This is a genomic window from Streptomyces sp. HUAS TT7 (assembly GCF_051550175.1).
Taxonomy (GTDB): Bacteria; Actinomycetota; Actinomycetes; order Streptomycetales; family Streptomycetaceae; genus Streptomyces.
Window position 1 is genome coordinate 1 of the sequence record NZ_CP196177.1, and the last position, 51,768, is coordinate 51,768.

The following is a 51,768-nucleotide window of genomic DNA, read 5'->3' on the forward strand; positions in this document are numbered from 1 at the left end:
ATAGGTTTCGTTGACGAAACCGGATAGGAAAGGAAGAGAAGTCTCTTCTGAAGTGGCTTTGAAAGCGAGAGATAGCCCATTGCTTTCGCCCTATCACAGAGTGCGGACCTACCAGTTTTGGGATGTGATTGGTCGGGATTCCCTAGTCGAATAGGGCTGTCTAATCCGTCCGATCCCGTCTCCGCGACATACGCATTGCGCTAGAGTTGGGATGTGACAAGGAAGGGGCCGTCCCGGTTGGAACGGCCCCTGGTGACGGATTCGCCGGGCTAGTGGTTCACGAGCTGAGTGGTTAAGTCCAGAGCGACCTGGACTAAGGAAACCACGAAGGCCCAGAACTGCCAGTCCGGCGGTTCGTTTTCTTGCACCTTTTATCACCTCCCTCCGCGCGCGCGAAGGAGGCATCAGGAATGCACGAAGCGAACACCGCCAGAAACCCACTCTAGAGGAAACTCGGGCCTCTTGTGGTCTGCATAGAGAAAATGGCGTCCAGTGCTTAACTGTCAGGGTGCTAAAACGCTGATGACAGTGCCGGGCCCCTCATTCGGATTATCCCTATTGGCCCGGCATAAAAGGAATTCAGACAGTTCAGTGCGTGGGCAGATGCGCATTTGCGCATGCTCCAGCCTGGTTCGAGGGGCTGTGGGGCCAGACTGGGCGGTGTCCGGCGGTAGTTGGCAGCGGGTCAGGGGGCACGTTCTATGCCCTGGCCTGCCGGTGAGTCCAAGCGTCATGGTGCTGGGGCAGTGATTCCTTGCCTGCCAAGGAGCAGCGGGGCCCGGACGATGCTGTGCGTCGTGGAGTGCCCTTCGTTGATTCGAAGGGGCGGGGATCGGGCGGTGAGGATTTAGGGGAGTTCCTCGGTCTCGATGGTGGGGTTGACCTTGTGGAGCTCTCCAGGCTGGGTGGTGAGTACGGGGAGGCCGGGTCGGCGGAGTGCGATGTGGGCGACGTGTGCGGTGGCGATGTCGACCTGCGCCATGGTGGCGATCTCTGCGACTGCGAGGGCTGCGGACCGGTCGAGGTCGTGGATGGCGAAGGCGGGGGCGTCCAGGGCTTGTTCGACCTGTTCGCGGCGGGCGGCGCTGAGGTCGAAGCCGACCAGGCCGGCCGCGAGGGCGGTGGTGGGGACGTAGAGGGCCTGGACGGCTTCCACGGCGTAGAAGACTCTGGCGACCATGTAGGGGCCGCCGTGGGCGAGTTGGCGTACGGCGGTGGCGTCGAGGATGTAGCCCCCGATCATGCGGCGCCCTGCGTGGCGGCTTCGTCCCTGTGTGCCGTGCGGCGGGCCCATTCGAGGGCCTTGGCCCACTCGGTGGGGTCGTTCTTCTCGGCCTCGGCTGCCCAGCGGCCGATGACGCGGGCGGCGCGCTCCTGGCGGGCGAGGCGGTCTTCGACGGCTTCGGCGACGTATGCGGAGACCGACTCGATCTGACCCGCGTCCGCCAGTTTGCGGAGTGCCGTGACGCTCTCTTCGGACAGCGTGATGGTGACGCGCTCCTTTGACATACAACCAGCGTACGACCGTATGCACCGCCCTGGGGAGGGCCTGGGTAAACCGGCCCGCGAGGGTGGACACGCTGCGTGATTCGGCTTCGGGGACCGTGATGGGGATTGAGTTATTTGTAGGGGGGGTCGCTCAGCTACCGGTCCCAGCGGTCCAACCGGTCCCCGTCGCAGTTCAGAGGCTGTTTTTCGCGGGACCGGTTACCGCTCCCGGGACCGGTACTACCGGTCCCGTAGCGGTCCCAGACCGGGCCGGAAATCCGCCCCGTGTTGCACAAAGCAGCAGGTCAGACCATATTTTTGGGCCGTCTTGGCTTGGGAAACGGTTCTGGCGGGCAAGCGGAAAATTTCCGCTTGGTTCCTGTGACGCACGGTGACACAAAAAATGGGACGGACAGGTATTTACCCAGGTCAGAGCAGATGTCGGCCTGTTCCTGACGCGTCGTCATTTTGGTTCGTTTTGGTTGCGCGCCGTTTTTCAGGGGACCGCTATTTTTGGCTGTTGCTACCGGTCCCGCTTGACCGGTCCGGTAGGATCGCTCCCAAGCACTGCGACGCAGGGCCCCCAGCGAACCAGTCCTCGAAGGCGAAGAACGGCCCCGGACCGCCGAAGCGGTCCGGGGCCGACGTGTTGCCGGGCCCCGGTGAAGGGGCCCGGCCTGGTGGTCACTTCGGGTCGGTGCAGTACCGGAACACCGCGTAGTAGCGGTCCATGGAGCCGTCGCGTTCCTTGACGCGCTGCGCGTACGCGACGATCTCGTCAGAGCGCTGGAACATGCCGCGGGTGGTGAGGGCCGCGGCGAGAGTGCCGGTGCGGAAGATGGCGATGGCGTCTTCGTCGCCGTTGGCGATCGCCTCGTTGATGCCGCGGGTGATCTGGTGGTTGCCCCGGAGTTCGACGCACAGGTCGATGATGAAGCGGGGCAGCAGGGTGTTGAGGACCAGGCTCGGGGTCATCGGGGCATCTCCTTACCGGTGGCGGCCTGGACGGCCTGGCGGCCCGCGTCGGTGATGCGGAACAGGTGCGGGTGGGGCCGGTGGTCGTGGTCGGGGTCCGGGCTGCCCTGGACGTGGCCGCAGTCGTCGATCGAGTCGGCGTAGCCGAGCTCTTCGAGGGCGGTCTCGTCGGCGGCCCGCAGGAACACCTTCGCTCCCGCGTCCGTGGTCAGCATGGGCAGGATGCTGCCCTTGGAGTGATTGGCGGCCGCGCGCAGGAAGGCGAGCCGCTTGGGGGTGAGCTGGGGTGCCATGGTGCTTCCTTCCCGCGTCAGCCGGTGGTGAGAGAGATGTCGGAGCCTGCCGCGCGGGCGATGGCCAGGCCCACCAGGAGGAGGACGCCGGCCACGGCCAGGAGGGCGCAGGAGACCAGTACGGCCAGGGCGGAGGCCCCGGTGAGTTTGCCGAGGGTCATGGAGGTGGCGGCGAAGGCGAGGGCGCCGGCGGTGGGCGCGTTGCCGCCGTGGCGCAGCGCCGACCAGGTGGCGATGGCCCCGGCGGCGATGGCGATGATGGTGATCCAGGTGAGGGTGGACCGCTCGATGCGCATGATGGGTGCTCCCTTCATCGTCGGGCGTTGCGGGCGAGGCGGATGACGTCGCACTGGCAGGCGCCGCCGTGGGCGATGGTGTGCAGTTCCTGGATGGTCCAGCCGGAGATGCGCTCGGGGCCGCCGGTGGTGCTGTACGCCTTGGTGGTGCCGTTGCTGGGGCCGGAGTGCGGGCCGGCCAGGGTGTCGAAGGCCCATCCGGTGGTGTGGATCTCGTTGCCCCGGGGGCCGGTCCGGGTGGTGACGGTGCCGATCTGGAGCACCCGCAGCTTGGTCGCGTGGCGGGCGAGTTCGGCGGCCTTGCGGGCGGCCTCCTGCGCGGAGTGTTCCTCGTCGCGGGTCTTGGCGGACTTCCGGTCCGCCAGGCGGCGCTGTTCGGCGAGTTGGGCGTCGGCGGGGCCGCGGCAGGTCTCGTAGGTGTGGCCGGTGACCTGGTGGCCGGAGGCCCGCGAGCACCAGGCGCAGACGTCGGCGGGCTTGGGCTTGATCGCGGCGAGTGAGCCGGTCAGCCAGTACGTCCCGGCGATGGCGAGTACCGCGCCGATGGCCATCCACCAGTACCAGGCGAGCAGGTGCGACATGGCGTCCTCCCTTCGGGTCGCGGCCGGGTCAGCCGAGCTTGGCGAGCAGCAGGGCGGCCGGCAGAAGGCCGAGGACGATGTGCGCGGCCTGGTCGACGTGGGCGGCGCCGCCGTGGGCCTGGAAGGCCGTCTGGCCGGTGTGGCGCATCCACCAGGCGACGCCGACGCGGCGGTCGATGGCCGCGTGCGAAACGTGGATCCAGGCGAGGGCGGCGATGGTGCCGAGGATGCTGAGCGGCAGGCCGAGGGCCAGGTTCGGGATGAGCAGCAGGGCGATCAGGGAGAGCGCGGTGTGGGTGCCGGCGTGCGCCTGGTTGGCGCCCCAGCCATGGTGGTGGCGGCCGGGGCGAGGGTCGGTGTCGCCCTCGGTCCAGCCCGCCTTCCGCGCGGCCTGACGGTCTGTCTGGAGCGGGTAGTCCGCGGTGAGGTGGGCGGCGTAGAAGACGACGAAGGCGATGAGGAACACGAGTGCCTGGGTGACCATGACGAGTCCTTCAGGGAGTGTGTGGGTGAGCTTGCTGTCCGGCGGCCGGGGTCAGCCGGGTCCGCTGGACGGGGTTCGGCGGGTCAGCGCCGAGGGTTCGAGCGTCGCCCGTAAGGGCGAGCAGTTCCGCTCCGAGAGCACGCAGCGGGCGTGAGGTGGGTCTCAGAAGCCGATGCGCTTGCGGCCCGCGTCATAGCGCCGGCGGGCAGTGGAACGGGCCTGCGGGTTCTCGGGGTCGATGACTTCCTGGATCTCGGTCCAGGACTGGCCGTAGCTGTCCTTGAGGGCGACGGTGAGCACGTCGGCTCGGTCGGTGAGCTCCTTGAGGGCCCACAGCACGGAGCGCAGGCGGCGCTTGGCGTCGTCGACGCCGTCGAGGCGGCTGGTGTCGGCGAACTCCATCGGGTCGGCGATCGCCTGGAGGACGTCCTCCAGCGGAGCGGCGCCGGACAGGGCCTCGTAGAGCAGGCCGCGCGGGTCATCGTCCTTCTCCCAGAGGAGGGTGACTCCCTGAGTGCCGACTTCGGTGATACGTACTGACATCGATTTCTCCTTTTCAGGCAATGCGTGAATGCGCATTTGCGCATCGCTCACACTTCTTAGTGTGCGCTTTTGCGCACACCTTGGCAAGGGGTCCTCGGGCTCCAACTCCGCGTACATCAGAACGAGTTGGTGTCTGCGATGTTCATCGGACGTTCCGAGCCTGCTTCTGCACCGCGTCAGCGGGTGATGGGCTGGCGCCGGGAGTCGGCCCGCGGAACGGTCACTCGTAGACGGGGCCGTCGAACTGCTCGATGTACAGCCGCACGCCGGGGTGTTCGGCCTGCGTCCGGAACGCGTCCTGGACGATGCCGTTGAGCGAGCCGGGCCCGCCGTTGCTGCCGAAGCTGAGCAGTTCGCCGGTGACGGCGTTGTAGATCCGGTAGTGCAGGTCGACGTCGCTCACCGTGTTGCGGTCGAAGAGGGTCTTGCCCTTCCAGGTGTCGCTCATGGTGTTCTCCTCCGGGTTGATGAGTGGGTGTCCTACAGCCAGCGGAAGGCGTCGCGGACCTGCCCGGCGGCGCCGGCCAGGTTGTCCGCGATCAGGCGGCCGTCGAACTCGTACGGGTCCTCCAGAGCGTTCATCGTGGCTTCGGATGCGGCGTCCAGGACGTCGGCGAACGCGTGGTGCACGCCCGCGTCCTTGAGGGCCTGGACGATGTCGTCGTGGTTGCTGCCGTGCTTGATGGCGTCGGCCAGCAGGCGCAGCGCGGCGGCTGCGGCCGGGGCGTAGTACGCGAGCTCGCTGTCGGTGCCGGTGCGTTCGACACCGGTTTCGATGGCGGTGATCCGGGCGATCTCCTGCGACGGCTTCGGTTCCATGACGTTCTCCGTGTTCTGCGAGTCGAGGCGGAGACTGGGGGTCAGGCGCGCACCAGGCGGCCGACGACGTCGAGCAGGTCGTTGTGGGCGGCGCGGGCCCGGTCGGCCCTCAGGTCCATGTCGTCCTGGTCGGCCGCGTCGTGCAGGGTGAAGGCGGAGTCGAGGAGTTCATCGAGCAGCCGGCGGACCTCGGTGTCGTCGGTGAGCAGCTGCACCTCGACCAGGGCCTCGGTCACGCGGGAGCGGGCTTCGAGGGCCGCGTCCTTCGCGGCGGCCTTCTCCGTGCTGGTGGCCTCGCGCAGGGCCCACCGGCCGAACTGGAGGCGCCGCAGCCCGGTCGTCTCGGACAGCAGGCGGGCGGTGGCCTGGCGCAGGTCGCGGCGGGTCGCGGCGCGGCTCGTCTCGGTCTCGCGTCGGTCGGCGGTCCGGCTCTGCAGGATGTGCGCGACGATCGCGCCGAGCAGGGTGCCGGCGACGGTGATGACTCCCACCCAGAGCTCCATGGTTCCCCCTCATCCAGTGGCATAGTCCCAGTTGAAACTATGGGCAGATGCGCATTTGCTCATCTGCACAACACCTAGTGTGCGCGTTTGCGCACAGAGATCGCAAGGGGTACCCGGACATCGACTCCCGGTAGTCGTAAGGAAATCGGCAAACACCGAGGCCACAGCCCCGAAAAAAGTTGGGGCTGTGGCCTCGGCCGGGTGCGGTGGCGCGCTATCCCCAGCGCCTCAGCTCCCGCGTCAGCTCCTGGATCCACGCCCGGCGGCGCGGCCCCACGTACTCCTCAGGCTCCGGGCCGAGCGCGACCACGGGATCGGTGACCCGGTAGGTGGCCCGGTACGCCAGGATGTCGGTGGCCGCGTCCATCCACTCGTTTGCCCTCCGGGTCGGCGGCATCGGCCCGAACGCGGTGGCGAACCACACCGGTAGCAGATGCGCGCCGCCGACCGCGTCCGAGAGGCGGCTGCGGAGCTTGAGGCGCAGCTTCGTGTCCGCTCGCTCACCCGCGTTGATCACTTTGGCGTTCTTCGCACGCGCGGCGTCGTCAGCGGCCAGCTTCGCAGCGGCTGACGACGCCGCGGTCACCAGGTTGGCGATCCGGCTGTGGGCCTGGCGTGCCTGGGGTGCGGACGTCTTGAAGTCGAGTTCGGCCGCCTTGCGGTGCTGGTCCCCGACCGGGGTGGTGGCGAGCACTTTCGCGGCTTGCAGCACGGTGGCGCGATGCCGGCCCCGCTCCTCCCGGGCCTGGTCGAGGTGAGTCTGGTGCAGGTTCAGCCCGTTGCGGTCCCAGTCGGAGAGCAGCCCGGCCTGCGCGGCCCGGCCTTTGTCCGCGGTGACGGCCAGGGTGTGTAGTTCGCCCTCGCGGTCCTCATCGAGGTCGACGACGACCGCGCCCTTGGACTGGCGCAGGTGCCGCTCCAGTGAGGCCACTCGCGTTGCAAGACGGCTCACCGAGGCGTCGGTCTCCCCGATGCTCGATTCAAGGTCGTCCCGGACCTCCTGGGTATCTGACTTCGCCTCGCGCAGGTCGTCTTCGAGGCTGTCGACCCGGCCGGGCAGGCTCTCCAGGTTTTCGAGGGCGCTCTCGATGTCCGACACTTTCGACTCCAGGGAGGAGACGTCGGAGCCGAGGCTTCTCTTGACGCTGTCGATCCGGCGGTCCAGGTCGTGGTGGGAGTGGTCCATGCTCATGCCGTCGCCCGCCCCTCGGCCTGCGTCGCGTCGAAGGAGATGACGGAAGCGACAACCCAGCCGACCGGCGGCACGAACCACACCCAGCCCGGCAGGACATCGAAGACGAGCAGCGGCACCACCACGGTGACGAGGGTGAGGATGGCCGCGGCGTACCGCAGCTGCCGGTGCTTGCCCGCCACCGGCTTGTTGTTGCCGATTGCGGCGCCGATTGCGACCTGGAGCAGGGCCAGCGCTAGCCAGCCCCAGCCGATCCAGCCGGTGAACGGCGTGATGCCGAGCAGCACTCCCCCGGCCAGGTGAGCCCGCGTCGCCCAGGTGAGCACGCTCTCGCTGGCCTCGCGGTGCGGGGCCTCCAGCTTCGCCGGCACCTCGGCCTCATAGGCCAGCAGCGCCGACCCGGCCCGCTCCAGCTGCGCGAACAGCGCCTCGTAGCGCGGATCGTCCTCAGGCAGGTCCTCCAGCTCCTGGAGCACGGAGGTGATGTCGGCCTGGAGTGCGGCGACTTCCCCGGCTATCTCGTGATCGATTTCGCCCATTCGTACCCCCACCTGCGATGTGACGAGGCGCCATGCCCGACGCTGCCGAAGGTGATCGACGGTATCGAGCAGTTCTGGGCAAGCCGTCTGCTTCCTGGGAGTTGGCCGGAATCGCGCAGGTCGGCAAGCCTGGCTTGCCCAAGATCCTGTACGTGCCCACCGCGTTGGGCACGGTCCCGGTCGCTTACGCGGAGGCCGACGCCACGGACGGGTGAATCCCCCAGCGCGCCGTGTACCTCCGGCAGTGGTGGGCAGCCTGGCTGCGGGCTCGGAGGGAGCGGCGACCCAAACCGATCGCACCTGGCACCCCTGCGGTCGCGACAGCCCTCCGGGCCCCATGGCGCATCAAGCAGATCTCTTCAGCTTGGCTCCCAGGCCTCCGGCCCGCCCCCGCGCCACTCGATCAGAGGGGACCGCACCACGTCGAGGTCGTCGACCTCCAGCCCTGCCCGCCGCAGGTATTCTGTGAGGTCCCGCAGATCGGCAGCGCGGCCCAGGATGATGCCGTCCACCCGCACCCGCCGGGCACCCTGTTCATCAGGCGGATAGACGACGATCATCCGTTGCGCAGCCATAGATCCAGGGTGCGGCTGTGCGGTCACTCCAGCCAGCCGAGTTCGGTGTCGGGTCGGCAGAACTCGCAGGCAGGGACGCCCTCGGTGAGGGCAGCGAGGGCTTGCTCGCGGGTGATGGCCTTGGGTTGGCCGGGGGCCATGCCGCAGCCGCCGACGTGTACGGCTTGGGGGACGGGGCCTTTTCCGCTGCGGACGTGCGCGATCACCCAGTCCGGGGGCGGCGGGGGTGTCCGGCGGGCTTGCTGGGCTTCCTGCTGCTCTTCGGCTGAGATCCAGCCGTCGACTTGCTCCAGCTCGCGGAGCAGGTAGCGGCGCAGGAACTGGAGCTGTGAAAGGCGGGATTGATCGGACACGTGTTCGAGTCTAATCGCCGGGCTGAGCTGCCGCGCATCTGCCTGTATCGGGTGTCATGCCGAAATCCGGGGCGGGGAGACGGAGCGTTCGTCCAGGTCACAGACCCGATAGCGGGCCGTGACGAGCAGCGTGACAGGGGGTGCGTGACAGCTCGGGAGGCACTGGCTCGCTGTCGTTTCCCCCGTCGTTTCGGGGGCCGTTTCCGTGTTCGTTCCGGGGGCCGTCCTTGGATACGGCACCCCATTTCCGCCGTCTGCCATCGTCTGCGCAGCTCACTGCCGGGAGAGCCACCGAGCCAGTGAGCGCGACGGTATATCTGTGTGCTCGACGACGTGCGCCAGATCATCCCTTCAGCGGCCGGGCGCGGTGCCGTGTCCTAGTGCTCCAGTTGGCGCAGCAGCTCAGCTCGTTCGGCGGCCTCCTGCTCCAGCACCTCCTCGTACACGGCCATGTCGATGCGCTCCTCGATGGCGGCGCGGACGAGTTCGGCGAGCTGGTCGGGCGGGAGCGCCTCCAGCTGGGTGGTGCCAGCCGCGGTGAAGGAACGGCGGTCGGTCGGCTTGGGCGGGGCGGAGGGCAGGCCGTAGCGGGCAACCTGCTCCTCGGTGACCGCGACGCGCACCAGCTCGGTGCGGCCGCCGTGCGCGGCGGCGAAGGCCGCGACGTCCTCGGCCAGGGCGCGCGGCACGTGGACCCCGGACGGGTCCAGGTCCCCCAGGTGCAGCGTTACCAACACCCTGTCGCACTCGGCAGCCCGCAGCGCGGCCTCGTGCTTCCCTGACAACGAGTCGAAGCCCCCACCCGAATGCACGGTGAGCCCGTAGGGCTCGGCGAGTCGGGCCAACTGTGCGGTGGTGCCCGCGCTTTCGCTCCACAGCTCCAGAACCTGCTCCTGGCCCTCCTGCCGGTCCCTGCGATATCCCTCGGCCGCCCGGCGCATCCGGCCGCGGAAATCGCCGGGGTCGGTGAACGCGGGCGGGGGTTCCAGACAGATACCGGAGTCGTCACGGATCGCGCCCCAGTCGATCCGGCCGGAGCGCCGGCCCATGCCAACGACCTCACCCAGCCGTTTGTAAGCCCGCTCGGTCTTCTCCAGCACTCCGTCCGACACCGCAGCGTAAAAAACCTGCCGGAGAGACATCGGGAGCAGCTCCGCGTAGCGGGCCAGGATCACATCGATCGCGGCCAGCAGTTCCAGCGTCGCCGGCCGCGGCCGCCACAACGGCTGATAGCCCCGAGGGCGCTTGTCCGGCATGACAGGACCTCCAGAAACCAGCCGACAAAGAAGGGACGCCAAGACGTCCCTTCCCCGTCGCTGGCCCGGGGCAGCCTGGAGCAGCGAGACGAACCGTGGCTTGTGGCGTCAGTCGCCCTCCACGGCGATGCTGAATGGCTGTGACTGAGTGCCGCGGTTGGCGAAGTTGGCCGACCGCAGCACTCAGCCTTCCGTTAGGAGGTGGCACTTATGGTTCGTTCATGGCGGCCGTGGGTGCGGCCTCGCCAGTAGCTTCGAGGGAGCGGGACCTACTGGCGGCGCAGGAATGCGTGTAGGACGGCGGGGAGTTCCCGGATGACGCGGGGGATGTCCGCCCGGTCCGCGCGAACCAGGGCCACGATCGCGATGGCGGCAGCCGCGATGACGGCGAGGGCAACGATCACCGTGAGCAGCATTGTGAGCTTGGGATCCATGGGACCAGCCTTCTGGCGGTACGGGCCCAGGTGGCCCGTCTCGGGAGAGGGAGCTGGTCCCCGTACTCCTCTTTCACGTTTTCTAGTGTGTTCTACCTCACAGTTGGTGCAGCGTCTGGCGTAGCTCAGGGCACGTGCCAGCTGTGTGTTCAACGACGTGCGCTAGATCATCGGTCCGGCGGACGGGCCGGTGGGGCAAAAGGCATGAAGGTGGCCCGGAGGGCGAAGCCTCCGGGCCACCTTGAGTCTCGGCAGGTCGAGTCTGCCGATGTGTTCTGCGGGGCCCTCGCGCCAACGCGGCCACCGCAGTTGTCCCGTATGTCGAGGTTGGAGCCACAGACCGGCGGGAGTGTCCGTACCTGTGCGCGTGTGCACGCGAACAAGGCTGTGCCCAGAATCACGGCCTTGAGCGGGTGGCTCAACTGTGTTTGGGATGCTCCTGCGCATTCATTTCTGGATCAAGGTTCTGATCTGCAGCGATGCTTTTCCCTCGGAGTGAAATGAGCGTGCCCAGCTTGAGACGCGGGTGCCCGCTATCGCCGCCTGTGCGGTGCTGATACGTCGTGGGCGGCTGATGGTGCGACAACATCTGATGAGTGCCACTCGCACGGGCGACGCCAACCGCCTCTGAGTGCACGCCAGTTGGAGCCACACCGATGGAGGAACCATGCCCAGCTGTCCCGTTCGCGCGGCGTGTGTGCAGTCCGGGCCCGCCCCGCTGACCGCCCCCGAGACGACGATCGTCGTCATCGTGCTGATCCTGGCCACGATCCTGGCGCTGGCCGGCTTGCCCAGCCTGTCCGTCACCGTCCTGTTGACCGAGGCCGCCGCTACCGGCGTGAAGCTCGCCCACAAGTTGCGCTGCGTCCAGTCGGCCGCGCCGTCGGGGAGCTGACGATGGGACGGCGTGAGAACCCGATCGCCCCGTGCGACAAAGCGCTCTTGGCGCTGGCACGCTGGCTGCGCAGCCGGCGCGAAGCCGCCGGGCTGAACTACACCCAGCTTGCCCGCCGTACGGAGCGGGTCCGCTGGGCGTCGCTCCCCGCGGGGGAGTCGGCCAAGTGCAGCGCGGACACGCTGTTGCGTGCCGCCTCCGGGGCGAAGGGGGTCCCGAGGCGCAAGGTGGTGCTGGCGTATGCCGCAGCGTGCGACGCGAACCTGGCAGAAGCCGACCGGCTGTGGCGGCAGGCGCGCTACCGGCAGATCCAGGCAGCTGAGCCGCTGAAGGAGAAGCCCAAGCACATTGCCTATGTGCGGGACTTCGCCGATCTGCTCCTGGCCATGGTCGACCTGTACCGCAAGGCAGGCTGCCGCTCCTACCAGGACCTGGAGGACCTCAGCGGTGGTGACCTGAAGCACTCCACAGTCTGGCGGGTGCTCACCGAGCAGACCAAGCGCCCCACCCGGGACTTCGTCATCCACTTCGCCCGGGCCTGCGGTCTGCGCGGAATCGCCCTCAGAGAATGGGCCCAGGCCTGGGAGCGGGCGGAGGACCGGCGAACCGGCGGTGCCAAACGGCCCAACAGCCGCGGCCCCGTCATTCCTATGAACCGGGGCCCCGTACCCCGGATCCGAGGGTCCCTCGTTGACGGGTTCTACCTGGACCGTGCCCGCAACCCCGGCGGGCAGGACGTGTGGAAGCTGAGCCGGAGCGGAGTGGTCTCCGAAACGGCGCTCCGGCAGCGCCAGGAGGAGATCGCTCTCGGACACCGCGTCCTGTCCTCCAACGAACTGGTGGCAGCGCGCAGCCTCAACAGCCTCCGTCCGCCGGCCCGCGCCATCCCGGCACCGCGCGCCTCGATGGAGGGATCACCGCCGCAAGGAAGACCGCAGCGACGGGCCCGGGCCTCGTAGGAAGCTGCCCTGCGGCCTTCCTGTTAGTGACGGATCCGGGTTGGTGCAGCGAGACGTTCCGTAGAACGTCCTGGGTCCGGTCGCGTAGCGCGGTCGGGCCGCGCGCCGCCCGGCGGCGCACAGGATGGCGACGGCCCGTACCGACCCCGCTGGGTCGTACGGGACGTCGCCATGTGGGCAGTTACGGAAGGTCGCGCCGTTCCCGGAGCGCGCGCCGCGCGTCGCGTTGGGCGGCCCCCTGCGCCAGGCGCTCGGCCTCCGCCTGGTCCTCGGCGATGTACACGGGGCAGGAGGCCCGGAGCGCCCGCCACGTCAACTGGTCCCGCAGCCGGAAGCCGGCAGGGAGGAACGTTCCCTTGGCGTGCCGTCTCACGGTGCGCTCGCTGGCCCCCAGCCAGGAGGCGACCAGCCCGACGTCGCCGTCGTACTTCCCGAGCAGCGCCTGCATCTGCTCCCGTACCCCGCACGGCAGGCCCTGGGCGCACGCCTCCTGGTCTGCCGGGTCGAGCCGGTCGTGGGCGACTCCGCAGGTGGGGACCGGCTGCTTCTTCTTGTCGTTGGGTCGTGTCATGGGCCAAGCCAACAAGTGGCGGCCTGTGGACAGAGACCAGAGCTTCGATGAGCCCGCTGTGCCGGTGCGTGAAGGCTGAGCACCCCAGGTCTTGTATGGCGTGCATCACAGTACGTCGGGTGGGTGATTGCTGAGTGGTTTGCGCAACGAATCGGAACAAGTCAGTCCATCTAGCGGGTGGGCAGGTCACCAGGGGTGGTGGGGATGGGCGCCGGGGTGGCGTGTCGTGGTGGAAAGCGGGAGCACGGTCGCAGGTGGGCAGAGGGGCTTAGCAAGCGCAACGTACACGGCTGAGGATTTCGTCGATTCCCGTTGCACAAAAGGAAGTTGAGCGACGTCTTGTTGTTTGAAGGCGCGCATCAGCGGTCTTCCGAGGCCCCCGAAGGGGGAGTTGAGGGTCTCACCTTCGTCGCAGGGAAGGAACGACTGCTCGTGATGGGGTTCGCAGGGAATGCACTGATCGCGGTACTCGTGGTCCGGGTCTTCGGCCGCGACGCGATCCACGTGCTGCGCCGGGCCGCCGCGGCGGGTGTGCGCGCCGGAGTCAACGAATTGGGCCGGACCGCCCGGGACGAGGGCCAGGAGTGAGCCACGGATCTCCGCGCTCCCAGACGTCGCGACGCGTGACGAAGCTGCCGGTGGACTTCTCGGCGTTCCACCAGATGCACCGCGCGGCCTATGTGCGCTGGGCCTACAGCTACCTTGGCCACCGCGCAGACGCCGAAGAAGCCGTCGACGCCGCCTTCGAGCAGCTCCTCAAGGCCTGGGAGGAGATCCTGAGGACGGAGAACCCGGCCGGATACGCCTGGATGGTGCTGCGCAACAGCACCATCGACGTGCACCGCCTCCGGCGGCGCGCGCTGCCACTGGAACTCGCGGCCTTCGAGACGGCCGCCCTCATCGACGCCGTCGACCCGATCGGCCAGTTCGAGGAGTCCAGCGTGCTGATGGCGGCGATACGGCAACTGCCGCCCCGCCAGATGGACATCATGGTGCTGCTCTACCTGCTCGACTACCCCATCAACCGGGCCGCCGACGAACTCGGCATCAGTCCCGCCGGGGTGCGCTCCAACGCCCGGCACGCCCGGCGGCGCCTGTACGCACTGCTGGGGGAGCCGACGGGCACGACGGAGGGACACACCGATGACCTCGCACGCTGACGGCATGCTGCGGCGGGGCCGGCTCGTCCACTGGCCCTACTCCCAAGGGGACATCGATGCCGCCGAAGCCCGCCTGGCCGCCCGCGTCGGAGCTGCCCCCACCGTGGTTGCCCCGCAGGCCACGTCCCGCTGGGGCACCTGGGGATCGCGCGGCGCCAACGATGCGGCCGCCCAGGATCTGATGGTTCTGTGCGAAGCCGTGGCGGTCTATCCCGGCGCCATCACGAGCCTGCACCGCTTCCTGGCCCGCGCGTTACCCGAACCCCTGGGCGCCCGCGTACTGGGGTGCCTGCTGCAACTGTCGGAACGGGAGGACTCCGCCCGTTTCTGGTGGCAGTACGCCGCAGGCGCCGGCGACTACCCGGCCACCTACTGCCTCTACCTGCAGCACCGTGCGCTGGGCGAGCACGACGTCGCCAACTGGTGGCTCACCCAGACCGATGCCGTCACCACGCAGAGCCGCCATCCGGACGACGTCGACATAGATACGGCACTGCGCGTCCTGCGGGCACTCAAGACCACCGATGCCGGTGTCCCGGACGTCATTCACGCGGTGCTCGACTACGTTCCGGCCGCCGTGGCCTATGTCGACGACGACCTCGATCTGCCGCTGCCCGACCCGGACTTCACCGACCACATCCATGCCCTGACCACCCAGGCCATCGGCCAGCCCCCTGCCCGCGCCAGCCGGGCGCCGCTGCCCGAGCGGCAGCGCGGCGCCACCGTGGCTCACTGGCTTCGCCGTACCAGCGTCACGCAGCCCCAGTAGAGTCCCGGGCGGCCGCAACACCCCGAAGGGCCTTGCGCGGGGCCATCCGCCACTCGCTATCGGCTAGTGCAGCGCCATCTTGTCGGCGCGCTTGCGCAGCCGTTTGTTCTCTTCGCACCGGGCGCGTAGCCGCCGGAGGAGGTGTGCGCCGGCGGAGAGGAGGATGCTGGCGGCCAGGCTGCCAAGGAACTCCGGCAGGGCGGCGTTGAGCACAGTCACTTGTCCACCGCCTGGGCTGCTGCCGCAGAGCGGGCCGTATGCCGGTCTCCGAGCCGCTTGAGTTTGCGGCGTACGCGCTCTCCGTGAGCTGCCGGACAGCCAGCAGCGAGCGCGGCCTGGTCCCAGGTCTGCGCTGTTGAAGCCCAGACGCGGGCTGTTGAAGCCTCTTCTGGCGCGAGGCCGCGAATCACGACGACCAGTCGGCTGTCGGCGAGTTCGGCGGCCAGCACCTCGGACTCGGGGGTTCGGTGCTCGACCAGCAGATCTTCAACCGTCCAAGCAGTCCCCGCCGACTGGCTGAGCAGGGCGGTCCGCTTGCCTCGCACCCGGCGTTCCCACAAGGGCAGCAGCGCCCGGTGCTCGGCGTCGGTGTGCTGGCGCAGCAGGCCCAGGATGGAGGGATCGTCCGCGCAGCCGCGGCCGAGCGTATGGACCCAGTCGCCCAGCAGGGCCATTTCCACCGCCCCGCGCCATCGCTCCGGCTGGGACAGGCCCAGCCAGTCCCGGCTGAACGCGTCGATCGTCGCCGTGTCGCCGTCGATGGCGGCACAGCGTGCGGCGAGTGCTGCCGCAAGTGCCTCCCGGGACTGAGTGCCTGGCCGGAGCGAGCACTGGATGAGGATGCGGGCGAAGCGGACCAGGAACTTCGTAAAGATCGCGAACATGGGGCGGAGGAGGTCGTCGTCCCGCGTCTCGCCATCGGCGAGGCCGTACAGGCCGAACTTCAACCACTCCTCGACGGTCACGTCGGGTAGATCAAAGCCAGCCCGGCTGAGCTCGATCATTTCGTCAAGGACTGGCCCGACGGCCCGATGACAGGTCGGGCTGGGGCCAGGAAGCACGCTGGCTGGCCCCAGGAGAGGGCGCGTGCACAGCTCGTCCGATTCGGTGAGTACGCGGAGTGTCATGGGTGGGCTCCTTGCCGGGATAGGAGAAGGCTCTTTCACTCTCGGGCGTGGCACAGGGAGCTTCCGGCAAACAATCTTGGGAACTGCCTTGTGGTGTACGTCACTTGGCGGATGACTGATGCCGTGCTGCTCAGCTGCATTGCTCATCAGGCCTATTGACGTGCGGTTTCCTGAGGCATCTGCGTCTGGGTGACCGCTTGACGCGACGCCCTTGGTGGTCCTTCAAAAAATCTTGTTCCAGGCGGCGACGAAACCGGCGCTGGGTCGCACTACCTAGGTGCCAGGGCAGCGGCGGTGTCGCTGGAAGGTGTTGGTGCTTCACCCGGGGTCCCGGTCCTTGGTGCTGTCGCTACTAGCGCGGGTTCACCTCGCACGACGTTTTGAAAGGAACCGCCCATGGCAGCGCAACGCACCGAGCCGGGCGATATGCCTGGTTCACGCGTGAGGGTGCCGACGAAAAGCGGCCCAGCGCCCTACAAGTGGGGAGAGGAGGAAACAGCCGGCGCCTTCGTCGAGCACCTGACCGTGGTTGCGGCACGACGACTCGATGACCTTGACAAGGCCGTCGAGCTCGGGCAGGAGGCCTACAAGCTCCTGGGCGAGGCCCTCGCCAGGGGCGTCACCATCGCCACGAACGAGCAGGCGTACGCCGCCGGCATCCTCTACCACTTGATCAACGCCCATCTGCGGGAGCAGTACCACCTCAGCGATGAGGAGGTGCCGGAACGGGCCGCATTCGTCAACCTTGGAGCGTCCGTCGAATTCGAGGAGACCCTCGCCTCGGTACGCAAGGTGCTGACACCCGATCAGTACGCCTGCTACGTGCTCCATTACGTCGACGACCTCGCCGCACCGGACATCGCCGAAGTACTCGGCCTGCCTGTCGCCAAGGTGCACGGCTATCTGACCCGCGCCCGCGCGGCCCTCAGGCAGCCCGCGATCAAGGAACTGCTCGACCCGCAGGTATGACCTTCCAGTTCCCGCTTCGGGATCACGTCCCGCGGTGTGCGAGAGCCGCTGCACGCCGCGGATCGTGATCCCTTAACGGGGCCTGGCCGGCCCCGACGCAGAAATACTCGGAACCCAGGGAGAACCATGTCGGACCTGCACACACTGCTCCTGGAGCAGATTCGAGAGAGGGATGCACGCGTGCGTGATGCGCTGGCAGCCTCTCAAGCTGACTCTTCAGGCGGCCCTCCTCCTGAAGACGGCTCCAACGACAACATGCCGGATGCTGCGGGCGACGTGACCAGCCCGGAGGAGACCGAGCACGGCCGTGACTGGAGGGGCAGCACACCGGTGCCCCGTGCCCGTAGCGGTTCGGCCATGAGGCGTCAGCTTGTCGCCACGGCCGCGCTCGCCGGACTCGGAGCGATGTCGGCCAGCATGGTGGTGGCTGTGGCCAACCTGAGCGTCCAGGCACTGACCTGGCTGGTGGTCCCGGTTGCTGTGGCTGCCCTTGTCCGTCATCAAGGAGGCCAGTTCGCTCGGGGGGACACCACGGGCTGGCAGCCCCGCGGCAGTGTGAACTGCTGACGCTGGCCCGCTGCGCTCCACTTCCTTACCCAGGCAGCGGGTCTGAGGGACACCGCGGGGAACGACCGTTGGGAGGTCGCCTACCTGATCACCGCTCAGCCAGGTCCTGGTGGCTGAGTCGGCATGCACCGGCCCTGCCCGGGGCGTGCGCACGACCGCTAAGGGGGGTTGTCGTGCGCGCCCGACTGTGAGCAGGCGATCAGCGAGGACCGGTGGGCATCAACGCAACATGTGGGGGTTGGCAGCAGGCCGACGGCCCCGGTCCTTCACAGCGGGCACGCTCCTGTACGGCGTGACCTGCGAACTGTGCTGGTGGGTGACGAGTACGGGGAGTTGTCACCCACCAGCACGGCCAAAACCACGTTCCGCAGCGGCAGTCTGTGACGGAAGGAGACCCGTGATGCCGGAGATACCTTCGACTGTGCGAGCCCGGCCGGCCTCACCAGGGGTCGGCCTTTTGTTGTCCTGCGTCTCCCCGCCGATGACCTCGCAAGACCGGTTCCATCTTGGCGAGGGACAGGCTGCGCCACCGCCGCCCTCACACACACCGTCTGACGGCGCCTCATCGGACGGGCCGCGACGGGCCGTCGCGATACCGGGTGCGTATGTGCCGCGAGAGCCAGGTGCCGACACCGAGGACGAGAGCAGAGGCGAGACTGCCGAGGAGCTCGGGCAGAGCGCTGGTGAACAAGTCCATCAGGCTGCTACCTGAAACTGGTGCGCGGTCGCGGCGCGTTCGGTGTGCCGTTCTCCGAGACGCTTGAGTTTGCGGCGTACTCGTTCCCCGTACGCTGAGGGCCGCCCGGTGGCGAGCGCAGCCCTCGCCCAGCTATCCCCGTGCGCCGCCCAGTGATAGGCGACCGCGGCTTCTTCGGGAGTTAGGCCGCGCAGCACAGTCGTCAGTCGACTGTCGCCCAGCTCGGCCCGCAGTACCTCGCTCTCCGGTGTGCCCCGTTCGGCGAGCAGGTCTTGCACTGTCAGAGTGGCGGTCAGGGGCTGGCTGATCAACACAGTCCGCTTGCCGCGCACTTTGCGTTCCCACAGTGGCTGCAGTGCCTGGTGCTCGGCGTCCGCATGCCGACGTAGCAGGGCCTGGATATGGGGATCGGTGGCGGTCCCTCGGCCGAGTACGGCCACCCAGTCGCCCAACAGCGCCGCCTCCACTGCCGTGCGCCAACGCTCCGGATGTGCAAGACCCAGCCAGTTCCGGCTGAACCGATCAACGGCCTCAACATCCCCTTCAATAGCGGCGTTACGGGCAGCTAGTGCGGCTCCAAGCGCGGCACGGACCGGCCAGACCGGACAACGGTGCGCAGCCTCAGCCAGATCAAGCAGAGCGCCGCCGAGCCCCTCCGCATAGGCCCGCAACAGGCCTGCTGACGGCAGCAGGTAGCCCCCGCGGAGAGACCCCAGCTCTGCCCTCAAGTCGCTCAGTCTTGTCCTGTTCTGCGCCAGCTGTACCTCCGCCCGCGCCAGTTTTGTCTTCAACCGCACCAGCTCAGCCTCTGCCTCCGCAATTCGTGTGTCTGCCTGCGCCAGCCGTGTCTTTGCCCGGGTCACTGCAGCCTCTAGCTGCGCTGCCGCCCCTTGGAAGCGCACGAACGACTCCTCTGCTGCTGCGAGTGCTGCCTCCAGCTGTTTGTGCAGCGTCACCGAGTCTTCGTAGACCACGTAGGTGCCGATCCAGACCAGTGCATCGGCCAGGTACACAACCAGGGGATTGTCTTGCGATCCGCAGAGCTCGGCTGCGCGGCCCGCACAGAGCCTTGGCAGGGCGGCCAGAAACTTTTCTCGTGGCGCCGTGCCCGGGGTGGCGAAGGACCTCAGCAAAGGTGCAGGGGCAGGAGCACAGACAAGACAGGTGCCCGCAGGCCGCAGAGTGATCATTGGAATCCTTCAGTTAGCCGGTCTCTCCACTTAGGCCCGGGCCGGTGCCCAACCGGCAATAAATCCCGCAAGCTTTCCTGTGACCTCAATCACCCGGTGCCGTCAAGGAGTTATAGCTCTGGCGTGCTGTCTGCATGTCGCCGTCTGGGTGCCGCATCCCCGAAAGGACGACGGCCCGTACGAGACCATGTCGGTTCGTACGGGCCGTGCGGGATGTCCGCAAACAGCATCCCGCTGCGCGGGGCTGATCGGTCAGCGCCAGTGCTGCGCCAGCTTGTCGATCCGCTTGCGCAGCCGCTCGTCCTCTTCGTACAGCGCGATCATCGCCCGGATGCGGGCGGTGGTGTCGATGCCGTCCTCGACCGCGGCCAGCTTCAGCATCTTCTTCTGCGCCTCGGTCGTCGTCAGGTTGATCCGGGCGCTGTAGAACACTGCCTTCTCCTGCTCGGCCGGAGGCGGCGTCCGGCGAGCCGGCGGACCGGACGCTGCCGTCTTGCGGGGCGGACGCGCCGGGCCGGCAGACGCCTCGCCGCCCGTGTCGGTCGCTGCCACAGGGGCGGCAGGCTTCTTAGCCGGGCTCTTCTTGACGGTCACCTTCTTCGCCGGGGCGGCCTTCTTCGCCGGGGCCTTCTTGGCACCCCGGTTCAGGAAACGCGCCGCAGCGGCTTCAGCTTTGGCTTTGCGCCGCCCTGCGGGAGTGTCCTCGTCAGGGGCAGCGTCGGGGGCGGTGGCTTCTTCCATGAGGTCACCCAATCTTCGTGCTGATCTCGTCGAACAGGTCGATTCCGAAGCGGCGCAACGGGCCGCGTGAACGGTGCAGATAGTTGTCGGCGACCAAGTCGGACAAGTCGAGCTCGGTCTTCAGCAGTGGCACGCCCATGCCCGCAAGGGCGATCCGGCCGGTGTCAGTGAGGAGCGTCTTCCGCGCGCAGGTGAGCACCCCGTTGAACGGCTTGCCCGCCTCCCTTACCGCGGCGAGCGTCGCCGGGACACTGTCCTGGTCGGCGGGGCGGGCGGGGCAGGCCAGCAGCACGAAGTCGGCGGCCTCAATCGCCGCCTTGGCGATGGCCAGCGCGCCGGGCGGCGGACCGTCGATGACGACCAGGTCGCGGTGGCTGGTGGCGCTCGCGATCCGGTCGGACAGCTGCTTCGCCGACGGCATACCGGTCACCGCCATGCGCAGCGGTCGCCCCTCCTCCTCGGCACCCAGCGACCAGCGGGTCAGACCGCCCATCGGGTCGGTGTCGATGGCCTCGACATCCAGGCCGGCCTCCGCGGCGGCTTCTGCCAGGGCCAGGCTGACCGTGGTCTTGCACGCACCGCCCTTGAACATCGCCACTGCAATTTTGAATGCCATAGCGGCAGGTTAGAGCATGCGCACATGCGCAGACGCCCATGGCACAGGATCCATGGGCATCCGGGCATGTTGGCGAAGGGGTCGGTCGCCTCGGTTCATGCCCGGCCGGTGAGATCACGGATGGTTGCAGTGCCGGAACGAACGACGTAGAAGCCGCTGTCGGCAGGGGTTTCCTCCGACTCTGTTTTTAGAGTTTCGATGTCCACCGAGGCTGGCCAGCGGGTGTTGTGTTCTGACCAACGGACGCCGGACAGGTCGATACCGTCGAGGTTGGCCTCGCGCAGATCAGCGACGGTGAAGTCGTGGATCAGAGACTGGGCTTCCTCTGCCGATGTGATCCGGATCCTGACACCAAGGAACCGCATTACTTCTCGTTCAACGGCATTCAGGCAGTTGCCGACCAGGGCCCTGGCAGTCCCGGCTGCGGTGGCAAGTTCACTGTGCAGGGGCTGATCGCCCGTAGGTTCTGCCCCCTGAACAACCCCGTTGGCGTAGGACAGGAGACTCAGGACGTTCCGCAGGTGCACCTCCCGCACGTCCTTGTACATGGCGTCGATGTTGAACCGCCACTCCACAGCGGCGTCTGCCAAGAGGAGCAGGGCCGATGTCAGCTGCGCGAGTGCCCGATCAATCTTGGGTCCTGTGCGGACTTGTCCATGCGCGAAGAGGGCAGTCAGCTCCCGCAGCGAGCTGCGGCACAGTGTCAGGTCCTGACGCCGCGACTGGCCTTCGCCCTGGGAAAGGGACAAGGTGAAGACAAATAGTGCCTCCAACTGGGGCGTGAGGCTATAGCTGACTGCGGGGTCGTGTGATCGGAGAGAGATACGTTCCAGGGCTTCGATGTGATCAGCATGTGCCTGGCCTACGGACGCGGCCCGCACGGCATCACGAACCCCCGCCGCGCCCCGCATCCGCATGCGGTCTTGGGGGCTGATCCCATGCGCGGAACGGCCGAGAAAGCGATTCAGCTGGTGCCCTTCACCTGCGTGCATGAGGCCCATGGCCGAGGTGTCGATAGTGACTGGCTGTTCCGGCGGGTTGTGTACGGGCTTCACGATGTCGGCCAGGCCGGCTTCTTCGTTGAGCAGATCGCCTAGGCCCTCAATGCGTGCCTCGTGGTCCGACTGCAGCAGGATCTCTCGAAGCCCGGCCTCGATGTCCAAGGCCTCGTCAAGGCTCGTCTGAGACCGGTTCAACCAGGTGTCGAAAGCATCTGCTGTCACTGGTGCTCCCCGTTCTGCTCAAGGTGCCGTGTGGCGGCCCGCCGCGCCTTTTTGAGGCTGCTGCGGACTGCCTCGGGGGACATGCCGAGTTCGGCGGCTATCTCGGTCGGGGTGTAGCCGCTCAAGGTCCACGCCAGCACCTGGTACTGGCGCGGAGGAAGAGCTTGGAGGACACGTAGCGTGCTCTGCCCGGTTTCCCATGCGGTGAGCGCGTCCGGGCGCGGTACGAGTGAGCTGGGTTCGGGCACAGTGTCCGTGGGGTCCTCGACGGCCCGGGAGATGTGCCGTACCAGCGCCCGGGACGCGACCCTATGGACCCAGGCCCGCGGCTGCTCGATCTCTACCCACCTGCGGTACGCCCGGCTCATCGTCTCCTGTGCGATATCGGCGGCCAGGTGCACATTGGACCCCTGGTTGACCAGGAACTGGATGAGAGGGCGCATCGTGGCGCGGTAGAAGGCGGAGAACTCCTCGTCGACAGCGAGGCGCCTGAGGGTGTCGCTGGACGCTCCCTGGACAGCCGAGGGGGTGAGGCGGCCGCCGTCGGCTGGGTTGGGTTCGCTCATGCTCCGGTGTCCTCTCCCCTGGTGGTTTCCGCGGTACGGAGGCGGATCCGCACACGTCGGCCGTCGCCCTGGTGGTCATCGACCTCCAGGCAGACTCCCCGATTGTCGGCGGATAACCGGGCCAGATACACCTGCTGCGCCTGCTCGGTACGGGCGCGCCAGCGAAGCCGCAGCCACAGCCCGAACACTGCACTCACCTTGGCGGTCACGATCGAGACGACCGTGATGACGATGGCCGGGTCCATGTTTCCTTCCCTGTCGGATGGTTGAGCCCGCCAGGGGCTCTTGTGAAGGAGGAGCCTGGAGGACCCGCGTCCGTGAACCCACACCTTCAAGATTTTTCCGGGTGGGTGCGGGCGGTCTTGTCCTGTAGGAAGGAGAGACTGACTTATGCCAGCTCAGTACAGGCGCATATGCGCACTCGAACGAGCCGGAGTGAGGGCGCTCTGTTTGCGGTGGGATACATAATGTGCCGGGACGACACCCCTCGTCGCGCTGGGCTGGGCAGGCAGGATTTTGCAGGCGCAGGCGTGCCTTTTGGAAGGTCACCGGAGGCACGTCTGCGTCTGTAGTTGCCCGATGTGGCAGCAGGCAGGATCACTGTCCGCTGATCAAAGGCGTCGCGCGAATCACGCGCGCGTCGTTGCCCCCATCGAGACGTCGGACTTCATCCGGGGCAGGATGTCTAGCTCCGGCAACAGGTCGACCTCCGTTCGGCGTACGTAGCTGCCGGTGTAGGTAACCCTTTGAGCCTCTGGGTACAGGTTTCGGTGCGGAGGCGGCATCCGGTAGAGGAAGCGTGCGGTTACCCGAACCCACGCTTCGGTCCAGACAGGCTGTGTGCGGGCTGGTACTTCACATGCGGCAAGAAAGGCCTCCATCTGTTGCCGAGAAGAGGGCAGGCTCTGCCGCTTGATGATCCGGGAAATGCTGCTCAGTGCCAGCCACCTGGATCCGCCGGCACGGCGCTGCATCTCCCGAAGACTGGGTGCTCCGTTCTGTTCGTAGAGATTGACAAGGGCTAGGCCCAGCTCGGCCTGGGAGGCAATGAGGTGCGGACGGGGCGGCGTGCCGAGCATGCGCCCGCGTTCTCCTATACGTGCACGACGCCATAGATCCCGGCCGCCGATCTGTGCTGACTCGTCGCCGCCACAGGCCTGGATGATGGCCTCGACGGTCTCCCTGCTCGGGATGACCTTGCCCGACGCCGCCCGTTTGAGAGTCGCTGGAGACAGGTTCGTCAAGGTGGAGAGGCGAGCGTAGGTGAAGCCCGCTGAGTAGCGGTGCATGCGCAGATAAGTCGCCAGTCGCCCGCGTGCGGGCACGGTCTCGTCGACAGGCTGTTCACGGCGTCCCATCTGGGGCCCCTACTTCCCCAGATGGACAAGAAGCTGAGCGAGACCAGCTGCCAGCCTGCGTCCTCCGCTCGCCGTCGTCAGGACTGCCACACCGATCGCACCACAGCCCCCGAGGAGCTGGAAGACCTCTGCGGCGGGCATGCCGGAAAGTGCGAGGGCGCTCCCCATGGCGGGGAACGCGATGACGGGGGTCACCTGAGCGAAGGTGAGGCGCACTGCGGGCTGTTGAGCAGCCTCATGACGGACGGAGGGCTCGGCGGAACGCTGCGGAGCCCGGGAGTTCTGCTTGGTCAAAACCACCCCTGGTTGAGGAGGCCGACGCCCGGTGAGGGCGTCGGCACACTGGATCGGCTACTGGCTGCAACTTGCTTGCCCATGAGGGGAATTGGCGTTCCCACCCGCAGGTGCCGTCTAGTTTGGCAGCTCATCGGAGCACAGGGTTCGCATGGAGGGTCTTCCACCCGCTTTTGGTCCATCGGTGTTCCGAGCTGCCGGCGGGAAGCACGGCTTGATTCAGGACGGGGCTCTGCCCGGTCGGGAGTCGAGGGCGATGCCTCGTGTCTCTGTGCCTGGGGTGCTGGCTGTGCTTGCACGGCAACACCTCTGAAACTCCGAAGCCGAGTTGCGTGGAGCGGGCGCCTGTCGCCAGGACTCGGCTGGAACCCCTGAGCGTCCTAGGGGCCCGGCCATTAGGACGAATATTTTCAGCCACCATGGCTACTAAAAGGCGCCTGTTGGTTCAGGTTCGTACACCTCGACCTTGCGTAGGTGCCCTCCGTTGCCGAAGCTGAAGCCGGCGGATTGGTCAGGCCACCCGCCCCCCTGACGGCTACTGGCTGCAAAACCGCTGCTGCACAGGGACTTCGACAGAACCCGTGTTGGCGCACGGTCTGTCTGCTGGGGCGACACCTTCAGGTAGGTGTCGCCCCACACCTTTTACAGATCAGAGCCCGCGTATGTGTGCATATGCTCATGGCTGTACTCGGCTGGACAGAGCCGGGCCGTAAGCTCCCAGGCGTGCACCTTGCTCTCTTCGATCTCGACAACACCCTGATCGACCGCCAGTGGGCGCTGACGGAATGGGCGACTGGCTTCTGCCGTGACCAGAACCTCGACCGGGGAGCCGAGCAGCATCTCGTTGCCGCACTGCGAGAGCGGGCCTACCCGACGACTTTCGAGCGGTTGCGCCAGGAACTCGGCCTCGAAGCATCGGCTGCGCAGCTCTGGGATGGCTACGTCACTGGCATCGCCACCGGAGTGCACCGCCGCCCGGACGTCCTTGAGGGCCTGGAGCAGCTGCGCGCCGCCGGGTGGCGGCTGGGCATCCTCACCAACGGCGCCAGCGACATTCAGCGCGCCAAAATCGCCGCGGCCGGGCTCACCGAGGCGGTTGACGCCGTCGTGATCTCGGAGGAGATCGGCGCTCGTAAGCCGGAGAAGGACGCTTTCCAGGTCGCCGTCGCCCGGACTGGCGGCACTCCGTCGACGCGGTCCTGGATGATTGGCGACAACCCGGCTGGGGACATTGGCGGCGCCCACCAGGCCGGGCTACGCACCATCTGGCTGCGCGGACGGCCGTGGCCCGTCGGCCTGGATGCGCCGCACCACACCGTCGACACGGTCACTGCGGCCATCACCCGGCTGCTGGCGGAAGGATCCCGGTGACCACGATCGGTCTCCTGCACCCGGGAGCTATGGGCGCTGCTGTCGGCAGCCAACTGGTCCGCGCCGGACACCGGGTGCTGTGGTACCCCGTCGGCCGCTCGAAGGCGACCGCAGATCGCGCTGCTGCGGCCGGACTGACGGCGGTCGGCGACCTTGCGGAGTTCATGGGCGAAGCGGACGTCGTGTTGAGCATCTGCCCGCCGGCCGTCGCTGAAGACCTCGCCCGCACCGCGCCGGGGTATGCAGGGACCTGGGTCGAAGCGAACGCGATCACGCCGGAACGGACGCGCCGCATCGCCGACTTGCTCCCCGCGTCCACTGTGATTGACGCCGGGATCGTCGGTTCCCCACCGCTTGGTGGCAAGCAGCCGACCTTGTACCTCTCCGGGCCGTACCGCACGGGCGTGGTGGCCGGTCTCTTCGCTGGGACGGACGTCCACACTCACGTCCTGGGTGAGCGGATCGGGCAGGCGAGCGCGCTGAAGCTGTCGTACAGCGCGTACCAGAAGGCGAGCCGCGTCCTGGCCGCCGTCTCCTACGGCCTGGCCCTCGACCAGGGCGTCGACCAGGAGCTGCTCACCGTCGCGGGCAGGCGGCCCGGCTCGTACCTGACGGAGACCGGCTACATCCCGAAGACGGCGGCGAGGGCCTGGAGGTGGGGCCCGGAACTGACCGAGGCCGCCGACATGCTCCAGGAGGCTGGGCTGCCGGACGACATGCTGCGCGCCGCAGCCGCCATCCTGGACCGCTGGGCCGTCGCGAAGGATGACCGCGGCCTCACGGTGGACCAGGCCGTGGACCTGCTGAAGAAGCCCGGCGACTGAGGCGACATCACAGACTTACAGCGTGGCTTCAGAACGCCACTACCTGGGCAAACAGGGGGCCACCCCACAGATATCTGTGAGGTGGCCTGTGAGAGCTGTTGGACCGGCTAGCCCCGCCGCAGAGCCTGGAGGTCCCTCAGCGTCAGCTCGTTCGTCCCCCGATCCGCCGTGGAGCTTTCCATCCAGGCGAGGATCCCGGGGTCGGCCTGGTCATACGGGGTGCCGGCGGTCGTGTTTTCTCCGTCGGTGGCGGCGACCTGGGAGAGGTAGGCGGCGAGGGCGTGCGGACCGCCGCCGCCGTAGCCGATGTTGTAGCCGGAGCTGTGATGCTGTGGAACGAGCGACAGCACTCCCTTCTCCGTTCGGACCCAGAAGACGCCGTAGTCGACGATGAACCGGCTGACCCTGTCGCCGGGGAGTAGGGCGAGAGGAGCGAACGTCTCGTACGTCCACTGATCGGTGCCCCCATCACCCACGTGCTTGAAGTGCTCGCCGACGACGGGCAGCCCGAACACCGGGTCGTAGAAAGGTCGTCGGCACACGCAGCCCGACCCAGCAACGGCCGATGGGCTGTCCTTGTCCTCCTTCACGCACGGATCGAACAGGGCCGGGATCTTGGTTGGCTCCACGAGCACGCAGTGCAGCGCGTTGGGCTGACAGCGCTCCAGCCGGTCCAGCCACTCCCGGGCGTACGGGGACTCCTTCCGGATGGTCACCTCGCCGTTCCGTGAGGCGGAGGCGATGCCCAGGCTCTGGTCGGTGTAGACGACGAAGTGCAGATACCCCTTCGTCGGGTCGGTCAGGTTCAGGTCACCCTGTAGATCGGTCAACTCGGCACTCCCCGATGGATGTTGGGCGCGGTGGCCTCGGCACCCTCGACACTGCACCACTAGAACGCACCAGGCCAGAGCGCCTCTGGACGGACAGCAGAAGGCCGTGCTTCCCGTGAGAAACACGGCCCGATCGCCAGAGAGCTATGCGGGGTCAGCCCCGGGGGCCGAGGACAATCGGACACGGTCGGCGATCACGGTGGGAGAGTAGGCGCCGGTCTGCACGGTCATGTCCCACACCTGATCCGGGTGAGCATTGACGTCATCCTGCGTCGCCTGCCACGCCGTGATCCGGGCCTCGGTGTCCGAGTCACCGCGCCCGACTGACCGCGCCTTGGTCTCCTCCTGGGTGCACCACAGCAGCACAGTCGTCCACCGCGCCGAGTATGCCTCGATCACCGCGCGCACCCCCTCGATCTGTCCCAGGTGCAGCACCGGGATGAGGTCGGCGGCGACCATCTCGTCCAGGCCGGGCCGGTCCACCACGTACGTGTTGCCGTACCTCGCGTTGGCGTAGATGACGTCGCCTGCGGCCTGGAGCGCGGCCAGCTGCTCAGCGCTGCCCATCCGGTAGCCCGAGGTCTTCCCGCTGCCGACCTTGAGGCGCTGGAAGAGGGCGTAGCGGGGATCCTGCTCCATCAAGGCCTGGGTGACGGTGTCTTTTCCGGCGGCGGGCGGGCCGTACAGGATCACGGCGGTGGGCAGCTGCGTCATGCGTACATCCTTCCGAGGGCCAACTTCGCCTGGTCAGTGAGGGAGACGGCGCTCCCGAGCCGGTTGTCGACGACGAAGTGGTCCACCTTGGGCGCGAACTCGGGATCGACGCCCTTGATGTACTCGTCCCAGTTGGCGAGCTTCCAGGCATCCCGCGCGGCGCTGCGGACGGTGATGTACTCCCGCATCGAGTCCGGGTCGCACTTCACCCAGATCACAGCAACCTCGGCTCCGTAGGCCCGGCACTTGTTGACGAGGCGCTGCATCCAGGCAGGGTCGTTGAACTCCCGCAGGAACGGCGCGTCCAGCACAGTGCTGATGCCGGCCCGGACATTCTCGAACGCCGACTCCATCAAGCACTGGTACTCCGAATCCCGGGCCTTCTCCAGGTACAGCGGCGTGTGCCGGTCGTGCGGATCCCCGCCGTGCGCCACCAGGAGCGCCTCCACCAGAGGCCGGGTGAGGCTGTCCTTGTCGAGGCGCGGCCAGCCCGTCACATACGAGATGAACCCCGAGAGCTCAGACTTCCCCGACCCTGCGTACCCGCCAACCAGCAACAAGTGCGGACGATGAGGATCGCCGCCGGTGTGCCGCCGGCGCCACGCATCGAGGATCCGATGCCGCAGCCCGTGCTGGTCGACTTCTCCGGCAGCATCGATCTGGAGCAGAGCGGACTCCACGGCCTGGACGTGAGCGCCGGTCACCATGTCGAGCTGCGGAGTCAACTGGGCGATCTGCTGCTGAGGCTGCTGTTCCTCGTGCGGCAGCCTGTGCCGGAACCCCAAGTCCCAGGGCGTCGCGTTGTACAGCAGGCAGTAGGCCCGCTGATACCGCGGATCCGGGTAGGCCTTGCGGGTCTCGTGATTGAAGAGCGTCTGGAAGTTCGCCTGGATCGCAGGACGGATCCGCACGGTCTCCGCGATCTTTCGGAGCTCCTCACCCGCGGCTTCCAGGGTTAGTCCGTGTGCCTCGCGGCATGCCCGCAGCTTGCGGGGCTCCCACCCCGGATGCTCTTTCCCCGCCACGCTGTTCCCGCCGATCGTCTCCATGTCCCGGAGGCTAGGACCGCCTGGCGGGACGCCGGTATCACTGCCGAGTTGAAGAGCGAATTGAAAACGCCCCCTGAGCTGCACGAATGCAGCCCTGTGAACCTCACGATAGCCACCGAGTACGTCGCCTCGGTAAGCAATTGGATGAGCCAGACCCTGACGTTTGCCGGCGCACGTGCTGCGTAGCTCCCCGGAACGTCGCCCCTACACGCCTTTTCAACTCGCGGTATCAGCCGGATGAAGACCGGGTTGAAGCAGAACGGATGTGCTTCGTGATACTTCGGAGCTCCGCTTCCGGGTTGGCTTACCCCACCGATCAGCGCAGATCTGGAGGGGGAGCCAAGAGCATGCCGTCAGGCGTCGAACTCGTAGTCCAGGACGTACACCGAGGCGTCCAGCACCATCTCATTGACCTCGATGACACGTCGCTCAGCGGTCCAAGCGGTGCGTACGAGCTGGATCACCCGCTCACCTTCGGGCAGCCCCAGATGGCTGGCCTCCTCGATGGAGGGCTTGCGTACACGGAGCTCTTCGCGGAAGTGGACCGGCGTGTGACCGAGCTCAGCGAGCCGGGCATAGGTGCCGCCGGGGCCCGTGTCGGGCTGGGTAATGGCCGAACCATCGACGACGGCCTGAGGCAGGTACGAACGGGAGACCAGCACCGGTCGGTCGGCAACGACGAAGCGCCGGGACCGAAGGCAGGCGGATTCGTCCTCCCCCAGCTCCAGAGCATCCGCGATGTGTTGTGGCGCGGTGACCTCTTCGACACGGAGCTGATCGACTACCAGCTCGCGGGTCTCATCCGTCGACCAGATCGAGGCTCCCGAACCCCAGCGCTCCTTCGAGAGTCGCTGGATGCCGTGCCGACGGATCGGGGCGAACGGTTGGCAGACATAGACGCCAGCGCCCCACCTCGATTCGATGATTCGGTCGTTCTTGAGACCGTCAAGGGCACGGCGGATGGTCATCGGCGATGCTTCGAACTCAGCCGCGAGAGCAGTCTCCGAAGGCAGCTGGTCACCGGGTTGGTACTGACCAGCGTCGATGGCGGCACGGAGTCCTTCGAGGATCTCCTTGTACTTGGGGGGCTTCTTGCCCGGCATCGTCACCTCTTCGTCCCGACTTCGCTTACGAACCCTACGGCTTCCCTAGGGGAGTGGCCAGTTGTCCCAGGACCAGGACAGATGGTGGGTCTTGCCCCAAGCGTCCAAATCTCATCCGCCTCAGTTGCCCCAGGAGAATACAACCCTAGGGGAGTTGTTGACTCCTCTAGGGGAGTGAGGCAGTGTTGTCGGTGGTCGAAAGGCCAGGCCACAACTCCTGTGGGGTTGGTGTGGGCTGCCTGTCTGCCCTGTTCGTGGGGTATGAGCAAGCGCGCACTTACACAGATGGGCACATGCGCATCTGCGCGTCCTTTGACGCGGGATGATGTGGCTATGACGGACCAGAACTCGAAGGGATTGACCCGGATGAGCACAGCAGGTGAGCGGGCGGCGGGATCCTCGTCGTGGCGGGGTGGGGTCAACGGGCGGGTGCCCATGGCTCGTGTTGCACAGGCTGCGTCCGAGGGGCCGGGTGAGGCGGATGCGCAGTCCGAGGAGCAGAAGGCGGCGCAGGCTCGTCAGCAGAGGAACGTGACCTATGCCGGCTACGCGGGCCTGGTGATCGTCGTGGCGATCGCCGCGGCGATGTCCTGGCATGGGCTGGTGGGCTTCGCTGAGCGGCAGCTGCACATGGCGGCGCCGTGGTCGTACGGCGTGCCGGTCTCGCTGGACGTCGCCGCGATGCTGTGCGGATTCCTGGCCCTGCGTTCGGTGATCTCGCACGATTCGGCGGCCGGGCCGCGGTTCCTGACGTTCCTTCTGGTGGCGAGTTCCGCGGCGGCGAACTACTACCAGGCCGAGCACATGCCCGGCACGGAGGACCACACGGCGGCCGCGCTGTACTTCGGCGGCATGTCGGTCCTGTCCTGGTTCCTGTGGGACGTGGTGCTGCGTCAGATTCGCCGCTCGATGCTGAAGACGATCGGCGCGGTGGAGCGGCCGCTGCCCAAGTTCCGCCTGGTGCGCTGGCTCCGCTACCCGCGGGAGACGTTCGCGGCCTGGTCCGTCAGTGTCCGCTACGGCCTGACCCGGCCGGACGAAGCGCTGGAGCGGGTCTGGGAGACCTACGAAGCCCAGGAGGCCGAGGAGGAGATCCGCGAGCTGGAGGAGCTGGAGCGGCTGCCCAACGGCATCACAAAGAAGAGCGCGGTAGAGATGGCCTTCAAGGCCCTGGGCAAGACCGACGTACCCGCTGCTATCGAGTGGTGCGCAGATCGTGGGGTGAGCGTAGATCGCTCATATGGGTATGAAGTAGCCCGAACCTTCACGCCGGAGCCGAAGCTGCTGGAGCTCAAGGCGGCAGGTGCGCGATGACCTTAGCCAAAGAGCGTGTGTGCACCGGATGTGCCGTGCCGATGGGCAAGCGCCAGGGACGATTCTGCTGGTCGTGCAGCCAGAAGGAGCGGACCTGCACCCAGTGCAGCGGCACCTTCCGTGGGGACCGACGTGAGTGCAGGGACTGCCGGCAGAAGGTGCAGCGCAGCTGCGCTGAGTGCGAGCGGGCCCTGCCGAAGGGCAGCATGCACCATCGGTGCTGGCAGTGCAGCCGGACCTCCCGGACCTGCGGCAAGTGTGGTGAGAGCTTCCGGGGAACCCAGAAGGTCTGCCCGCCGTGTCAGCGGACGGAGCGTCAGTGTCCGGGTTGCCAGCGGATGTTCCGTGGCATGACGGTCAGGTGCGGCACCTGCCAGCAGACGGCTCGCAGCTGCGTGAGCTGCGAGAAGGCTTTCACTGGACACACCGCGCGCTGCTCGGCCTGCCGGGCGACGGAGCGCGAATGCCCGGACTGCGGCACGGTGTTCCGGGGCAACCAGGTCCGGTGCACGGGCTGCCAGCGCAAGCCGAGGATCTGCATGGCGTGCGGTGACAGCTTCCGCGGCCACACGCTGCGTTGCTGGAAGTGCCGGTGGGCTGCGCTCCCGTTTGAGGTCCGGACCGCGATGAGCAGGGCGAGCAGGAATGCGCGGCGAGCCCGCCAGCATCAGAACGAGATCACGGGCCCGGTGCCGGCTGCCGTGTACGCCGCGATCAAAGCCGAGGCGCTGTGCGTCTACTGCGGCACCGAGGCAGACGAGGTCGACCACATCTGGCCCGTGTCCCTCGGGGGCCCCGAGCACGTTTCGAACCTGGTCGCGGCCTGCGGTACCTGCAACCGGTCCAAGGCCGACAGGCTCCTGACGGAGTGGGTTCTGGCCCGCGTCCACCAGGGTGTCCTCGCGGATCACAAGGTCGCGGCGGAGTACGCCCGTGTCATGAAGTTCAAGATCGGGCCCCGCGAACTGGAGGCTGTCTGACGGGCCCCCACACGCCCACGGCGGTCTGACCACCGTCCGACGGCGAACTGATCACTCACCCACAACGCAGTACGGGAGTGGCGGGTCTGACCGCCCGCCACGTCCCCCGCCGGTTGCGCGAATGCGCACATGCGCAGGGCACAGCCAGCACAAAAGGAGATGGGCGGGTCTGACCACCCGCCCACCTCAGGAGACGTCGCTCACCCACAACAGCGAGGTTCGTCATGCCCAGTCTCGCATTGTCCGAGACCCCTGCCCACATCACCCCACTTCCCGCCCACACTGACCCGACGGCCGTCCTGGCGGACGGCGGCGTCGCCGATAACCCGGCCTACGGCCTTGTCCAGTGGATGTTCACCACTCCGGTCGGGTTCGCCTTCACCGTCGCCGTCTTGATCGCTGGGGCCTGCCTGTTCGACGCCCGGGTCCGTAAGGCGATCGCCCCGTTGTGGAGGCTGGTTACCGGCGGGCTGGTGTTTGTCGAGCCGGGTGCCTGGGACTCGACCTGGTCGAGGCCGGCCCCGCACCGCCCGGAGAACCAGCCGATGTTCCGGGGCGAGCGCGTCCCGCGCACTCGGTGGGCGAAGTCGCCCGGCTACTTCCGGATGGCGGTCCGCTGGGGGCTCGCCCTGTACGGGTGGGCGCTGTACGCGGCGCCGTGGCTGACACTGACGGCCTCCATCACCGCGGTGCTGTTCGTCGCCGTGCACCGGGCCGTCCGCCTGGCCCAGGACCGGGTGTTCAACCGCACCATGGCGACGTTCGCGCAGGGCGCCGCGGTGCTGCTGGACGAGGAGGGCGACCCGCGGCGCTGGATCGCCACTCCGAAGGTGCGCCTGACCTGGCTGCCGATCGCCCTGGACCCGCGCATCACCCGGGCCGCCCGCAAGATCTCCGAGGGCCTGGAGCACAAGCTCGGCAGGCTGGCGATCCCCGTACTGCGGATCCCGCTGGAGAACGACGACGCCGAGATCCGGGTCTCGCTGGACGCGGGCCTGATCAACAAGAACCTGGTCAACGAGCTCGGCCGGCTCGGCCTCGCCCGGATCCCCGAGGGCCCCTGGAAGCCGCACCACGACGAGGCGGGCCTGGTCTTGAAGTTCAAGCACCCCAAGCGCCCGCCGGCCGAGGTGCTCTACGACGACGACGCGTTCCACCAGTTCCCGGTGACCGAGGTGCCGATCGGCAAGTCGGCGGAGGGCTGGGAGACGCTGCCGCTGGCCAAGCTGACGCCGCACATCGTGATGAGCGCGACGACCGGATGGTGCAAGACGACCACCGCGAACGTGTACGCGGCGCACATGCTGGGCAACGGCGCGCGAGGGTTCATCAACGACCCCAAGCGCATCGGGTTCACGGCCCCGTTCGGCAATCTGCCGAATGTCACGATCAAGACCACGGCCGACGGCTGGCAGGAAACGAACTTCATCTTCCTGGCAGAAATGGAGCGCCGCTACGAGCTGATCGAGAAGTACCCGGAAATCAAGGAGAACCCGGAACTCTACTTCGAGCCGTGGTTCATGCTCAACGATGAGCGCGGATCCTATGTCGCGGACTTGAAGGACGCCTGGAAGGCAGCAGAGGAAAAGGGACTCCCTATCACGCTGCGCCGCGAGAAGAAGATTCTCTGGCAGTCCCGTGCGGCTCTCATGTTCATGGCTGACTTCGCGCAGCAGGCGAACCTTCCGGTCTTCATTGACTCGGACGGCCGTGACCAGCGAATGGGCCGCATCGCATCGGGCCCGCAGACCCGTTCTGCATGGACGATGATGTTCCCCGGAACTGCGAAGAAGTCCATTCCGGTAAAGAAGGGTCGGGCTGTTCTCGGAATTGGTGTAGACAGCGTCAAGGAAATTCAGCTCGCCAACATCACGGACAAGCAGGCGCGCGACTACGCGATTGCAGGAATTGCCATTGCGGAACGCGAGAGCGAGGCCCGCGCGAAGCGCCTGAAGGAGCTGACCGAAGGCGGGTCCGCCTCTGTCCCCCAGGGGGACACACCCGCTTCACCTGACAAGATCGTCCCGAGTGTCCCGGGACAGTCCCGGGACACAGGGACACAGACCCCCGAAGCCATTCCGGCGCAGGACGACAGCTCCGGGATCTCCTTCAGCAAGCCGGATAACACCGCAGATGAAACGGCAAATGGCGGTGGAACGCTCCCGGGAAACCTCACTGAGATCGCCGGGAACAGCGGGCAGGTAAACGATCAGCAGGGGTCCGGGAGTGTCCCCCAGGGGGACACGGGCACCGACCAGTTGATCGTCGGAATGACGGACGGCGCGGCTTTCCTGAACATGACACAGGAAGCCTTCGTGAAGGCCCGCAAGCGCCGCGCAATTCCCGGAGAAATGCGCTCCGGTATTCAGCCCGCGTGGCGAAAGCTGGATCTCAACGAATGGCGCTCGCAGGCGCCGCGAGCGGGCGCCAACTAACCCCTCTCACACGCAAGGGAAGGCACCTCATGATTCACCTCCCCGTCTGGGCTCTCCTCGGAATCGTCGTCGTCCTGATGCTGATGTTCCGGGCCGTCAAGGCCTGGATGGCCATCATCATCCTCGCCCTCGGCCTCTATGCCGCACAAACCCAGTTCGGCCAGGAAGTCAAAAAGGGTGGGGACCAGGTCGTGACCAACGTGAACGAGCACCAGAAATAGCGCGGGAGAGTCCCGCCGGACACACCTCGGTGTGTCCGGCCGGACGCCCCCACCGGCACCCGGCGCGGATGCCGATGAGGGCGCCCGGCCACCCGGGCCAGGCCCCGATCGACGACTCGATGGAGGAACCGAAGATGGCGTCGAAGGCACAGATCAACCGGATCATCCGGACCACCGAGAACAAGCTCGCATCCGTCCAGCGCCGCGAGTTGGGCCACCTGACCGGAGCGGAGCGCCGCGCGATCCTGCGCCACACCACGGTCGGCGCGATACAGGTCGGGCGGGGCAAGGGCCACGGCCGCGCCGACTCCCGCGCCGAGCGGATCTGGGGCGAGGCCGAGACTCGGCTGAGGGCCGAGCTCCAGGCCGCCCGCAGCCTCCTCCAGCAGCAGACCACCCAGGCCGCCACCGCGAAGGTCACCAAGCGGGCCGAGAGCCGGTGGTGGTGACGGTGCTGTTCTTCCAGCTGCCGCGCCTGGCCCGGACCGCGTTCCTCGCCTTCATCGTGCTGCCGGTCCTGCTCATCACGATGCTCCGGGACTGCAACGCGGACGCGGCCGGCTATCCGCAGGGCCAGGTCACCGACCGGGACGACACGCAGGTCACCGTCCGCACCGGCTACGGAGAACAGCGCACCGCCCGCGTCAAGGCGGGCGACTCGACGCACTGCACGCCCGGCAGCAGCTTCCCGGCCTGCCTCTCCCACTGACCCACAACACCCCTCGGAGGGACCCGCGATGTACGCCACGACCCTGGACGACGCCACGCTCGACCTGGCCACCCGCTCGTACGACACGGTGCTGCTGAGCGAGAGCGACAGCCCGCTCGGCCACCTGCGCAAGCAGGCCGACATCCTTCAGGCCCACACCACGGTGTCCGCGCACTACCGCGCGGTGGAGCAGGCGTGGCAGGCCGCGTATGTCGCGGTCGACCACACGGTCAACGAGTTCCCGGCGACGCTCGGCTCGGTGCTCCGGGATGAGCACTGGACCGGCTACCCGCACCCGTCGCTGGCCGAAGGCGCCAATGGGTCGGCCGTCGCGCACCTGGGCGACGGGGTCTGGATCCACGACACCGTCACCACCAGCAGCTACGACGACGGCAGCAGCGTCCGCTGGCAGGTCTCCGAGCGGCACACGCTGACGCTGATCGCCCCGTGCTCGTGCGGCCTGGGCTACCGCACCGTGGCCGTCGCCTCCGAGGACGAACTGCTGGAGGCGGTGCACGAATTCACCCGCGAGCCCCGTTCGATCGTCAAGCACGGATGCCCGCACCCCTGCGGCTCCGTCCACTGACTCTCTGATCCATCTGACCATCCCGGAAGGAAGAAGGAACCCCTGTCATGAACCACACCGAGGACTCCACTGCCTGGACGGTCTCCCCTGACCGCGTCGAACTGGGCTCGCCCGCCGACCGTGTGCGGCGGCTGCGGGCCATGGCTGGCGTCGCGCACCGGGAGCTGGCCTACGACGCCGCCGAAGCGATCGCCCGGCAGCGGGAGCAGGCCGTCAACGACGCGGACCAGCTGGTCGACAGCGCGTACTGGGAGACCCTCAAGCCGCTGCTGACCTGGTCGGACTGGACCGGCTGCGCGGGCTTCGAGGACGAGGAGGGCCGCTACCACCGGCCATGCGCAATTGCGCATTTGGGCGAGGGTGTCTGGCTGCACTTCGAGACCCGCAGCCGGGGCACCGCGAACGACCTGTACGGCGCGCTGTCCCTGATTGCCCCGTGCGCCTGTGGCAACGGCTACCTGGACCTGGGCGTCGAGGACGAGGCCGACTTCCTGGCCACGTTCTACGAGTACGTCGGCTCTGCCGACACCGGCCCCGTGGCCTGCGCATCCGAGTGCCACAGCATCACCAGCGCCGTGCTTGCCCGGCTGAACGAGCACTGAATACGCCTCGGGGCGGTCGCAACCCGGCTCGCAACCGTCGACCGCCCCGAGACCCCGGACTTTTGAAGAGACCCGGAGGCACCATCATGGCCCCCCAGCTCCCCAACTTCGAGACCACCCCCGCTCCTTCGTCGCTCCGGCGGTACGCGCCGAAAGCGGCCCCGGCGATCGCCACCACCACCGTGCTGACCCTGGCCCGGCTGTGGAACGCCAACGGCGCCGAGCACAACGCGGGCGCCGCCAGCCTGATGGGCGTCCTGGCGCTGGGCACTGCCGCGGCCGGGGTCGTCGTCACCAACGGCCACCACGGCGACCCCACCGCCTCGGCCCTCACGTTCACGGCGGCCGGCACCCTCGCGGTCGCCGGGGTCGCCGCCTACAGCGCCGACCTGCCGCTGCCGCTCCTGCTGTGGGCCGTCGCCACCGTCCTCGCCTACATCCTCGCCTTCCGGTACTGGCGCGAGGACCGCCGCGACGGCGATGCGCACGGCCGCCACATGGAGACCCTGCGCGAATCGCACCGGCACGTGGAGACCGTCACCACCATCCAGGCCCGCGCCCTGGTCGACTCCCGCTACCTGGAGCTGCAGTCGGCCCAGGAGAGCACCCGCCAGGCCAGTGCCCTGGTCGAAGCGCTCACCCACCGCGCCCAACTCCCCGCACACGACCTGTCCGCTCTGGCTCCTACCGTCCCGCCCCAGCAGCTCACCGCCCGCACGTCCGCGAAGGGGGAAGTCCGGTGACCACACCGCCTCGCATCGACCAGATCCTCGGCAGCGAAGGCGCCGGCGCCTTCATCCAGCAGTGCGCCGACCACCTCGCCCACCAGGACCACCTCGACCCGAACACGGCGCTGCGCCTGGCCTGCGAGCGCGTCGCGGACGGCGACCCGCTGCTGATCGCCGCCCCCGGCCAGACCTGGACGCTGCGCGACGACGTCGACATCGACGACGCCCCCGCCCGCCAGCTCAGGATCCACGCCCGCTCCACCTGCCCGCCCCGCGTCCTGGTCTGTGACCTGGACGACCCGAGCGGCGAGATCGACGAACTCCTCCTGGAGGTCCTCGACTTGTACCGGCTCACCGCGTGGACCCTCGACCTGGCCGACCTGGGGGTGCGCTGACATGGCGAGGCAGAAGGCGATGACCCCGCCCCGGGGCGAGTGCCGCCAGTGCTGGCACCACGCCTACGCCTCCCGCGAGGCACACAGAGGTCTTGGCCCCCGTCAGGACTGCCCGCAGTGCGTGGACCACAGGGTCAACGGCTGCCCCAGCCACATGATCGTGCGGTGACGGCCATGCGGAACCTGATCACGCGCCCGGCCTTCCCCGGCCTGCTGGGGGTGAGCTGACATGGAGATCACCACCTACCGGCTGTCCGGCCACCGCGACACGGTCCGCTACGTCCGCGACACCGCACCGCAGGCCGTACGCCTGGTCCGCCAGGCCAAGTCCGGCCCGATGCCCCGCATCCGCTGGGTGCTGACCACCCTGGAGGGCCTCCAGGAAGTCGGGGCCGAGTCGATCGGCCGCGCGGTCGGCGTGCCCCGCTCCGTGTGGGAGAACGACGTGCTGCACGGCGAACGCGGCCCGTCCGCCAGGCCTTACGCGTGCACGGTGATTGCCCCGCACGGCGTCGACATCCTCATCGCGGTGCGCGAGGCGCTCGACGTCCTGGACGGCGTCCTGGTCCACGAGCCGGTGCACGCCCTCCAGATCGGCCGTGCCCGCCGCGACGAGGTCGCCTTCATGCTCCACGAGTACGGCGTCCAGCCCCTGTCGCCCTGGCGACTCCGCCGGACCCACCAGCGCAGGCGCCAGGACGAAGCCGAAGCCCAGCGCATCGAGCGCCGCCTGCTCTCCCGCCTCTGACCCCGACCCCAACCCACCTCCACTCGAAGGAGAACACGATGAGCGAGATCGTCACCTACCAGCCGCAGCCCGGCGACAACGCGGGAAACCTCCCGATCGGCATCGACCCGGCGACCGGTACCCCGATACGCCTCGACCTTGACCAGCACCCGCACCTGCTCATCCCGGCCGGTCCCCGCCGGGGCGCCACCGCAACCCTGCGGATGATCGCCGCGTACACCGCCGCGCACGGCGCGGAGGTCACGCTGCTGGTGCCCAAACTGGCGGGCTACGAGCCGCTGATGGACCAGGACGGCATCCGCATCCACCGCGGCGACACCGGGCCGTCGACGATCGAGGCCCTGCACGACTTCGCCGACTCCATGAAGATCGTCTACCGCGACCTGGAGGACGGGGCCGAACTCCCCTACCGGGCCCTGCTGTTGATCGAGCACCTGGAGACGCTGAACGCGATGTCCCGCCGGGACGAGCACCTGGGCAAGGCGCTGCTGCGCCTGCACGAGGTGCTGCGGATCGGCCGTGCGGTCCGCCATCACTTGATCGCCGCGACGTGCAGCTACTCCCTCGCCCAGCTCGCCCCGGCCCGCGAGTGCTGCGCGGTCCTCGCGCTCGGCCCGCGCACCCGCACCGAACGCGCGCTGCTGCGCCTGGACCGGCAGCCGCGCACCGGGCCCGGCGCTGGCCTGGTGAAGCTGCCCGGCCAGCCGGTGCGGGACATCCAGGTCACCTACCTGAGCCCCGAGCATGCCCGCAGCCTCGGCACCACCGTCTGACCCAGACCACCTCACACAAACCGACGGGCGCGCGCCCTTAACCGCGAAGCCAGGACGCGCGCCCACACCTCACACGGAGGCAGAACCGAGATGACCACATCCACCCGCGTCACGGCAACCCGCACCCCCGTCTCTGGACGGCTCCGCCGCAACCTGGCGGCCCTTGCGCAGGTCGTCGACCCCGTCCTGCTGGACGCGATCGTCGCCGACGTCACCGAGCTGGAGACCGACGCCGCCTACCTGCTGCTGGAGCGGGACAGCGCCTGGGCCCACGCCGACCAGCGGCTGCACGAGATGACCGTCGCCGACCGTGCCGCCTTCGACAAGGACGAAGAGGAGCGGCTCTTCCTTGCCCGGCTCTGGGACGGGTTCACGTACGACCTCCCTCAGATCGAGGCCGTCGTCTGCGACGACGCGCCGGCCGTCACCGCCCTCGCCACCGCGACGGGAGGCGAGCGGTCATGACCTGCTCCGAGTGCGACGGCCGCGCCTGCGTGCCCGTGCAGTCCTTCCCCGCCGGCGACTGCCGTTCCTCCCTGGCCGCCAGCCACGCGGCCCAGCTCGACCGCGACCTGACCGGCGCCGACTCCCACGTCCACTACGTGGTGCGCGGCGACAAGTTCACCGTGGTCCGCCCCGTCGCCCCCACCTCGGCTCAGCAGGAGGTGTCGGCATGACTACGTCCACCAGCCGTCGCCGCAAGGCATGGAACCAGGGCAAGACCGGGACGGGGCGAGCCGCAGCCGACTCGCCCGTGATCGAGCGGTGCACCGTGGAAGGCTGCGGGACCGAGGCCACCGGCCGGGCCCCGGCCAAGGGCATGGTGAAGGTCCGCGTACCGGGGTCGACGGAGCCCGCCTGCTGGTACTGCCCCGGCCGCTGCCGGGCCATCGGCCAGGCCCTCGCCGAACTCCGCTCCATCTCCCGCTCCCCGCAGGGGAAGGCGCGGTGATGAGCGCCTCCCCCGACACGGCGGTCCCCGTACGCGCACTGACGATCTACCAGCCCTGGGCAGACGCAATTGTGCATTTGCGCAAGGACGTAGAGAACCGGAGCTGGCTCACCCCGTACACGGGTCTCCTGCTCATCCACTCTGCTCAGCGCGCCGACCAGGCCGCCCTCAAGGAAGCCCCCCAGGACCTGCCCGGCATCCGCGGCGCAGTCATCGCCGTTGCCCGCCTGACCGGCTGCCACCAGTGCGACGGCACATGCAGCACCTGGGCCGAACCGGGCCTGTGGCACTGGACATTCACCGACGTCACCGCGCTGACCAGCCCGGTGGCCTGCCCCGGCGCCCGCAAGCTCTGGACGCCCTCCAACACCCTGCGCGCCCGCGTCGCCGACGTCCTGGCGCCCGAAGCTGCCGGCCTTCGCCAGCAGCTGCTTGCGTACCCCACACCCCGGACGGAGAACCCCTCATGACCGCGAGCATCACCGGGTCGGCGCCGCCCGCCGACCCCAAGTCCCCGCTGTCCGGCCCGCTCCCGGGGGCCTCCAGGCGCCTGGTCGGCATGACCGTCGAAGATCTGCGCCACCAGCTGGCCGACCTTCCCGACTGGGCTGAGGTCCGTATCGACGTCGGCTTCGCCCAGCCCGCGATCTGGGAGGCGGACTACCGCCAGGGCCTCCTGCTCCTCGTCGCGGACAACGACCCCGAACTGATCGCCCACCTCTACTGAGAAGAAAAGGGGACATGGACTGATGAAGCTCACCATCGACAACGACGTCCTGGCCGACGCGGCGCAATGGGCCTTCCGCGCCATCCCCGCCCGGCCTCCGCTTGCCGTGCTGGCCGGGATGCTGCTGGAGGCGAAGAAGGACTCGCTGGCCGTCTCCGGGTTCGACTACTACGTCTCCACCCGCGCCACCGATGACGCGCAGATCGACGAACCGGGCCGCGTGCTGGTCTCCGGGCGGCTGCTCGCTGACATTGTGCGCGCGCTGCCCAAGCAGCCGGCCACCCTTGCCACCGAGGGAACCGACCTGGTGGTCACCTGCGGCAAAGCACGCTTCACCCTGCCCACTCTCCCGGTGGAGGACTACCCGGGCTTGCCCAAACTGCCCGCCGTGAGCGGCACTGTGCCGGGAGGCGCCTTCGCCGACCTGGTCACCCGCGTCGCCGCGGCTTGCAGCAGCGACCCGGCCGTCCCGGTCCTGTCCGGTGTCGAGATCGAGATTGACGGCGACCGGCTGATCCTCGGAGCCACGGACCGCTACCGCTTCAACGTCGCCGAACTGGCCTGGACCCCGAAGACGAAGGCGGCGAAGACCAAGACGGGCAAGATCGTGGTCCCGGCGGAGACGCTGCGCGACGCGGCCCGTGTCATCGCCGACTGCGAGCAGGCCACCTTGTCGGTCACGGACAGCATGGTGGCCTTCGGCGCCGCCGACCGGCACGTCACCGGAGGTCTGATCGAGGGCCAACTGCCCGCGTACCAGAAGCTGTTCCCCACCGAGTTCGAGACCATCGCCACCACCTCCACCGCCGAACTGGCTGCGGTCGTCAAGCGGGTCTCGATGGTCCTCGACACCAAGCAGAGCTACCTGTTCCTGGACGTCGCCGACGGTGAGATCACCGTACGGGCGGGCACCCACGACACCGGCATGGGGCTGGACTGCCTAGACGCCACTCTCGACGCGGGTCAGCCGGTCACCGTCGCGTTCAACGCGGCCCTGCTGCAGGAGAGCCTCCACGGCATCCCCGACGACCGGGTCCAGCTCAACTTCACTACGCCGGTCAAGCCTGCGCTGCTCCACGCGCCGGAGCAGGCCGCCACCTACCGCGCCCTGCTCATGCCGATGCGCACCACCGAGACCACCCCGAAGGGGGAATGACACCGCCGCTCTGAGCCCGACCCCGGGTGCGGCCCCGAACAGGGCCGCACCCGGAGGTGTCCGCTTTTCCGCGGACTCTGTCCACAGGGCCGGCCGAAAAGGATCAGCCCCAGGTCCACCGAGCAGAAAGGCTCCACCGATGACGACCCGTACGACGACCGGCGCCGCCACCGATTTCGACGACACCGACACGCCCCCCGCCGGCCAGGCCCGGCAGGCGCCGGCGCAGGGCGGCACCCGCGCGGCGACCCGGCTGCGCCTGGAAGCTGCGGCCGCCCGCTTCCGTCGGGCCGCCAACCCGGAGCAGGCCAGGGAGGAGTGACCTCGGGTCAGGGATGAGCGTTGCGCTGGATACGGACTTACCACCCAGGTCCAGCGCAACACGCCGAGTTTTCGGGTCGTTGCACACGATGCCGGTGGGATGAGATAGCGTCTCCGAATCAATTGATTCGCCCGACGTAGGGGGTTGGACGATGGCGAAGGACAGGCCCGCTGAACGGCGGCTCACCTTCCAGGAGATCGCGGTGCGCGGAAACAGCTCGCACACCCGCGTCCGGAAGATCGTGGCGGCCGGGATTCTTGGCGACTCCGGCTACCAGCCGGGCAACCAGGACGGGGTTCCGGAGGACGAGGGCGACCTGATCGCCACCGTGCTGCGGGCCAGCGTCGCCTCCCCCACCACAGCCCAGATCCTCAAGTCCAACCCCGGGATGGTCCTCGAAGCTGCGCTCGCGCTGGCCGAACTGGCCCGACGACAGCTGGCCCAGGGAACCATTCGAGCGGCCGGGCAACTGAACGCCGCAGCATGATCAACACCTGAGCACGGCCCTGTAGACACGAAGACAACTGCACACAATCCCCTGATGGGGGCCTCAGATAAGAGGAAAGGCGCCCCGATAGCGGCTGCGAAACCGCTGGAGCGCCTTATCCACCCGGCTGGTAACCGGGCTTACTGCTGGTCCCCTGAAGGGAGACGAATCAATCTGGAGAGTACCCGACGATGGGCTCTGTTGGCAGATCGGCCGCTTTTCACGAGCGTGCCTCCCTCAACTTGATCACCGAGAAGCTGGACGAGCAGCAATGCCGCCCACGGCTTCGCGGCAATGATCACCTCGACTCCCGCTGCCCCGCCCACGACGACTCCCGACCCTCCCTGACCGTCGACTGGAAGCCCAACCCGGGCCGTGTCCTGGTGTGCTGCCAGACCGGCTGCGCCCCCGACGACGTCGCGGCCGCGCTCGGCCTGACCCTCGCCGATTTCTACGACGAACCGCTGCGCCGTGGCGACGGCCGCCGCTCCCAGGACCGGCCCCGCCGGCCGAAGCCCGCGAAGAAAGCTGCGCCGAAGAAACAGCCGAAGGAGTGCGAGCACACCTTCCGGATGACGGGCATCGAGTACCCGTACTGCGACGAACAGGGCACCCTGCTCTTCGAGGTCGTCCGCCAGGCGTGCACCACCTGCGGCAAGAAGAACTTCCCGATCCGCCGCCCCCACAAGTCCATCGCCGGGAAGTGGATCTGGAAGTGGCCCGAAGCGTCGGCCTCGCGCCCGCTGTACCGGCTGCCCGACGTGCTGACCGCCGTCCGCGACGGCCGCACCGTCTACATCTGCGAGGGCGAGAAGGACGTCGCCGCCCTCGCAGCCGCGGGCGTGACCGCCACCTGCAACCCGGGCGGCGCCGCCAGCGTCAACCGCCCCACCAAATGGCGCGACGAACACACCAAGGCTCTGGTCGGCGCCCGCGTCATCATCGTCGCCGACCGGGACGAGGCCGGATACAAGCACGCCATGGCGGTCGGCACCGCCCTCCAGGACGTCGTGGCGTCCCTGGACGTCGTCGAAGCCGCCGAAGGCAAGGACGCCCACGATCACCTGACGGCCGGGCACAGCCTCGAAGACTTCCAGCCGTGCACCTGGGGCAACGCCGCGCCCGCCCCCGCCGAACTCCCCGAGTCCGAAGCCGAGATCATCGACCTCGGCTCGCGCCGCAAAGGCGCAGGTGGTCCCGGCGGCCCCGGCGGTGGCGACGGCGGCCCGGGCGGCGGTGGCACCGGAGGCGGTGCCGGCGGCGACGGCGAACCCGCCCCGTTCCTGGTCGTCGACGACTTCGCCGTGGTCGACGGCGTACTCGCCAAGCGCAAGCGCAACCGCGGACCCAAGCCCAAGACGCCCCAACGCCCAACCTTCGTCCAGGTCATCGACGCCGACGTACGCGTCACTCGGCTCTACACCCTCGACAACGGCGGCTCAGAGAAGCCGAAGCCCGCCACCGGCACGGCCAAACAGGGCGACGACGGCACGAAGCCGAAGAAGACGGCCGCCCGCAACCGGACCCGCGGCTACGACCTGGAAGTCACCAAGAACGGCGACACCATCACGGTCGAGCGCGTCACCCGCGAAGAATGGGTGAAGCTCGACTGGGTCGACCGGCTGCCCTTCGACCTCTCCTACGCCGACACCCCCACGGGCCGCTCCGACGTCCGCAACGGCATCCTCGCCGTGTCCGACCCCGAGACGGTGTCCGCGTTCGCCCTGCTCGGATGGCGCGAGAACATCGACGGCCGCCGGATCTACATCCACGCCGGGGGCGCCATCGACGCCAACGGCCCCGTCCAGGGCGTGGATGCCCAGCTCCCGGACCAGCTCAGCGGCTACGCCCTCCCAGCCCCGCCGACCACCCCAGAGGCACTCAGAGAGGCCGTGATGGCCTCTGTGGCGCTCCTGGAGAAGCTGCCCGCCCGCGTCGCCGCGCCGCTGCTTGGCGCGGCCTACCGGGCCGTCCTGGGCGACGTGCACCGGCCGATGATGCTGCTCGGCACCAAGGGCACCGGCAAGTCCTCGCTCGCCTGCCTCCAGGCCAGCCACTTCGTCCCGGGCATCACCGTCGACGCGATGCCGATCCCGGCGGGCGAGGACTCCATCACCATCCCGACCCTCTCCAAGCTGTTCCACTGGGGCGGCGACGTGCTGCTGCCGCTGGACGACCTGGCCCCGGATAAGGGCCTGGAGCGCTCGCAGCAGCGCGCCAACCAGATCATCCGCGCCATCTTCAACGCCACGGGCCGCCAGCTCTCGCAGAAGGACGGCAAACTCCAGCCCGTCCTGAAGCCGCGGGGCATCGTCGTGCTGACCGCAGAGTTCCCGGCCAGCGCGGGCAGCGCCGAGGACCGGGTGCACTACGTCCCCCTGGTGCAGGGCGAGTTCCGCATCCGTACCCTGATCGAACTGTCCACCCCGGAGCTGGCCAACGGCAGGGCAGCTCTGACGGCCGCGATGGCCAAGCACTACGCCCCGCAGATGCCGATGACCGATCACCTCAAGACGCAGATCGCCAAGCACGTCGGGGAGTTCGCCACCGAGGGCGCCGCCAACGAGGGCCAGGACCTCCGGTTCTCCGAAGCCGTCGCCGAGTTCGCCACCGGCTGGCGGGCGATGCTCGACATGGCCACCGCCAACAGCGCGCTCACCGAGGCTGAGGCCGAGGACCTGTGGTCCCGCGCCATGCAGGGGCTGACCGAAGCCAAGGCCCGGCAGGCCACCGTCAGCAACCGCCGCGGCGTTCCCGAGCGCTTCGCCGACCTGCTCACCTCCGTCTTCATGAGCCGCGGCCACCTCGTCTCCAGCAACACCTCTGGCGCCCCGGGCCAGCCCACCGCGCTCGGCTGGCAGATCCTCAAGGCCGACACCGACTACGCGGAACTGCGCCCGCGCGGTGTCGCAATCGGATGGACCGACGGCACCACGGCCTGGCTCGACCCCGGCATGACGTACGCGGTCATCGAGGCACAGGCGGGCGCCGAGAAAGACCCGATCAACCTCGGCAAGCGCAGCATCGGCGACGCACTCGCCAACGCGGGCGTGCTGCGGGTGGAGACCGGGACAGACGGCCGCCGCACCGAAGTACGCCAGAGCATCCAGGGCAAGCGCCGCCGGGTGTGGGAGATCCAGCTCTCCTGGCTGTTCTCCGAGGGCACCCCGCCCGCCGGCCCCGAAGACGGCGACGACGGAGGCGACGGGGACGCCTCGGACGACAACCACACCCCCGAGCAGACCACGCTCGACGACGCACCCGCCCCGGCCCCGGAGCAGCACCAGGAAGAGCTCCCGGCCACGGCCGAGGTGCCCGCACCCCGCACCCCTGTGTCGATCCCGGCCGCCGTCACGGCGACCCCCCAGCAGAGCAACACCGAACCCAGCACACTCCAGACGGCAAAGGAGGAGGCCATGGCCCCCACACATGCGCACATGCACACGCCCGACACCGCACGGTTCGTTGCCCCGGCGGTCGTCGTCGACACCCACGGCGGGCACCTGGCCGACGGGGGGCTGAGCGTCGTCCCGCTCCCCGAGTGCCTGGAGTCCTTGGCGGACCTTGCCGAGTGGGGCGCGGCCCTGCGCCTCGGTGTCGGCCGCGAGTTCGGCCTGCCGGACGACGCGCAGGTGTGGATCTGGCCGGACGTCGCAGAGAAGATCGGCCTGCCGAAGAAGCCCCCGGCCGATGGCAAGGCAGCCCAGCAGCACAAGGCGGTGCTCGCGTTGCGCGACGCGGGCTGGAACGTGGGCGAGCTGCGGGCCTGGATGTCGGCGTACCGGCCCGGCGGCCGCACCGTCCGCCTGGTCGTCGTCGGCTGGGAGACCGAAGCCACCTGCGAACTCCTCAAGGAGAGCGAGTACCCGCTGGACGCGTCCACCCTCGCCTACCGGATCGGCATGTACGCCCACCACACGGGGATGTCCTACCGCCTCACCCCCGGCGTCACCGGCATCGACCTCGCCCAGGCCTTCCCGCACCCGCGCGCCCCGAAGCTGATCGGCACCCCCACCCCGCCCCCGCCCGCCCGCGTCCGCACCACCGAAGACGACTACTCCTGGATGCGCGCGCCCTCGGCAGCCGAAGCCGCCATGAAGTACGTCCACTCCTACGACGCCCGCATGATGTACCTCGGAGCCTTCGGCCAGGTCATCGTCGGCACCGGCGACCCGACGCATTACCCCGAGGGCTGCGCCTTCAACAAGAAGATCCAGGGGTACTGGCTGCTCGACTCCGGCGCGTGGGAGGACATCCTCCTGCCCGACCTGTTCCACCCCCTCGGCCACCGCCCGCGCCGCACCGGCCCGCGCTGGTACGCCACGCCCACCCTCACGGTCGCCGAAGAGATGGGCTACGCCATCAACCCGACCGAGGCGTACCTGTACGAGGAGTCGACCCGCTTCTACGAGCCCTGGGCCAAGACCCTGCGCGACGCCATCACCCTGCTGCGCGAGCGCGACGGCGACCCCGACGCAGAAGCCGTGAAGGACGCGCTGAAGGCCACCTACCGGGAGACCGGCGGCATGCTCGCGGTGAAGACCTCCGGCAAGCTCTACCGCCCCGACCACCGCCACCAGGTGATCTCCCTGGCCCGCGCCAACATCACCCGGAAGATGTACAAGACCGCCCAGGCCGAGAAGCGCTGGCCGCTCGCCATCCACACCGACAACGTGCTGTACGCCAGCAACGATCCCGACCCGGTCACTGCGGCCCCCGAAGCCTTCCGCATCGGCACCGGCCTCGGCCAGTTCGGAATCAAGGGCACCGCGCTCATGGCCGACGTCGCCGACATGCTCATCCCGAGCAAGCGCCCCGACGACGTCCTCGACTTCATCGGCACCGGACTGAAGAACCAGGAGGCGTAGCCCATGGCCAAGAAGATCAAGGACAAGGACTCCGCCCTCTTCGGCGCGATCACGCGCGGCAAGAAGCACCCCAAGAGCGACGACGTCGGCGGCATGCTCTCCACCCTCAAAGGCGCCGGCCTCTCCCTGAAGGCCATCGCAAAGCGCATGGGCAAGGGCGAAAGCACCGTCCGCAACTGGTTCTCCGGCAAGAGCAAGCCCAAGCCCGAGAACCTCAAAAAGATCCAGGAGACCGTCACCAAGGCCCCCGAGGTCCGCCAGCAGTCGCTGTCCCCGCTTCGCGAGCAGCGCATGCGCAACCAGGGCAGCTACTTCCGCATGTCCGCGAAGATCGGATCGAAGTCCCCCGGCAGCGGCTTCAACGGACGCGAGCGCACCATCGGAGGCGACGCGGACAAGCCGATCTACCTCGAACCCGACCAGATAAGCGCGATCCTCGACGCCTACAACAACGGCGACGACGCCGCAGCCATGCAAGCCCTCGAAGACGCCCTCGGAGATCAGTACTACGGCGGCATCCGCTTCGAAGACGTGACCTCCATGGAGTTCATCCGCGATTACGGCGGAGAACGCCCCGAGATGTAGCTTGACCCGGCCCCTCACAGCCGGACCGCACGTGCAGCCCGCCGCTTCCCCAGTTGCCGCGAGAACCACCACGTCAGCTTGAACACGAGCCCTGCCCCGACCAGGCATCCCCCGCCCATCGCGGCGTTCTGGCAGGCCAGGAAGAAGATGCCAGCGCCAATCCCCACCAGAGACAGGACTGCCGAGCACACCAGCGATGCCAGGCGCACCCAGTCGCCCAGCAGAGACCGGATCTCCCCGGCCAAGTCAGCCTCGATGATCGGCGGGGTGTGCGCCGCCCAGGCGGCAACGCGAGCAGCCTTCCGCTGGCGCACATGTTTTTGCACGGTCCGCGAGGCCTGGGCAAGCGCACCAGCACCACCGAGGCCCGCAGCGGCCAGCGACCCGTTCAGCAAGACCAGCCAGTACGCGCCGAACACGCCGCCGGCCACCGTCAGCACGTAGCCGGAGGTGTACATGCTCATCAACAGCATGTCGGCTACGTACGCGCGGGTCTGCTTGCGGACCATCTCAAGGTCCATCGTCGTCCTCCAAGATCAACCGCAGCCAAGAGGCCCTTGCCGCGTTCGACATGGAAGTGTCGGGAGCAGCCCTTATTGATGGCTGCGTCCGCTGTGAATTTCGACGGCCGCACGACGGATCTGCGCTGCCTGCGCCTTAGACCGTGCCGGTCCCGCGCACATCTGTGTATCCCGGCAGTGCCGTGACCTCATCGAGCAGGCTCCGCCACCCCGCACGAAGGCGTTGCCCGCCGCTCTCTGTCCTCATCAGCGTCTCGATCTCCTCGACTTGAAGCCCTACACGCTGGGCCCGGAAAAGATCCCAGCCAGCTTCGGCTGAAGCGGCTTGAATCTGCGCTTCCTGCGTTTTTTGGGCCCTTTCGAGAGACATACGGATGCGGTTGAGGTCGGCAGCATTTGGCGCCGACCCCCAGGCGGAGACTTCTGCCGGTGTCTTCCCATCGCTGTACAGCTGCGCCTGGGCTGTCTGGTCCACCACCTCTTGCCAGTCAGAGGAAGCGATCTGATCCCGCGCCACATACCAGCTGGCAGGGTCCCCCCAGCAATCCATCCGTTCCTGGTTGGGGCAGAGCTTTCCCCACACTGGCCAGTAGAAGATCCCTGCTCTAGGGCGCACCGCTATTCGGATCTCCCCGCGAGAAGGGTCCGCGATGCCGCTGTCTGTGGCTTCCAAGCTGTCAGTGAGCCAGATCAGAGGAAACTCCCCGTCCATATGGTCTGCGGCGTAGGACAGAGGCTCGATTTTGCGCGCGGAAGAGATCAACTCCCATGATGCCCGGCTCGTGTAGTGGAACAGCACACTCAAGTTCGTCACAGGCCGACAGTCTGCAGTAAAACCAGGCCAGTTGAGCGCTATCTATCTTGCCAGCCATGCGCATGCACGCATATGCACATGCCTTGTAGCGCGCCTCATTTGATCATCATCGCTTACGCATATGCGCATTTGCTCATATTGATTGTGCAGACACAGATGCGCATATGCACATGGTACCACCTGTTGATCTGTGATTCGCGAAGCGGATCACGCAGGGGTGCGGCGCGCGGAAGCGCGCCGGGGGTGGGGTTGTCCGCGCGACGCGCGGGCCCGGCTCCGCCAGAAAGTCCAGGAACGCCCGCACGCGCAGCGGCAGATAGCCGCCCTGGCCGACGTAGACGGCGTGGACTTCCTCCAGGTCGCCCGGGTTGTATGCCTCGAGCACGGGAATCAGGCGACCGGCGGTTATGTCCTCGCGCACCTGGAACGCGGCCAGCCGCGCCCAGGCCCAGGCCGGCCACGGCCAGACGCCGCAGCGCCTCGCCATCGCTGGCCTGGGCGTTGCCCGACAACGGCACCACGAGTTCCTCGCCGGCGTCCCGCAGCGGCCAGCCGGAGCGCGTTCGCACATAGTTGGCGCCGAGGCGGTTGTGCCCCAGCAGCGCCTGCGGCGTGGCCGGCATGCCATGCCGGGCCAGGTAGGCCGGCGCACCAACGATCAGCATGCGCGTGCTCCCCAGCTTGCGCGCCACCAGGCTCGAGCTTTTCAGCGGCCCCGCGCGCACGGCCACGTCGGTGCGCTGCTCGAGGATGTCGACGACCTCATCGGTCAGCACGATATCCAGCGTCACCTCGGGATGCTGCGCGAGGAACTCGGGCACCAGCGGCGGCAGGAAGTGATGTCCGAAAGGCACGTTGGCGTTGACTCGCAAGCGCCCGCGCGGCGCCGCGTTTTCGCTCGCACACCGCTCGGCTTCCTCCAGGTCGGCCAGGATACGCACCCCGCGCTCGTAGAACGCGCATCCCTCGGGCGTCAGTTGCAATTGACGGGTGGAGCGGTTCAGCAAGCGGGTTCCCAGGCGCTGTTCGAGCCGGGTGATCAGCTTGCTGACTGCCGAGGGCGTCATGCCGCAACGTCGAGCGGCGGCGGAAAAGCCCCCCGACTCGACGACCCGGGCAAACACCTCCAGTTCGCCGGAACGGTTGACTTCAAGCCGGGCCATGGCGCCCTGCCTGATGATTTCGCTTCATAAATGATGTTCCCCCGCTACGGTCTATTTCCCTTAAATCTTTGAATTCATCATCAGCTACAGGATAACCACTGAATTCAACGACATGAAACGACCCATCGAAAGACTTCCCGCCGCGACCTCCAGCGCAACCCGGGCCTTCGCGCTCGCGACGAGCCTGTTGTACGCCTGCGCCACGCCGGCCGCTTCCTGGACCGCCAGCTGGCAGGCCAGCCCGCAGCCGGTCTGGGCTGAGGACTTCCTGTTTCCCAGCAACGTGCCGGCCGAACTGCACGACCAGACGGTGCGGCAACTGGCGCGAATCAGCCTGGGAGGAACGCGCGTGCGCATCGTCCTGGCAAATACCTATGGAAAGCGCCCGATCCGGATCGGCCGGGCCACCCTGGCCAAACCCGGTTCCGAGCGCGCCGCGGTCGCCACCGGCAGCCTGCATCACGTGACCTTTGGCGGACGCCGGACGGCGACCATCGCGCCCGGCGCCACGCTACTCAGCGATCCGGTGGCGATGCCGGTGGCCGCGCTCTCGCAGGTGCTGGTGAGTCTCTACCTGCCGGCCGCCACGCCCATGGAAACCTTCCACTGGGACGGCCGCCAGACGGGCTGGATCGTCGCCGGCGAGCAGACCCAAAGCCACGCATTGCAGCTGGACGCGGCGGACAGCCAGAGCACCACCGCGCGCCTGCTGTTGACAGGTATCCTGGTCGAAACCGAAACGGCAACGCGGACGCTGG

Annotated in this window: 69 protein-coding genes and 1 pseudogene (1 of these 70 only partly in view); 34 read left to right on the top strand and 36 right to left on the bottom strand. The window is 68.1% G+C overall.

What is annotated here, in order from left to right; genetic code table 11:
• Window positions 1–847: 847 nt before the first annotated feature.
• The 7 genes from ACSHXC_RS42485 to ACSHXC_RS42515 form a co-directional block, all read right to left on the bottom strand.
• Window positions 848–1,243 (bottom strand): hypothetical protein, encoded by a 396-nt coding sequence (locus ACSHXC_RS42485; protein WP_438297663.1) that lies wholly within the window; start codon window positions 1,241–1,243, stop codon window positions 848–850.
• Window positions 1,240–1,509, bottom strand: coding sequence for a hypothetical protein (locus ACSHXC_RS42490; RefSeq protein ID WP_438297665.1), 270 nt, complete (start codon window positions 1,507–1,509; stop codon window positions 1,240–1,242). The genes ACSHXC_RS42485 and ACSHXC_RS42490 overlap by 4 nt, the downstream gene beginning before the upstream one ends.
• A 663-nt stretch (window positions 1,510–2,172) precedes the next feature.
• On the bottom strand, window positions 2,173–2,463 hold the full coding sequence (locus ACSHXC_RS42495; RefSeq protein ID WP_438297667.1) for a hypothetical protein: 291 nt from the start codon (window positions 2,461–2,463) through the stop codon (window positions 2,173–2,175).
• Window positions 2,460–2,756: a hypothetical protein gene (locus ACSHXC_RS42500; RefSeq protein WP_438297668.1), complete on the bottom strand. Its 297-nt coding sequence runs from the start codon at window positions 2,754–2,756 to the stop codon at window positions 2,460–2,462. The genes ACSHXC_RS42495 and ACSHXC_RS42500 overlap by 4 nt, the downstream gene beginning before the upstream one ends.
• 17 nt (window positions 2,757–2,773) lie before the next feature.
• Window positions 2,774–3,052 carry a hypothetical protein gene (locus ACSHXC_RS42505; RefSeq protein ID WP_438297669.1) on the bottom strand — a complete coding sequence of 93 codons (279 nt, stop codon included), beginning with the start codon at window positions 3,050–3,052 and terminating at the stop codon, window positions 2,774–2,776.
• A gap of 14 nt (window positions 3,053–3,066) precedes the next feature.
• Window positions 3,067–3,633 carry a hypothetical protein gene (locus tag ACSHXC_RS42510; protein ID WP_438297670.1) on the bottom strand — a complete coding sequence of 189 codons (567 nt, stop codon included), beginning with the start codon at window positions 3,631–3,633 and terminating at the stop codon, window positions 3,067–3,069.
• Between the two features lie 28 nt (window positions 3,634–3,661).
• Window positions 3,662–4,117: a DUF3307 domain-containing protein gene (locus tag ACSHXC_RS42515; RefSeq protein ID WP_438297671.1), complete on the bottom strand. Its 456-nt coding sequence runs from the start codon at window positions 4,115–4,117 to the stop codon at window positions 3,662–3,664.
• Window positions 4,118–4,142: 25 nt separating this feature from the next.
• Here ACSHXC_RS42515 and ACSHXC_RS42520 point away from each other — a divergent pair, with 25 nt between their 5' ends.
• Window positions 4,143–4,271 carry a hypothetical protein gene (locus tag ACSHXC_RS42520; protein WP_438297672.1) on the top strand — a complete coding sequence of 43 codons (129 nt, stop codon included), beginning with the start codon at window positions 4,143–4,145 and terminating at the stop codon, window positions 4,269–4,271.
• 8 nt (window positions 4,272–4,279) lie between these two features.
• On the opposite strand, the gene ACSHXC_RS42525 is transcribed toward ACSHXC_RS42520, so the two are convergent.
• From ACSHXC_RS42525 to ACSHXC_RS42570, 10 genes are all read right to left on the bottom strand, one after another.
• Window positions 4,280–4,660, bottom strand: a complete 381-nt coding sequence (locus tag ACSHXC_RS42525; RefSeq protein WP_438297673.1) for a hypothetical protein — start codon at window positions 4,658–4,660, stop codon at window positions 4,280–4,282.
• Window positions 4,661–4,880: 220 nt separating this feature from the next.
• On the bottom strand, window positions 4,881–5,108 hold the full coding sequence (locus tag ACSHXC_RS42530; protein WP_438297674.1) for a hypothetical protein: 228 nt from the start codon (window positions 5,106–5,108) through the stop codon (window positions 4,881–4,883).
• A 32-nt stretch (window positions 5,109–5,140) separates the two neighbouring features.
• Window positions 5,141–5,479 (bottom strand): hypothetical protein, encoded by a 339-nt coding sequence (locus tag ACSHXC_RS42535; protein WP_438297676.1) that lies wholly within the window; start codon window positions 5,477–5,479, stop codon window positions 5,141–5,143.
• A gap of 41 nt (window positions 5,480–5,520) precedes the next feature.
• The gene (locus ACSHXC_RS42540; RefSeq protein WP_438297677.1) at window positions 5,521–5,982 is read right to left on the bottom strand and encodes a hypothetical protein; all 462 of its coding nucleotides are present in this window, start codon (window positions 5,980–5,982) and stop codon (window positions 5,521–5,523) included.
• A gap of 214 nt (window positions 5,983–6,196) precedes the next feature.
• Complete coding sequence (locus ACSHXC_RS42545) at window positions 6,197–7,174, bottom strand: CopG family transcriptional regulator (protein WP_438297678.1); 978 nt, start codon at window positions 7,172–7,174, stop codon at window positions 6,197–6,199.
• On the bottom strand, window positions 7,171–7,713 hold the full coding sequence (locus ACSHXC_RS42550) for a hypothetical protein (RefSeq protein WP_438297679.1): 543 nt from the start codon (window positions 7,711–7,713) through the stop codon (window positions 7,171–7,173). The genes ACSHXC_RS42545 and ACSHXC_RS42550 overlap by 4 nt, the downstream gene beginning before the upstream one ends.
• 359 nt (window positions 7,714–8,072) lie before the next feature.
• Window positions 8,073–8,288: a hypothetical protein gene (locus tag ACSHXC_RS42555; RefSeq protein WP_438297680.1), complete on the bottom strand. Its 216-nt coding sequence runs from the start codon at window positions 8,286–8,288 to the stop codon at window positions 8,073–8,075.
• Between the two features lie 23 nt (window positions 8,289–8,311).
• The gene (locus ACSHXC_RS42560; protein WP_438297682.1) at window positions 8,312–8,641 is read right to left on the bottom strand and encodes a DUF6233 domain-containing protein; all 330 of its coding nucleotides are present in this window, start codon (window positions 8,639–8,641) and stop codon (window positions 8,312–8,314) included.
• Window positions 8,642–9,018: 377 nt separating this feature from the next.
• Window positions 9,019–9,897 carry a hypothetical protein gene (locus tag ACSHXC_RS42565; protein WP_438297683.1) on the bottom strand — a complete coding sequence of 293 codons (879 nt, stop codon included), beginning with the start codon at window positions 9,895–9,897 and terminating at the stop codon, window positions 9,019–9,021.
• Window positions 9,898–10,166: 269 nt separating this feature from the next.
• Window positions 10,167–10,331, bottom strand: coding sequence for a hypothetical protein (locus ACSHXC_RS42570; protein WP_438297685.1), 165 nt, complete (start codon window positions 10,329–10,331; stop codon window positions 10,167–10,169).
• A 667-nt stretch (window positions 10,332–10,998) separates the two neighbouring features.
• Here ACSHXC_RS42570 and ACSHXC_RS42575 point away from each other — a divergent pair.
• Window positions 10,999–11,226, top strand: a complete 228-nt coding sequence (locus ACSHXC_RS42575) for a hypothetical protein (protein WP_438297687.1) — start codon at window positions 10,999–11,001, stop codon at window positions 11,224–11,226.
• A 2-nt stretch (window positions 11,227–11,228) separates the two neighbouring features.
• The gene (locus ACSHXC_RS42580) at window positions 11,229–12,185 is read left to right on the top strand and encodes a helix-turn-helix domain-containing protein (RefSeq protein ID WP_438297688.1); all 957 of its coding nucleotides are present in this window, start codon (window positions 11,229–11,231) and stop codon (window positions 12,183–12,185) included.
• Between the two features lie 181 nt (window positions 12,186–12,366).
• Here the strand turns inward: ACSHXC_RS42580 and ACSHXC_RS42585 are convergent, their stop codons facing one another.
• Window positions 12,367–12,756 (bottom strand): hypothetical protein, encoded by a 390-nt coding sequence (locus ACSHXC_RS42585; RefSeq protein ID WP_438297689.1) that lies wholly within the window; start codon window positions 12,754–12,756, stop codon window positions 12,367–12,369.
• 435 nt (window positions 12,757–13,191) lie between these two features.
• Between ACSHXC_RS42585 and ACSHXC_RS42590 the strand changes: the two genes are divergently transcribed.
• The 3 genes from ACSHXC_RS42590 to ACSHXC_RS42600 are packed head-to-tail and all read left to right on the top strand — an operon-like array spanning window position 13,192 to window position 14,685.
• Window positions 13,192–13,344, top strand: coding sequence for a hypothetical protein (locus tag ACSHXC_RS42590; protein ID WP_438297690.1), 153 nt, complete (start codon window positions 13,192–13,194; stop codon window positions 13,342–13,344).
• 35 nt (window positions 13,345–13,379) lie between these two features.
• The gene (locus tag ACSHXC_RS42595) at window positions 13,380–13,916 is read left to right on the top strand and encodes a sigma-70 family RNA polymerase sigma factor (protein ID WP_438297691.1); all 537 of its coding nucleotides are present in this window, start codon (window positions 13,380–13,382) and stop codon (window positions 13,914–13,916) included.
• Window positions 13,900–14,685, top strand: a complete 786-nt coding sequence (locus tag ACSHXC_RS42600) for a hypothetical protein (protein WP_438297692.1) — start codon at window positions 13,900–13,902, stop codon at window positions 14,683–14,685. The genes ACSHXC_RS42595 and ACSHXC_RS42600 overlap by 17 nt, the downstream gene beginning before the upstream one ends.
• Before the next feature lie 63 nt (window positions 14,686–14,748).
• Here ACSHXC_RS42600 and ACSHXC_RS42605 read toward each other — a convergent pair whose 3' ends face one another.
• On the bottom strand, window positions 14,749–14,904 hold the full coding sequence (locus tag ACSHXC_RS42605; RefSeq protein WP_438297693.1) for a hypothetical protein: 156 nt from the start codon (window positions 14,902–14,904) through the stop codon (window positions 14,749–14,751).
• Complete coding sequence (locus ACSHXC_RS42610; protein ID WP_438297694.1) at window positions 14,901–15,689, bottom strand: hypothetical protein; 789 nt, start codon at window positions 15,687–15,689, stop codon at window positions 14,901–14,903. Before ACSHXC_RS42610 ends, ACSHXC_RS42605 begins: the two co-directional genes overlap by 4 nt.
• Window positions 15,690–16,208: 519 nt before the next feature.
• Here ACSHXC_RS42610 and ACSHXC_RS42615 point away from each other — a divergent pair.
• On the top strand, window positions 16,209–16,781 hold the full coding sequence (locus tag ACSHXC_RS42615) for an RNA polymerase sigma factor (RefSeq protein WP_438297695.1): 573 nt from the start codon (window positions 16,209–16,211) through the stop codon (window positions 16,779–16,781).
• Between the two features lie 126 nt (window positions 16,782–16,907).
• Window positions 16,908–17,348 carry a hypothetical protein gene (locus ACSHXC_RS42620; RefSeq protein WP_438297697.1) on the top strand — a complete coding sequence of 147 codons (441 nt, stop codon included), beginning with the start codon at window positions 16,908–16,910 and terminating at the stop codon, window positions 17,346–17,348.
• 562 nt (window positions 17,349–17,910) lie between these two features.
• On the opposite strand, the gene ACSHXC_RS42625 is transcribed toward ACSHXC_RS42620, so the two are convergent.
• The 8 genes from ACSHXC_RS42625 to ACSHXC_RS42660 form a co-directional block, all read right to left on the bottom strand.
• The gene (locus ACSHXC_RS42625; protein WP_438297699.1) at window positions 17,911–18,045 is read right to left on the bottom strand and encodes a hypothetical protein; all 135 of its coding nucleotides are present in this window, start codon (window positions 18,043–18,045) and stop codon (window positions 17,911–17,913) included.
• Window positions 18,045–19,235 carry a hypothetical protein gene (locus ACSHXC_RS42630; RefSeq protein WP_438297700.1) on the bottom strand — a complete coding sequence of 397 codons (1,191 nt, stop codon included), beginning with the start codon at window positions 19,233–19,235 and terminating at the stop codon, window positions 18,045–18,047. The genes ACSHXC_RS42625 and ACSHXC_RS42630 overlap by 1 nt, the downstream gene beginning before the upstream one ends.
• 252 nt (window positions 19,236–19,487) lie before the next feature.
• Window positions 19,488–19,976: a hypothetical protein gene (locus tag ACSHXC_RS42635; protein WP_438297701.1), complete on the bottom strand. Its 489-nt coding sequence runs from the start codon at window positions 19,974–19,976 to the stop codon at window positions 19,488–19,490.
• A 4-nt stretch (window positions 19,977–19,980) separates the two neighbouring features.
• Window positions 19,981–20,592, bottom strand: coding sequence for an AAA family ATPase (locus ACSHXC_RS42640; RefSeq protein ID WP_438297702.1), 612 nt, complete (start codon window positions 20,590–20,592; stop codon window positions 19,981–19,983).
• 95 nt (window positions 20,593–20,687) lie between these two features.
• Window positions 20,688–21,815: a hypothetical protein gene (locus ACSHXC_RS42645; protein WP_438297704.1), complete on the bottom strand. Its 1,128-nt coding sequence runs from the start codon at window positions 21,813–21,815 to the stop codon at window positions 20,688–20,690.
• Complete coding sequence (locus ACSHXC_RS42650; protein WP_438297706.1) at window positions 21,812–22,381, bottom strand: RNA polymerase sigma factor; 570 nt, start codon at window positions 22,379–22,381, stop codon at window positions 21,812–21,814. The genes ACSHXC_RS42645 and ACSHXC_RS42650 overlap by 4 nt, the downstream gene beginning before the upstream one ends.
• The gene (locus ACSHXC_RS42655; RefSeq protein ID WP_438297707.1) at window positions 22,378–22,626 is read right to left on the bottom strand and encodes a hypothetical protein; all 249 of its coding nucleotides are present in this window, start codon (window positions 22,624–22,626) and stop codon (window positions 22,378–22,380) included. The genes ACSHXC_RS42650 and ACSHXC_RS42655 overlap by 4 nt, the downstream gene beginning before the upstream one ends.
• A 384-nt stretch (window positions 22,627–23,010) precedes the next feature.
• The gene (locus ACSHXC_RS42660; RefSeq protein ID WP_438297708.1) at window positions 23,011–23,739 is read right to left on the bottom strand and encodes a helix-turn-helix domain-containing protein; all 729 of its coding nucleotides are present in this window, start codon (window positions 23,737–23,739) and stop codon (window positions 23,011–23,013) included.
• A 1,017-nt stretch (window positions 23,740–24,756) separates the two neighbouring features.
• Here ACSHXC_RS42660 and ACSHXC_RS42665 point away from each other — a divergent pair.
• Together ACSHXC_RS42665 and ACSHXC_RS42670 are read left to right on the top strand one after the other, a co-directional pair.
• Window positions 24,757–25,404, top strand: a complete 648-nt coding sequence (locus ACSHXC_RS42665) for an HAD family hydrolase (RefSeq protein ID WP_438297709.1) — start codon at window positions 24,757–24,759, stop codon at window positions 25,402–25,404.
• Window positions 25,401–26,228: a DUF1932 domain-containing protein gene (locus ACSHXC_RS42670; protein WP_438297711.1), complete on the top strand. Its 828-nt coding sequence runs from the start codon at window positions 25,401–25,403 to the stop codon at window positions 26,226–26,228. The genes ACSHXC_RS42665 and ACSHXC_RS42670 overlap by 4 nt, the downstream gene beginning before the upstream one ends.
• Window positions 26,229–26,335: 107 nt before the next feature.
• On the opposite strand, the gene ACSHXC_RS42675 is transcribed toward ACSHXC_RS42670, so the two are convergent.
• The 4 genes from ACSHXC_RS42675 to ACSHXC_RS42690 all read right to left on the bottom strand — a co-directional run bounded on the left by ACSHXC_RS42675 (window position 26,336) and on the right by ACSHXC_RS42690 (window position 29,924).
• The gene (locus ACSHXC_RS42675) at window positions 26,336–27,058 is read right to left on the bottom strand and encodes a hypothetical protein (RefSeq protein WP_438297712.1); all 723 of its coding nucleotides are present in this window, start codon (window positions 27,056–27,058) and stop codon (window positions 26,336–26,338) included.
• A gap of 144 nt (window positions 27,059–27,202) precedes the next feature.
• On the bottom strand, window positions 27,203–27,772 hold the full coding sequence (locus ACSHXC_RS42680; protein ID WP_438297714.1) for an AAA family ATPase: 570 nt from the start codon (window positions 27,770–27,772) through the stop codon (window positions 27,203–27,205).
• Window positions 27,769–28,821, bottom strand: a complete 1,053-nt coding sequence (locus ACSHXC_RS42685; protein ID WP_438297716.1) for an AAA family ATPase — start codon at window positions 28,819–28,821, stop codon at window positions 27,769–27,771. Before ACSHXC_RS42685 ends, ACSHXC_RS42680 begins: the two co-directional genes overlap by 4 nt.
• 353 nt (window positions 28,822–29,174) lie before the next feature.
• Window positions 29,175–29,924 (bottom strand): GntR family transcriptional regulator, encoded by a 750-nt coding sequence (locus ACSHXC_RS42690; protein ID WP_438297717.1) that lies wholly within the window; start codon window positions 29,922–29,924, stop codon window positions 29,175–29,177.
• Window positions 29,925–30,359: 435 nt separating this feature from the next.
• Between ACSHXC_RS42690 and ACSHXC_RS42695 the strand changes: the two genes are divergently transcribed.
• Window positions 30,360–31,238 (top strand): DUF2637 domain-containing protein, encoded by an 879-nt coding sequence (locus ACSHXC_RS42695; protein WP_438297718.1) that lies wholly within the window; start codon window positions 30,360–30,362, stop codon window positions 31,236–31,238.
• A gap of 316 nt (window positions 31,239–31,554) precedes the next feature.
• Here the strand turns inward: ACSHXC_RS42695 and ACSHXC_RS42700 are convergent, their stop codons facing one another.
• Entirely contained in the window at window positions 31,555–31,809 is a 255-nt protein-coding gene (locus ACSHXC_RS42700; protein WP_438297720.1) for a hypothetical protein, read from the bottom strand.
• Window positions 31,810–31,864: 55 nt separating this feature from the next.
• On the opposite strand from ACSHXC_RS42700, the gene ACSHXC_RS42705 reads away from it, so the two are divergent.
• The 22 genes from ACSHXC_RS42705 to ACSHXC_RS42810 all read left to right on the top strand — a co-directional run bounded on the left by ACSHXC_RS42705 (window position 31,865) and on the right by ACSHXC_RS42810 (window position 48,512).
• Window positions 31,865–32,218 carry an HNH endonuclease gene (locus tag ACSHXC_RS42705; protein ID WP_438297722.1) on the top strand — a complete coding sequence of 118 codons (354 nt, stop codon included), beginning with the start codon at window positions 31,865–31,867 and terminating at the stop codon, window positions 32,216–32,218.
• 224 nt (window positions 32,219–32,442) lie between these two features.
• Window positions 32,443–34,653, top strand: coding sequence for a hypothetical protein (locus ACSHXC_RS42710; protein ID WP_438297724.1), 2,211 nt, complete (start codon window positions 32,443–32,445; stop codon window positions 34,651–34,653).
• A 29-nt stretch (window positions 34,654–34,682) separates the two neighbouring features.
• Window positions 34,683–34,874, top strand: a complete 192-nt coding sequence (locus ACSHXC_RS42715) for a hypothetical protein (protein ID WP_438297726.1) — start codon at window positions 34,683–34,685, stop codon at window positions 34,872–34,874.
• A 68-nt stretch (window positions 34,875–34,942) separates the two neighbouring features.
• The gene (locus tag ACSHXC_RS42720; RefSeq protein ID WP_438297727.1) at window positions 34,943–35,323 is read left to right on the top strand and encodes a hypothetical protein; all 381 of its coding nucleotides are present in this window, start codon (window positions 34,943–34,945) and stop codon (window positions 35,321–35,323) included.
• Between the two features lie 2 nt (window positions 35,324–35,325).
• Window positions 35,326–35,583: a hypothetical protein gene (locus tag ACSHXC_RS42725; RefSeq protein WP_438297729.1), complete on the top strand. Its 258-nt coding sequence runs from the start codon at window positions 35,326–35,328 to the stop codon at window positions 35,581–35,583.
• Between the two features lie 28 nt (window positions 35,584–35,611).
• On the top strand, window positions 35,612–36,169 hold the full coding sequence (locus tag ACSHXC_RS42730) for a hypothetical protein (RefSeq protein WP_438297731.1): 558 nt from the start codon (window positions 35,612–35,614) through the stop codon (window positions 36,167–36,169).
• 47 nt (window positions 36,170–36,216) lie between these two features.
• A complete protein-coding gene (locus ACSHXC_RS42735) occupies window positions 36,217–36,771 on the top strand; it encodes a hypothetical protein (protein ID WP_438297733.1) in 555 nt (184 codons plus the stop codon).
• 86 nt (window positions 36,772–36,857) lie between these two features.
• A complete protein-coding gene (locus tag ACSHXC_RS42740; protein WP_438297734.1) occupies window positions 36,858–37,514 on the top strand; it encodes a hypothetical protein in 657 nt (218 codons plus the stop codon).
• Complete coding sequence (locus tag ACSHXC_RS42745) at window positions 37,511–37,894, top strand: hypothetical protein (RefSeq protein WP_438297736.1); 384 nt, start codon at window positions 37,511–37,513, stop codon at window positions 37,892–37,894. The genes ACSHXC_RS42740 and ACSHXC_RS42745 overlap by 4 nt, the downstream gene beginning before the upstream one ends.
• 1 nt (window position 37,895) lies before the next feature.
• Window positions 37,896–38,063, top strand: a complete 168-nt coding sequence (locus ACSHXC_RS42750) for a pRL2-8 (RefSeq protein WP_438297737.1) — start codon at window positions 37,896–37,898, stop codon at window positions 38,061–38,063.
• A gap of 60 nt (window positions 38,064–38,123) precedes the next feature.
• Window positions 38,124–38,642: a hypothetical protein gene (locus tag ACSHXC_RS42755; protein WP_438297739.1), complete on the top strand. Its 519-nt coding sequence runs from the start codon at window positions 38,124–38,126 to the stop codon at window positions 38,640–38,642.
• 38 nt (window positions 38,643–38,680) lie between these two features.
• Complete coding sequence (locus ACSHXC_RS42760; RefSeq protein ID WP_438297741.1) at window positions 38,681–39,415, top strand: hypothetical protein; 735 nt, start codon at window positions 38,681–38,683, stop codon at window positions 39,413–39,415.
• A gap of 90 nt (window positions 39,416–39,505) precedes the next feature.
• On the top strand, window positions 39,506–39,880 hold the full coding sequence (locus tag ACSHXC_RS42765; protein ID WP_438297743.1) for a hypothetical protein: 375 nt from the start codon (window positions 39,506–39,508) through the stop codon (window positions 39,878–39,880).
• A complete protein-coding gene (locus tag ACSHXC_RS42770; protein ID WP_438297744.1) occupies window positions 39,877–40,092 on the top strand; it encodes a hypothetical protein in 216 nt (71 codons plus the stop codon). Before ACSHXC_RS42765 ends, ACSHXC_RS42770 begins: the two co-directional genes overlap by 4 nt.
• The gene (locus ACSHXC_RS42775) at window positions 40,089–40,367 is read left to right on the top strand and encodes a hypothetical protein (RefSeq protein WP_438297745.1); all 279 of its coding nucleotides are present in this window, start codon (window positions 40,089–40,091) and stop codon (window positions 40,365–40,367) included. The genes ACSHXC_RS42770 and ACSHXC_RS42775 overlap by 4 nt, the downstream gene beginning before the upstream one ends.
• On the top strand, window positions 40,367–40,837 hold the full coding sequence (locus ACSHXC_RS42780; protein WP_438297747.1) for a hypothetical protein: 471 nt from the start codon (window positions 40,367–40,369) through the stop codon (window positions 40,835–40,837). Before ACSHXC_RS42775 ends, ACSHXC_RS42780 begins: the two co-directional genes overlap by 1 nt.
• Window positions 40,834–41,094: a hypothetical protein gene (locus ACSHXC_RS42785; protein WP_438297749.1), complete on the top strand. Its 261-nt coding sequence runs from the start codon at window positions 40,834–40,836 to the stop codon at window positions 41,092–41,094. The genes ACSHXC_RS42780 and ACSHXC_RS42785 overlap by 4 nt, the downstream gene beginning before the upstream one ends.
• Window positions 41,095–41,116: 22 nt before the next feature.
• Entirely contained in the window at window positions 41,117–42,250 is a 1,134-nt protein-coding gene (dnaN, locus tag ACSHXC_RS42790) for a DNA polymerase III subunit beta (protein ID WP_438297750.1), read from the top strand.
• Between the two features lie 139 nt (window positions 42,251–42,389).
• On the top strand, window positions 42,390–42,572 hold the full coding sequence (locus ACSHXC_RS42795) for a hypothetical protein (RefSeq protein ID WP_438297752.1): 183 nt from the start codon (window positions 42,390–42,392) through the stop codon (window positions 42,570–42,572).
• 151 nt (window positions 42,573–42,723) lie between these two features.
• Window positions 42,724–43,059 (top strand): hypothetical protein, encoded by a 336-nt coding sequence (locus ACSHXC_RS42800; RefSeq protein ID WP_438297753.1) that lies wholly within the window; start codon window positions 42,724–42,726, stop codon window positions 43,057–43,059.
• A 242-nt stretch (window positions 43,060–43,301) separates the two neighbouring features.
• Window positions 43,302–47,927: a toprim domain-containing protein gene (locus ACSHXC_RS42805; protein WP_438297755.1), complete on the top strand. Its 4,626-nt coding sequence runs from the start codon at window positions 43,302–43,304 to the stop codon at window positions 47,925–47,927.
• A 3-nt stretch (window positions 47,928–47,930) separates the two neighbouring features.
• Window positions 47,931–48,512, top strand: a complete 582-nt coding sequence (locus ACSHXC_RS42810) for a helix-turn-helix domain-containing protein (protein ID WP_438297756.1) — start codon at window positions 47,931–47,933, stop codon at window positions 48,510–48,512.
• Window positions 48,513–48,526: 14 nt separating this feature from the next.
• Here the strand turns inward: ACSHXC_RS42810 and ACSHXC_RS42815 are convergent, their stop codons facing one another.
• The 3 genes and pseudogenes from ACSHXC_RS42815 to ACSHXC_RS42825 form a co-directional block, all read right to left on the bottom strand.
• Window positions 48,527–49,033 (bottom strand): hypothetical protein, encoded by a 507-nt coding sequence (locus tag ACSHXC_RS42815; RefSeq protein WP_438297757.1) that lies wholly within the window; start codon window positions 49,031–49,033, stop codon window positions 48,527–48,529.
• 136 nt (window positions 49,034–49,169) lie between these two features.
• Complete coding sequence (locus tag ACSHXC_RS42820; protein ID WP_438297759.1) at window positions 49,170–49,847, bottom strand: hypothetical protein; 678 nt, start codon at window positions 49,845–49,847, stop codon at window positions 49,170–49,172.
• Window positions 49,848–50,121: 274 nt separating this feature from the next.
• Window positions 50,122–51,010, bottom strand: a pseudogene (locus ACSHXC_RS42825) (LysR substrate-binding domain-containing protein); the annotation flags it as partial.
• A gap of 112 nt (window positions 51,011–51,122) precedes the next feature.
• Here ACSHXC_RS42825 and ACSHXC_RS42830 point away from each other — a divergent pair.
• A protein-coding gene (locus tag ACSHXC_RS42830; RefSeq protein WP_200199870.1) for an SGNH/GDSL hydrolase family protein crosses the window boundary here: on the top strand, window positions 51,123–51,768 show its 5' portion. The gene runs 683 nt beyond the window's last position; only the first 646 of its 1,329 coding nucleotides appear in the window; its start codon is at window positions 51,123–51,125; its stop codon lies off the right edge, out of view.

What these genes read in the sequence shown, in the direction of transcription:
- ACSHXC_RS42760 (WP_438297741.1), top strand. Translation starts at nt 38,681, where the DNA reads ATGAGCGAGATCGTCACCTACCAGCCGCAGCCCGGCGACAACGCGGGA.
- ACSHXC_RS42620 (WP_438297697.1), top strand. Translation starts at nt 16,908, where the DNA reads ATGTCGGACCTGCACACACTGCTCCTGGAGCAGATTCGAGAGAGGGAT.
- ACSHXC_RS42555 (WP_438297680.1), bottom strand. Translation starts at nt 8,288, where the DNA reads ATGGCTGCGCAACGGATGATCGTCGTCTATCCGCCTGATGAACAGGGT.
- ACSHXC_RS42615 (WP_438297695.1), top strand. Translation starts at nt 16,209, where the DNA reads ATGGCAGCGCAACGCACCGAGCCGGGCGATATGCCTGGTTCACGCGTG.
- ACSHXC_RS42785 (WP_438297749.1), top strand. Translation starts at nt 40,834, where the DNA reads ATGACCGCGAGCATCACCGGGTCGGCGCCGCCCGCCGACCCCAAGTCC.
- ACSHXC_RS42545 (WP_438297678.1), bottom strand. Translation starts at nt 7,174, where the DNA reads ATGAGCATGGACCACTCCCACCACGACCTGGACCGCCGGATCGACAGC.
- ACSHXC_RS42715 (WP_438297726.1), top strand. Translation starts at nt 34,683, where the DNA reads ATGATTCACCTCCCCGTCTGGGCTCTCCTCGGAATCGTCGTCGTCCTG.
- ACSHXC_RS42770 (WP_438297744.1), top strand. Translation starts at nt 39,877, where the DNA reads ATGACCTGCTCCGAGTGCGACGGCCGCGCCTGCGTGCCCGTGCAGTCC.
- ACSHXC_RS42650 (WP_438297706.1), bottom strand. Translation starts at nt 22,381, where the DNA reads ATGAGCGAACCCAACCCAGCCGACGGCGGCCGCCTCACCCCCTCGGCT.
- ACSHXC_RS42585 (WP_438297689.1), bottom strand. Translation starts at nt 12,756, where the DNA reads ATGACACGACCCAACGACAAGAAGAAGCAGCCGGTCCCCACCTGCGGA.
- ACSHXC_RS42685 (WP_438297716.1), bottom strand. Translation starts at nt 28,821, where the DNA reads ATGGAGACGATCGGCGGGAACAGCGTGGCGGGGAAAGAGCATCCGGGG.
- ACSHXC_RS42590 (WP_438297690.1), top strand. Translation starts at nt 13,192, where the DNA reads ATGGGGTTCGCAGGGAATGCACTGATCGCGGTACTCGTGGTCCGGGTC.
- ACSHXC_RS42540 (WP_438297677.1), bottom strand. Translation starts at nt 5,982, where the DNA reads ATGGAGCTCTGGGTGGGAGTCATCACCGTCGCCGGCACCCTGCTCGGC.
- ACSHXC_RS42485 (WP_438297663.1), bottom strand. Translation starts at nt 1,243, where the DNA reads ATGATCGGGGGCTACATCCTCGACGCCACCGCCGTACGCCAACTCGCC.
- ACSHXC_RS42635 (WP_438297701.1), bottom strand. Translation starts at nt 19,976, where the DNA reads ATGGAAGAAGCCACCGCCCCCGACGCTGCCCCTGACGAGGACACTCCC.
- ACSHXC_RS42800 (WP_438297753.1), top strand. Translation starts at nt 42,724, where the DNA reads ATGGCGAAGGACAGGCCCGCTGAACGGCGGCTCACCTTCCAGGAGATC.
- ACSHXC_RS42575 (WP_438297687.1), top strand. Translation starts at nt 10,999, where the DNA reads ATGCCCAGCTGTCCCGTTCGCGCGGCGTGTGTGCAGTCCGGGCCCGCC.
- ACSHXC_RS42705 (WP_438297722.1), top strand. Translation starts at nt 31,865, where the DNA reads ATGAGCAGGGCGAGCAGGAATGCGCGGCGAGCCCGCCAGCATCAGAAC.
- ACSHXC_RS42515 (WP_438297671.1), bottom strand. Translation starts at nt 4,117, where the DNA reads ATGGTCACCCAGGCACTCGTGTTCCTCATCGCCTTCGTCGTCTTCTAC.
- ACSHXC_RS42565 (WP_438297683.1), bottom strand. Translation starts at nt 9,897, where the DNA reads ATGCCGGACAAGCGCCCTCGGGGCTATCAGCCGTTGTGGCGGCCGCGG.
- ACSHXC_RS42625 (WP_438297699.1), bottom strand. Translation starts at nt 18,045, where the DNA reads ATGGACTTGTTCACCAGCGCTCTGCCCGAGCTCCTCGGCAGTCTCGCC.
- ACSHXC_RS42795 (WP_438297752.1), top strand. Translation starts at nt 42,390, where the DNA reads ATGACGACCCGTACGACGACCGGCGCCGCCACCGATTTCGACGACACC.
- ACSHXC_RS42630 (WP_438297700.1), bottom strand. Translation starts at nt 19,235, where the DNA reads ATGATCACTCTGCGGCCTGCGGGCACCTGTCTTGTCTGTGCTCCTGCC.
- ACSHXC_RS42640 (WP_438297702.1), bottom strand. Translation starts at nt 20,592, where the DNA reads ATGGCATTCAAAATTGCAGTGGCGATGTTCAAGGGCGGTGCGTGCAAG.
- ACSHXC_RS42775 (WP_438297745.1), top strand. Translation starts at nt 40,089, where the DNA reads ATGACTACGTCCACCAGCCGTCGCCGCAAGGCATGGAACCAGGGCAAG.
- ACSHXC_RS42530 (WP_438297674.1), bottom strand. Translation starts at nt 5,108, where the DNA reads ATGAGCGACACCTGGAAGGGCAAGACCCTCTTCGACCGCAACACGGTG.
- ACSHXC_RS42505 (WP_438297669.1), bottom strand. Translation starts at nt 3,052, where the DNA reads ATGCGCATCGAGCGGTCCACCCTCACCTGGATCACCATCATCGCCATC.
- ACSHXC_RS42710 (WP_438297724.1), top strand. Translation starts at nt 32,443, where the DNA reads ATGCCCAGTCTCGCATTGTCCGAGACCCCTGCCCACATCACCCCACTT.
- ACSHXC_RS42735 (WP_438297733.1), top strand. Translation starts at nt 36,217, where the DNA reads ATGAACCACACCGAGGACTCCACTGCCTGGACGGTCTCCCCTGACCGC.
- ACSHXC_RS42750 (WP_438297737.1), top strand. Translation starts at nt 37,896, where the DNA reads ATGGCGAGGCAGAAGGCGATGACCCCGCCCCGGGGCGAGTGCCGCCAG.
- ACSHXC_RS42535 (WP_438297676.1), bottom strand. Translation starts at nt 5,479, where the DNA reads ATGGAACCGAAGCCGTCGCAGGAGATCGCCCGGATCACCGCCATCGAA.
- ACSHXC_RS42780 (WP_438297747.1), top strand. Translation starts at nt 40,367, where the DNA reads ATGAGCGCCTCCCCCGACACGGCGGTCCCCGTACGCGCACTGACGATC.
- ACSHXC_RS42525 (WP_438297673.1), bottom strand. Translation starts at nt 4,660, where the DNA reads ATGTCAGTACGTATCACCGAAGTCGGCACTCAGGGAGTCACCCTCCTC.
- ACSHXC_RS42680 (WP_438297714.1), bottom strand. Translation starts at nt 27,772, where the DNA reads ATGACGCAGCTGCCCACCGCCGTGATCCTGTACGGCCCGCCCGCCGCC.
- ACSHXC_RS42655 (WP_438297707.1), bottom strand. Translation starts at nt 22,626, where the DNA reads ATGGACCCGGCCATCGTCATCACGGTCGTCTCGATCGTGACCGCCAAG.
- ACSHXC_RS42580 (WP_438297688.1), top strand. Translation starts at nt 11,229, where the DNA reads ATGGGACGGCGTGAGAACCCGATCGCCCCGTGCGACAAAGCGCTCTTG.
- ACSHXC_RS42720 (WP_438297727.1), top strand. Translation starts at nt 34,943, where the DNA reads ATGCCGATGAGGGCGCCCGGCCACCCGGGCCAGGCCCCGATCGACGAC.
- ACSHXC_RS42765 (WP_438297743.1), top strand. Translation starts at nt 39,506, where the DNA reads ATGACCACATCCACCCGCGTCACGGCAACCCGCACCCCCGTCTCTGGA.
- ACSHXC_RS42815 (WP_438297757.1), bottom strand. Translation starts at nt 49,033, where the DNA reads ATGGACCTTGAGATGGTCCGCAAGCAGACCCGCGCGTACGTAGCCGAC.
- ACSHXC_RS42550 (WP_438297679.1), bottom strand. Translation starts at nt 7,713, where the DNA reads ATGGGCGAAATCGATCACGAGATAGCCGGGGAAGTCGCCGCACTCCAG.
- ACSHXC_RS42610 (WP_438297694.1), bottom strand. Translation starts at nt 15,689, where the DNA reads ATGATCGAGCTCAGCCGGGCTGGCTTTGATCTACCCGACGTGACCGTC.
- ACSHXC_RS42755 (WP_438297739.1), top strand. Translation starts at nt 38,124, where the DNA reads ATGGAGATCACCACCTACCGGCTGTCCGGCCACCGCGACACGGTCCGC.
- ACSHXC_RS42660 (WP_438297708.1), bottom strand. Translation starts at nt 23,739, where the DNA reads ATGGGACGCCGTGAACAGCCTGTCGACGAGACCGTGCCCGCACGCGGG.
- ACSHXC_RS42495 (WP_438297667.1), bottom strand. Translation starts at nt 2,463, where the DNA reads ATGACCCCGAGCCTGGTCCTCAACACCCTGCTGCCCCGCTTCATCATC.
- ACSHXC_RS42810 (WP_438297756.1), top strand. Translation starts at nt 47,931, where the DNA reads ATGGCCAAGAAGATCAAGGACAAGGACTCCGCCCTCTTCGGCGCGATC.
- ACSHXC_RS42570 (WP_438297685.1), bottom strand. Translation starts at nt 10,331, where the DNA reads ATGGATCCCAAGCTCACAATGCTGCTCACGGTGATCGTTGCCCTCGCC.
- ACSHXC_RS42690 (WP_438297717.1), bottom strand. Translation starts at nt 29,924, where the DNA reads ATGCCGGGCAAGAAGCCCCCCAAGTACAAGGAGATCCTCGAAGGACTC.
- ACSHXC_RS42600 (WP_438297692.1), top strand. Translation starts at nt 13,900, where the DNA reads ATGACCTCGCACGCTGACGGCATGCTGCGGCGGGGCCGGCTCGTCCAC.
- dnaN (WP_438297750.1), top strand. Translation starts at nt 41,117, where the DNA reads ATGAAGCTCACCATCGACAACGACGTCCTGGCCGACGCGGCGCAATGG.
- ACSHXC_RS42740 (WP_438297734.1), top strand. Translation starts at nt 36,858, where the DNA reads ATGGCCCCCCAGCTCCCCAACTTCGAGACCACCCCCGCTCCTTCGTCG.
- ACSHXC_RS42695 (WP_438297718.1), top strand. Translation starts at nt 30,360, where the DNA reads ATGGCTCGTGTTGCACAGGCTGCGTCCGAGGGGCCGGGTGAGGCGGAT.
- ACSHXC_RS42500 (WP_438297668.1), bottom strand. Translation starts at nt 2,756, where the DNA reads ATGGCACCCCAGCTCACCCCCAAGCGGCTCGCCTTCCTGCGCGCGGCC.
- ACSHXC_RS42490 (WP_438297665.1), bottom strand. Translation starts at nt 1,509, where the DNA reads ATGTCAAAGGAGCGCGTCACCATCACGCTGTCCGAAGAGAGCGTCACG.
- ACSHXC_RS42730 (WP_438297731.1), top strand. Translation starts at nt 35,612, where the DNA reads ATGTACGCCACGACCCTGGACGACGCCACGCTCGACCTGGCCACCCGC.
- ACSHXC_RS42510 (WP_438297670.1), bottom strand. Translation starts at nt 3,633, where the DNA reads ATGTCGCACCTGCTCGCCTGGTACTGGTGGATGGCCATCGGCGCGGTA.